Origin of the sequence: Haloarcula sp. K1 (genome assembly GCF_001647155.1) — an archaeon.
Classification (GTDB): domain Archaea; phylum Halobacteriota; class Halobacteria; order Halobacteriales; family Haloarculaceae; genus Haloarcula; species Haloarcula hispanica.
Window position 1 is genome coordinate 661,983 of record NZ_LRHL01000043.1, and the last position, 57,311, is coordinate 719,293.

The window sequence follows — 57,311 nt, forward strand, 5'->3', positions numbered from 1 at the left end:
CTTCACATGGTTCCGGTATAAATTTACCGCTGGTTCACAGTTTCAGACAGCGCTGGCCACGAACTGTGGGTGGCACGTCAAGGGTTACCACAGCGAGCAGGGCTAGTTTTAACATATCGGTGTGTGTTGACACGGAGTATGCCAGGTGGTGCACCACTCAACCTCCGGTCATTCCTGTGGCGTGGCGAAAACGTGTTCCCCGACAGCGAGATCGTCTCGCGGACACACCAGGGGATTCACCGATACACAATAGCGGAGTACGCCGAGCGCGTGCGGAAACTGGCCTCAGCGCTCGAACAGGCGGGCATCGAACGCGGCGACAGAGTCGGGACCTTCGCCTGGAACAACCACTGGCATCAGGAGGCCTACTACGGCGTCGCCTGCATGGGTGCGCAGGTACACATGATTAACCTCCTCCTCCCCGACGAGCACATCCAGCACATCGTGGCCGACGCCGAGGACGAGATCCTCATCGTCGACCCCGTCATGCTGGAGAAGCTCGAAGCGGCGTACGACGAGGAGGCGTTCGCCTCCGTCGAGCAGTACATCGTGATGGGAGAGCAGGTACCGGAGACGTCGCTGGGGCCAGTCGTCGACTACGAATCGTTCATCGCCGACGGCGACCCGGACTACTCCTTCCCGCAACTGCCCGAGGACCAGCCCGCGGGGATGTGCTACACGTCCGGGACAACAGGCAAGCCCAAAGGCGTCGAGTACACCCAGAAGATGTACTGGACACAGGTCATGTCGCTGATGACCAGCGAGGTCGGCATCAAGACCGACGACGTGGAACTGACGTACGTTCCGATGTTCCACGTCAGCGGCTGGTGTCGCCCGTTCACGACTATCGCCGCCGGAGCCAAGACGGTCCTCCCCGGGCCAAACCCGTCGGCCGAGGACCTGGCGAGGCTCATCGAGGAAGAGGACGTGACCGTCTCGGCAGCGGTCCCGACCGTCTTCATGGACCTGCTGGAGTACGCCCGCGAGAGCGACGTGGACTTCTCGTCGGTTCGGTACTTCACCAGCGGCGGGTCCGCGACGCCGCGGTCACTGATGGAGGATTACAAGCAGGAGTTCGACGTGGACCTCATCTCCGGCTACGGTATGACCGAAACGTCGCCGGTCACCCACGCCTACGAGCCAAAGCCCGGGCTGGCGGACCTTCCGGAGGAGGAGCTGTTCGACCTGCGGAGCCACTCCGCGGGGCTTCCGATTGCCGGCCTGGAGTTCAAAGTCGTCAACACCGACGGCGAGGAAGTGCCCTGGGACGGCGAGTCGCTGGGCGAACTCTGGATGCGCGGCCCGTGGGTCACACAGGAGTACTACAACGCCCCCGACGCGACCGAACAGGCTGTCACCGACGACGGCTGGTTCAAGACCGGTGACATTGTCCGGGTGAGTCCGGAGGGGTACGTTGACGTAGTCGACCGGATGGACGACCTCGTCAAGAGCGGCGGCGAGTGGATAGCAAGCGTCGAGGTCGAAAACGCCGTCATGGGTCACGACGAGGTCGTCGAAGCCGCAGTTGTCCCGGTCCCCCACGAGCGGTGGGACGAGCGCCCCGCCGCGTTCGTCGTCACACGCGACGCTGTGTCCGACGAAGCCGCGCTGCGCCAGGAGATCAAAGACCTCGTCGCCGAGTCGTACCCGTCGTGGTGGGTCCCCGACGCCATCCGTCTGGTCGACGGGATTCCCAAGGGCGCGACCGGCAAGTTCTCCAAGCAGACGCTCCGTGACGAGTACGTCGACGAGTCGGTCATCGAAACTGTCGCCGAGAACGCCCCGGCGACGTAACCCGACTGAAGCGCGGCGGGGCATTCCGGCTGTCAAAATAGTATCGGCGGCGGCCTCGGTCGCGAGCAGCTATCGCTGCCGAATCAGCCACCTCATGTCCAATGGCGGATAAGTATTTATGCTAGCCCCGCTCACCTTGTGGTATGCGAGCAGCTGTCATTGAGGAGCACGGCGAACCGCTCACGATTCAGGACGTGCCCTATCCGGAGCCCCAGCCGGATCAGGTCGTCATCGAGACAGAAGCCTGCGGGGTCTGCCGGAGTGACTGGCACGCCTGGCAGGGGGACTGGGAGTGGTTCGGCATCCAGACCGGGCCCGGGCAGATTCTGGGCCACGAGCCGGCCGGCGTCGTCGCCGACGTGGGTGCAGACGTCGAACAGTTCTCCGAGGGGGACCGCGTTACGGTCCCGTTCCACCTCGGCGACGGGTCGTGCCAGTACTGCCAGCGCGGGCACGCTAATATCTGCGAGACATCGATGCCGCTCGGATTCCTCGACGCCGCACCGGGGGCGTTCGCCGAGGCGTTCCCCGTCCGCGAAGCCGATTTCAACTGCGTCACGCTGCCGGATGCCGTCGACTTCACCGAGATGGCCGGGCTCGGCTGCCGGTTCATGACGGCGTACCACGCGCTGACCGACCGGGCGGACCTCAGGCCGGGCGACGCCGTCGCGATTCACGGCTGTGGCGGCGTCGGGCTTTCGGCGGTCCACATCGCCGACGCGCTGGGGGCCGAACCGATTGCGGTCGACGTACAGGAGGGCAAACTCGACCGAGCGCGGGACCTCGGCGCGGCGGCGACAATCAACGCCGCCGAGGCGGACAACGTCCCCGGCGAGGTCCATGCAGTCACGGACGGCGGGGCCGACGTGGCAATCGACGCGCTGGGCATCGCCGAGACGTGTCGCAACGCTGTCGAGTCACTGGACAAGCAGGGCACCCACGTTCAGGTCGGCCTCACGACTGACGAGGAGGCCGGCGAAATCTCTCTCCCAGTGGATACGATGACCCTGCAGGAAATCGACTTCCACGGCTCCTACGGGATGCCGCCGGTTCGCTACGACGAGCTGTTCAGACTGATTGACGCCGGGACGCTCGACCCGTCGAAGATTGTCGGGGAGACGCTCGCGCTCGAAGACGTGCCGGCCACCCTCTCGTCGATGGGCGAGTACGAGACGGTCGGTATCCCCGTCATCGACGAGTTCTAAGCCGGTTCGGGGCCAGCGTTGATTTCTGCGACGCCGCTGACAGAGCTACCGACAGCTCAGAGCAGCTGGTAGTCGCGCTCTTCGTGCTGGACGGAGATCCACTTGGTCTCGGTCAGTTCGTCCATGATCCACTCGCCGTTGTACCGGCCGAGGCCGGAGTTTTTCATCCCGCCGAACGGGGCGTTGGGTTCGTCCTGAATCGGGTGGTCGTTGACGTGGACCATCCCGGCGTCGATCTGGTCGGCGATGGAACGACCGTGTTCGACATCACCGCTGTAGACGCCCGCGGCGAGGCCGTACTCGGTGTCGTTGGCGAGTTCGACAGCTTCCTCGTCGGACTCGAACGGGATGACCGGAGCGACGGGGCCGAAGTGCTCGTTACAGGCCGCGGACATATCGTTGGTACACCCCGAGAGGACGGTCGGTTCGAGGAACAGGTCCTCGACCTCGCCGCCCGTTTCCAGCGTCGCGCCGGCATCGACAGTCTGTTCGATGAACGAGGTAAGCTGGTCGACCTGACTCTCGTTGATGATCGGGCCGAACTCCACGTCCTCGTCCAGCGGGTTCCCGATAGTCAGTGACTCCGCGTGTTCGACGAGCTTCTCGACGTACTCATCGTAGACATCCTCGTGGACGAGGTGGCGGTTAATCGAGATACACACCTGTCCCTGATGGCCGAACGCGCCGACAGAGCCGGCCTTGGCGGCTGCCTCGATGTCGGCGTCCTCGGTGACGACGAACGGTCCGTTCCCACCGAGTTCAAGCGCCGGGAGCGCGAGCGCGTCCCCGGCCTGACTGGCCACAGACCTGCCGACTGCCGTCGACCCGGTGAACGACATCACGCGGGCGGTCGGATGGCCGGCCATCCGGTCGCCGATGTCGGAGCCGTGGCCCGTGACGACGTTGACGACGCCGTCCGGGAGACCGGCTTCCTCGGCAATGTCGGCCAGCAGGAGCCCGCCGGTAATCGGCGTGTCCGTCGCGGGCTTGATGACGACGGTGTTCCCCAGTGCGAGCGCGGGACCGAGCGCCCGCGTCGTGAGGTGTAGCGGGAAGTTCCACGGCGAAATAATCCCGACGACGCCAGCGGGCTCGCGGACGATGTGATGGTCCTTATCTTCGTGATACATCGAATCGCGGACCTCTTCCTCCGGCGGGACCATTTCCAGTGCGCTCTGGAAGTCCGCCATGGCGAAGTTGGCCTCGGCAGTCGCTTTGGCCTGAACACTGCCCGACTCCGTCGCGAGCAGTTCGACGATCTCGTCGAGTCGTTCCTGCATTACCCCGATCATCGCCTGAACGTACTCGTTGCGTTCCTCGCGCGACAGCGCCGCCCAGTCGGACTGGGCCGCTTCGGCGGCCTGATAGGCGTCGTTGACGTCCCCCTCTGTCCCGGCGGGCACCGCCGCGATTTCCTCGCCCGTCGCGGGGTTAGTCACCGGAATCGTATCAGACGCTCCGGCGTCGCGCCACTCGCCGTCGATGTACAGTTGGCTCCACGCCGTCTGGCTATCTGGTTGTGACATTCCATGCTGTCGACAGCGCTACGGACTTTTAGCACTTTGGCAGCAGGCAAACGCTTAATTGAACCCCGGCCACAGATCCTATATGATCGATTACCTCGGTCTCGAAGGCGACCTCGGCGAGGAAGAGCGGATGGTCCGTGACACGGCCCGGGACTTCGTCGAGAACGAAGTCAAACCGGACGTCGGCCAGCACTGGATCGACGGGACGTTCCCGACGGACCTCATCACCGAGATGGGTGAACTCGGGTTCTACGCACCGAACCTCGACGGGTACGGGTTGCCTGGACTCAGCGAGACAGCCTACGGCCTCTTGTTACAGGAACTGGAGGCCGGCGACAGCGGCCTGCGCTCGATGGCCAGCGTTCAGGGTGCGCTCGTCATGTACCCGATTCACGCCTACGGCAGCGATGCCCAGAAGGAGGAGTGGTTGCCGGCGCTCGGCAGCGGCGAGCGGGTGGGCTGTTTCGGTCTGACCGAGCCCGAACACGGGTCGAACCCGTCGGCGATGGAGACGACGGCCGAGCGCGACGCCGACGGCTACGTCCTGAACGGCTCGAAGACATGGATTACGAACGCGCCCATCAGCGACCTCGCAGTGGTCTGGGCAAAAGTCACGTCCGCCGACGGCGACCCCGTGCGGGGCTTCCTCGTCGAGACTGACCGCGACGGCGTGACGACGAACAAGATCGACGAGAAGCTCTCGCTGCGCGCGTCAATTACGGGCGAGATCAGCCTCCAGAACGCCCGCGTCCCCGAGGAGAACGTTTTGCCGGGCGTCGAGGGCATGAAGGGGCCGCTGTCCTGTCTCACGCAGGCCCGCTACGGCATCGCCTGGGGGACGGTCGGGGCCGCGATGGACTGTTTCGAGACCGCCCACGAGTACGCCACTGACCGCGAGCAGTTCGGGAAGCCCATCGCCGGCTACCAGCTCCAGCAGGAGAAGCTCGCGGAGATGGCGACCCAGATATCGCTGGGCCAGTTGCTCGCCCACCGGCTCGCCGACCTGAAGGAACGCGGTGACCTCCGCCCGGAACAGGTGTCGATGGCCAAGCGCAACAACGCGCGGATGGCCCGCGAGCAGTCACGGGTGGCCCGCGAGATGCTCGGCGGCAACGGCATCACGGCTGATTACTCCCCGATGCGGCACCTGACGAACCTCGAAACCGTCTACACCTACGAGGGGACGCACGACATCCACTCGCTCATCCTCGGACACGATCTGACCGGCATTCCGGCGTTCGAGTAGGGCGGCCGTCGAATCTCTTCCGGTATACGGAACAGCCCCGCTGACACGAAACAGTACTTCTCAATCGTACGTGAGGTCGATCTTCAGCTCGCTGGCTTTCCGTTCCAGCAGATCGGGGTACGTCGATTCGATGTCGTCCTGGCTCACCCGGCCATTCGGCCCGAAGACGCTCAACGCGCCGATGAGGTCGTCCTCGTGGTTGTACACCGGCACGCCAGCCGCCCGCAGGCCGTCCATGTGTTCTGACATGTTGGTCGCATAACCCCGCTCGCGGACCTGTTCGAGTTCCTCGAACAGCGCGTCCCGGTCGGTAATCGTGTTCGCCGTCAACTCTTCGAGGGCAGTGGTTTCGACGAACTCCTCGATGCGTTCGTCGGGCCACTCCGCGAGGATGGCTTTTCCCGAGGCGAGCGCGTGCAGCGGCCGACGTTTGCCGATCATCGTGTCGCTCTGCAGGGGATTCCGGCCGCCGGCTCGATGGAGATACACGCCCTCGAAGCCCTCTTCGACCAGAAACAGCGCCCGCTCGTCGGTCTCTATCGCCAGTTCGATGACTTTCTGTTTGGCGACGATATAGCCCGGCCGCCGTATCCGCGGCGGTTCGCTGAGCTGCAGAAACCGCAGCGAGAGCCGGTACTCCCCGTCCTCCTCGACGAGATAGTCCATGTCGTGCAGCGTCTTGAGGTGCCGATACACCGTGCTCTTGGCCAGGTCCGTCTCCGCCCGAATCTCCGCAATTGTCGCGCCTCCTGCGTCCCGAATCAGCGCCAGAATCTCGAACGACGTCCGGGTCGTCGATACCTCGGACGTTCCGTTCTTGTTTTCGAGCATACGGAGTTGTGACCGCTTAGTGACATCAACGTTTCGCATAATCGACCATGATGGTCTGATAGCTCGAACGCAATCAGTAGCCGTCCGCTGCTCGATTCCGCGACCGAACAGAACCTAACTTCTATTATCTCGCCGGAGCCAAGACAAGGTATGCCACAACTCAGCGCAGACGCCATCGAACAGCTCCGGGCTCAGTTCGACCGACAACTCGAGGTCGGACTGCACCACGGCGCACAGCTGGCGGTGTACGTCGACGGGGACCTCGTCGTCGACTTCGCCGGCGGTTCCACGGGTCCCGACGGTGACGAAACGACGCCCGAGACGCGCCACGTGCTGTTCTCCTGTACGAAGCCGTTCGTCGGTGTCGGCCTGCACCAGCTCGTCGAACAGGGCAAGCTCGACTACGACGACCGGGTCGTCGAGCACTGGCCGGAGTTTGCCGACGACGGCACACAAAAGGCATCGATCACAGTCCGGCAGGTGCTCAGCCACACCGCCGGTATCCCCTTCGGCGAGTTCGACGAACAGTACGAAAGCTGGGGCGACTGGGATGCTGTCGTCGCGGCGATGGAGGACATCGAACCTGTGTTCGAGCCCGGAACGACGCCAGCGTATCACGCCATCAACTACGGCTGGCTGGTCGGCGAACTCATCCGTCGCTGTAGCGGCCAGCCGGTCGAAGACTACGTCGCCGAAAACGTGTTTGAGCCGCTGGGGATGGACGATACCGGAATCGGTCTGCGGGATGACGAGCCCGACGACGTGGCGACCCTGGCTGGCTACGAGGCGTTCGAACGGTGTCACGATATCGACGAGGGGCTCGAAGACCCTGCCGCGTACGCCGGGGCATACAATCAGGAAGCGATGCGCCGGACGGTGATGCCCGCGGCCAACGGCATCGGTACCGCCCGGGACATGGCCCGGTTCTACGCCTGTCTCGCCAACGGCGGGTCGCTGGACGGGACGCAACTGCTTACCGAAGCGACCGTCGACGAGGCGACCACGACCCACGCCGAAACCGAGTCCGACGGCACGCTGTCACGCCCAGCCCGCTACGGCCTTGGCGTCTGGACCGGCGGGCTGGCCGCCGATATGTTCGGGGCCGCCAGCAAAGAGCGCATGTTCGGCCACGCCGGCCTCGGGAGTTCGTTCGGCTGGGCCGACCCCGAACTGAACGTCGGGTTCGCGCTCGTCACGAACGGTATCCGCGACGAGTCCTTCGAACACGCCGCCCGCGTCGGCCAGCTTTCCGACGCCGTCCGACTGCTGTTACAGGACTGACTGCGCCGGTCTGGGGGTTGCCGTCGTAGGCATTCCTGATCGTTCGGGTCGATGTCCGTATCCCCGGTCACCATAGAGCTGGGCGACCCCGGTCTTTGTATGGCTCGGCACTGATCCTCCGATATGAACTTCCCCGACCGAGGCGACGTGGACCACCTTATCGACCCACAGCCGCTGCCGGGCTTCGCTCGCGTCCGGTACGAGCCGGAGACGGCCGCCGTCGACGACCCGTCGGCCGCGGCGCGGACCGAACTCGACCGCCTCGACTTTGACGGGCTGGAAGCGGGTGCGACTGTTGCCGTTGCCGTCGGCAGCCGTGGCATCCACCGTATCGACGACATCGTCGAGACTGTCGTTGCGGATATCCGTGATCGGGGCTTCGAGCCGGTCGTCGTCCCGGCGATGGGGAGCCACGGCGGGGCAACGCCCGAGGGCCAGCGCGAAGTGCTGGAGAGCCTGGGTATCACGGAGTCGCGCCTTGATGCCCCCATCGACGCCCGGATGGACACTGCACAGGTCGACACCGTTACTGTCGGTGACACCGAGTTTCCGGTCCACGTCTCGACGGCGGCACAGGAAGCGGATGCCGTGGTCGTCGTGAACCGGGTGAAGCCCCATACCAACTACAGCGGCCGCATCGAGAGTGGTCTGATGAAGATGACCGTCGTCGGGCTGGGCAAGCAACACGGCGCAAAGGCGTTCCACTCGACAGCCATCAAGGAGGGGTACGTGGAGACGCTGGAAGCTGCACTCCCGGTTGTTGAGTCGGCACTGCCGCTGGTCGGCGGCGTGGCGCTGGTCGAGAACTTCCACGAGGAGACGGCCCACGTCGAGGCGATTCCAGCGGGCTCGTTCACCGACCGTGAGCCAGCGCTGCTGCAACAGGCCTACGACGAGATGGCGACGCTCCCGGTCGACGACATCGACCTGCTCGTCGTCGACGAACTCGGCAAGGACGTCTCCGGCGCGGGGTTGGACACGAACGTCATCGGCCGCTACCGCGTCCTCAACGCGCCGGACCCCGACGAGCCGGCGATCAAACTGCTGTACGCTCGCGGGCTCACCGGGGCGACGAAGGGCAACGGCAACGGCATCGGCTTGGCCGATATCACCCGCCAGGCTGCGGTCGACCAGCTGGACCTGCAGAAGACGTACGCGAACGCGCTCACCAGCGGGTCAACGGCGAAGGTGAAGCTCCCCCTCGTTGCGCCGGACGATGAGTTCGCCATCCGGACGGCGCTGTCCGCGCTCGGTGGCTACGACCCCGACACCGTCCGGATCGTCTGGATACAGACCACGCAGGACCTGTCCGAACTGCACGTCTCCGAGCCGCTCGTCGAGGACCTGCCGACCGCCGCCGAGGTTACCGGCCGCGAGTCGCTCACGTTCACCGACGGCACCGCGTCGTTTACCCGGGACTGACAGTCGGGTGACGACGGTCCCCGTCATGCATCTGGAACAATTTCTAACAACTGTACATCCGTTTCTCCGACTACAACATATTATACCAGTATTACTTTGGGCATGTGATTCGATCCGAACAAGCGGTGGACCTGAATACAGGCAGAGCTGCTGATAAAACTCTATATACTGTGATATTCGAGCGCTATCATCGTACTATCTGGAGATATATCCCGATTGTAGTTGTCGAACGGTTATATCTATGTGTTTTGCCAAATATACCTCCAAATGTCCGAAAACAACATCCCATTCGGGTATGAGTCCAGACAAACAGCCCATGTTCCTATCACGCCGACCGTGAGGTCGTCGCTGTGTCTGGTAGTCGCTCGGCGACAACCTCGATAGGATGCGGTGGAATCTCGTCGATGCCGTCCCGGTCGCCCAGTTGGGAGCGACAGGACCCGCCGGGCGCGACGACGCGGTCGCCGTCGCTCTCCTCGACCTTATCGAACAGCAGCCGGCCGATAGTCTTCGAGAGATCGTAGTGCTCGTCGTGGTAGCCGAAGCTCCCGGCCATGCCACAGCACGTCGAGTCCAGCGGGTCGACCTCGTAGCCGACGCGACGCATGACGCCGACGGCGTGGTGGTCCTTGTTGGTCCCCTTCTGGTTGCAGTGGCCGTGATAGCTGACCGCGCCGGCGGCCCCGAGCGACCGGTCCTCGACCGGCAGCGCGTCGTCGAGCCGGAAGGTATCGAGATACTCCAGCACGCCGTAGGCGCTCTCGGCCATCCGCGAGACTTCGGGGCCGTCGAGCAGGTCGCGGTACTCGTCCTGGAACATCACGGCATCGGAGGGCTCGACGAAGACGATGTCCCACCCCTCTGTGACGCGGTCCGCCAGCCGGTCCGTGTTCGTCTCGGCTCGGTCGCGGGCCACGTCCAGCATTCCGGTGGAGTACGCCGCTCGTCCGGACGGCGCGGTGTTGTCCGGAATGGTGACGTGAACGCCTGCGGCTTCCAGCGTTTCGACGGCGGCCTTGCCGGCCGTCGGGTACGAGTAGTTCGTGTACGTATCGGGGAACAGCAGGACTTTGCGGTCGGCTTCGGCCCGCGAGACAGTCGAGCCACCGCGTGCATCGAACCAGTCTTGGAGTGTCTCTCGGCTGAAGGTGGGGAGTTCGCGCTCCGGCGCGATGCCGAACAGTTTCTGCATAACGGCCCGCGCGCCCGGAATGTCTGTCGCCCAGTTCGAAATCGGTGCCAGCGCCGACCCGAGCTTCGAGGCAGTGTCGATGTTAGCAAACAGGCGTTCCCGGAGGCTGGCCCCCTCCGCTTCGTGGTGCTGGTGTTTCAGCTCGGTCTTGAGTTTCGCCATATCGACGCCGGTCGGGCAGTCGCTCTTGCAGCCCTTGCAGCCGACACAGAGGTCGAGCACTTCCTCCTGGAAGCGGTCGGAGTGAATCTCGTCTTCATCTAGGTCGCCACTAATAGCCGACCGGAGGAGGTTCGCGCGGCCCCGCGTCGTCTGGACCTCCTCCTCCGAGGCGCGGTATGTCGGACACATCACGTCTCCGTCGGTCTGGCGGCAGGTCCCACAGCCGTTACACAGTTCGACGAGCTCCGAGAAGCCGCCTTCGTCCTCGAAGTCCAGCGTCGTCTGTGGCTCCAGAGACTGGTAGTCGGGCCCGTACCGGAGGTTCTCGCGCATGTCCGCACCGACCCCTCGGTCGGCATCAGGGCCGATATCCGCCGGCCCGTCGCGGTAGACGACGTTGCCCGGGTGCATCCACCACTGCGGATCGAAGGCCGTCTTGACCTGTTTGAACGCATCCCAGAGCGTCTCGCCGTACATCTTGGGCGTGAACTCCGTTCGGGCCATCCCGTCGCCGTGCTCACCGGAGAACGACCCATTGTGTTCGAGCACGAGGTCGGTCACGTCGTCGGTGATGGAGTGCATGTCTTCGATACCGGATTCCTCCTTCAGGTTGAGAATCGGGCGGATGTGGAGTGTTCCGGAGCCGGCGTGGGCGAAGTACGCGGCCGAGGTGTCGTGGTCGGCCAGCACCTCCTCGAACTTCTCGACGTACTCGGCCAGTTCGGCGGGCGGGACCGTCGCGTCCTCGATGAACGGGTACGGTTTGGGGTCGCCGTCCATGGACATCAGGAGCGGAATCGCGGCTTTGCGGAGCTTCCAGAGGTCAGCCTGGTCGGCGTCGGTGTAGGCTTCCACCACGTCAAAGGCCGCTCCGTTATCGAGGAACCGTTCGTTGGTCCGCGCGATGGCCGCCTCGAAGTCATCGTGCAATTCCGAGTCGTATTCGAGCATCAACGCCGCGGCCGCTCGGTCCGGAATCGGGTCGACGTACTCGGCGTAGCCGTCGGAGCCGGCTGCGAGCCTGAACATCTCGTCGTCCATCAACTCGACCGCGCTGACATCGTAGTCAAGCGCGACCGGGACAGCCCGCATCGCATCGGGAAGCGTGTCAAAGCAGTACAGCGCCAGCGCGGTCTCCTCGGGGACGGTCACCAGCGAAAGTTCGGCTTCGACAATGACCCCGAGGGTCCCCTCGCTCCCGACAAACAGCTTCGCGAGGTTCAGCACGCGCTCGCCGTCGTCGTTTTCGTAGATAACGCGGTCGAGGTTGTAGCCAGACACCCGGCGCTTGAGGTCAGGGTAGCGGTCCTCGATTTCGCTTGCGTTCTCCTCGACGACTTCGCGGACCGTCTGATAGATGTCGGCCTCGCGGTCGTCCTTGCTCACGATGTCGTCCCACTCCGGCGAGTCGATGACGACCTCGCGGGCGTGGATGAGTGAGCCGTCAGAGAGGACAGCTTTCACCGCATCTGTGTAGGCGTCGGTGATGCCGTACCTGACGGAGTGTGCGCCGGTGGAGTTGTTTCCGATGCCGCCGCCGACAGAGGCGCGGTTCGACGATGCCGGATCCGGCGCGAACTTCAGGCCGTACTCGGCCAGCGTGTCGTCCAGGTCGTCCTGCACCACGCCGGGCTGGATGTGCGCCGTCTGCTCGCCCGGCCGAATATCGAGGATACCGTCCATGTGCCGGGACAGGTCTAGCACGACACAGCCCGGACCGACGGTCTGTCCGGCGAGCGACGACCCGGTCCCGCGGGGCATGATCGGGACGCCGTGGCTCGTCGCCACCTCGACGGCCGCCCGCACGTCGTCGGTATCAGTCGGGTACACGACCCCGGCTGGTTCGGCGCGATAGATGCTCCCGTCCGTTGCGTACAGAATCCGGGCGTATTCGTCGAACTCGACCCCACCCGAGACCCGCGAGCGAAGCGCTTCCGCCAGGTCCCGGTACGCATCCACGTCCGGTCGGTCGAGGTCCAGTTCCTGTGCTGACCAGGTGTCCTCGACATTTTCGATCGCCATACGAGCATTCAGGAGTAATAATCATTAAAGTCTGTGGCATGCGGTCACAATTCGCTTTACGTAGCCCGCCAGCTATTTGACGCAGGGCACTGGAAGCGATGTATGGGCAATGCAAGCATCCTTCATATGTGCCTGAACGTGGCCGACGCCACAGCATCGATCGCGTTCTACGAGCAGTTCGGCTTCGAGGAGTCCTGGCAGTTCACCACGCCCGACGGCGAGACGACGAACTACTACGTGGCCGACGACAGCGGCGTCGAACTGCAACTGGCAGAAACGGACGGGGAGACGAGCTTCGAGATGGGGTCCGGCTGGGACCATCTCGCTCTCGGCGTGGACGATGTCGACGCGACGGTCGACCGCATCGATCATCACGGCGTCGTCAAAGAGCCCGGCCCACAGCCGGAGGCCGGCGCGTACACGGCCTTCGTCGCGGACCCCGACGGCCACCACGTCGAACTCATCGAACCGCTGGAAGACTGAACCACGCCCGCGGCGTTTCGAGTGACGAAATACTGAGGACGGCCGTTAGTTGCCGACAGCCGTGGCGCGTTCGACGATGTCAGTGCCGTACATCTCCGCCAGTTCCTCGTGCTGGTCCGGGCGGTGCTCGTACACGTCCTGGAACAGCGTGATGGGTGTCTGGGCGGCCTGGTAGGTCGCTTCGTCCCACATCCGGTCTTTACTGACCTCGACTTCGACGCCGTCGATGACCAGCGTCGCGGCCTGAGTCATCGCGATGGCTCCCTTGCCGGCCTCCTTCGCGGCCTCGAACTCCTCCATCGAGTCGACGATGTCGGTCATGCTGGGGATGTACGCGGTGCGGTCGAGCAGTTCCTCGGTGAGTTCGTCCTCGTCCAGTTCCAGCCGGTCACCGCCCGCCTGCAGGACGTAGCCGCCCTCGCCGTCCGTTTCCAGCGAGAGGTCGTCGCCGTCGTACACCTGCTTGCCGTCCTGTGCGTCGAGTTCGACCTCCTGACCGCCGACGTCGAGCAGCCAGCTCCCGGTCTTTGGCGGGAGCGGGGCCGTGTTCGCCTCCACGACTTGCCCCGGTGTCAGCGACCAGATGCCAGTCATCCCCTTCGCGCGGTTGTCCTTCATCCGCTCGCGGTACCCCTCGACGTCGCGGATATCGTCGTAGGGGCCGTCGACGGCGATAAGGCCGGCGGCGCTGGCACCGCGGGAGGTGTTGTGGCGCAGTTCCGGCCACGGCGGGAGTTCGCCGGTAGGCGTCATCGCGCGCATATCCTTCGTGTAGTCGACCTCGCCGTCGACGAGCAGGAACATACGTTCGAGGTTGTTCGAGGGCTTGCCCATCTCCTCGCGCAGGTCGCCCATCGCCAGTTCGGCCTCGCCGCTCTCGACGATGACCGACATGGAAAGGCTCCCTTCTTCCAGCCCGTGCTCGTGCTCGATGATGGTGAAGAACTCGTCGGCCTTCTTCCAGTCGTCGATGTCGCCGACTTCCGGGATGACGAAGCCGTCGATGTGTTCGACTGCGCCGTTCTCAGGGTCCGTGATCTCCAGCATCTGCTGGAAGCCTTGGTAGCGGGTCGCCGGGGACTCGCGGTGCCAGACGACGCGCGGGTGGATCTCGCCGGGGAACGCCGCGCCCTGTTCGGCGACGACCTCGATGATGTTCTCGACGCCCTCCTCGCGCATGTTCGGTGCCGTCGCGTCTTCGTTGTCCGGGACCCAGACATCCGGTGCCTGCAGGCCGCGGAGCTGGCCCGCGCTTCGCAGCATCTTCGCTGAATCGTCCTCCCCGTCGACTGCTGTTGGAGAGGTAAAGAACGTTCTGACGAACTCGCGGTCGTAGTGTCGTTTCACACTCATAACTCGTCTCAAAGAACCCGACGGAACCGCTTAAATCTACCGTCCACTATCGACCGAAACATCGACGAGAGCGGTCGTTCCACCGTCTTTCAGCGGATTCGGAAATACGAAATATGTATGCTATATTTTCTTTCACTACTCGTGCGCCCGGACGACACAACGGTCGGCGGCGCACACCGCTCTGTCGATATCTCGCGACCGTTCAGTCGCCACATCACGGAGCCCCCGGCGACTTCGGTCGCTGGCTTCGCGCTATTGAACCCACCTTTCCGTTTCGTATTTCCGAATGCCTGTGACGGTCGTAGAGACTGGTGACGCCCACTTCGCCGTGCGTCAAGCCTCGGAAGCTACCGTAGAGCGATTGTCACAACCGATACGGCAATTTTATTCGAGCGGCACCAGAACTGGTGCCTAATGACACGGGCAAAAACGGACTCGGTCCGGGCGACGCAGACCTCGCTGTCGGTCCTCTCGGGAATCAAAGACCTCGGCGGGAGCGCCACGCTGGTCGAACTCGCCGACTCGCTGGACCCGGCCAAGAGCACGATATACAAACACCTGGTGACGCTGGAAGACGAGGGACTGGTCGTGGAACGGGACGGCGAGTACCGCATCGGGCTCCGGTGGCTGGAGTTCGGCGGCATGGCACAGCGCTACGACGGCATCTACGAGGTGGCAAAGCCCGAGGTCAGACGGATGGCCGTCGAGACCGGCGAACTGGCGAACCTGATGATTGAGGAGCAGGGCTACGGCATCTACATCCACACCACCAGCGGCGACCAGGCGGTCGCGCTCGATACGCGCCTCGGGAAGCGCATCCACCTCCACAAGACCGCTATCGGCAAAGCGCTCCTGTCGAGTTTCGACGACGACCGGGTCGCGGAAATCATCGAGACCCGCGGGCTGCCGGCCGAGACGGACAACACCATCACAGACCGCGAGACGCTGTTTGCGGAACTGGAGACGATCCGGGAGCGCGGGGTCGCCGATGACACCGAGGAACGGGTCGACGGAACCGGTTGTGTCGGGGTCCCCATCGACACCGGCGACCGGCGCGAGGCCGCCATCAGCATCACCGCGCCCATCAACCGGTTGCAGTCGCCGGGCCGCAAAGCACAACTCATCGACACGGTGCAACAGGCCGCTAACGTCATCGAAGTGAATCTGGCTCACGAATAACCGCTCTGTCTGTTGTCTCGACAGATACACCGAGTTCCGTCGCCGACGGTTGGCCGGTACTGGAAGAATCTAATACCAGTACAGTTGTTATTCGACGGCCGAATACCCGCTGTCCGTGGTGGACAAGTCTGGCTACTGTAGAGAAATACTCCGCCCTCGGTATCCTCATTTAGTTCCATAATCGGGCTACTTCAACTCTTTTCAAATATAGTATCTTCTATTTAGGTCCAAAATCTCAAAAACAACTCCGAGTAGCGCAAGCAGTAGTTATATAATTCTATTACAGTACTAGCTTGGAGCGTATAGTTGTAGGTGGTTACTACGGTCATCGACCGGTGTCGTCCCCGCGAGGGTGAACGCTCACCGGTAACACAGGCACACAGCGAGGATGCCGAAGTACGTCACGAGTCCCCAGCACGCCGCGGCGACGACGACCGGGCCCAGAAAGACGGCGAGTCCGCCGGCAACACCCAGGAGTGCGACAGCCGACACCGTCCGGACGCCGCGGCGCTGCCACAGCGCCGCGACGGGCGTGTCGAGAACGAACAGCGCCTCGACACACAGTGCGACGGCCACGCCGACGGCGATGGCGGACTCGGACCAGAACGTCTCAACTGCGCCCGTCTGTCGGAGATACGCGACGAGTGCCAGTCCACAGAGCAGCGCAAACCCGGCGTCGCGTCGGTAGTCGGGCACAGCGGAGGTACACGCCGTAGCCGGAAAGCGATGCTGCCGGCGGCGGCACGCTCGCGGCTACCCCAAGTACAAAGACACTGTCAATCGCAGTGAACCTATGCACCATCCTGGACCGCCGCGGTTCGTGGCGACGGGTGACGAGGTCGAACTCGCGCCCCGTGACCCGGACCCGTCGGCGACCTACACATGGCGACTAGCGCAGACGCCGACGGAATCAACAGTATCGCTCGGCGACGACCCGGTTGAGCACCTCGTCCCCGACGCGCCGGGCAGATACGTCGTCCGACTCACCGCACCGGACGGCGAACACGACCTCACTGTCCGCGCGTTCCCGGGGACCCTCGAATCGAGCGGGACACACACGTCCGGCCGCTCTGGCGGTCACAGCGGTGGCGTCTCCGGCGGGCAAAGCGGTTCCGGCCGCAGCGGGAGCGGCGAGTACACCGAGGCAGGGGACGGCGGTGACGGCGGCAGTGGCGGCGGCCAGCCACGCCTGACTCTGCGGCCGGACATCGAGGGCGACGAAGCCGTCGTTCGCGCCGATTGCAGTCCCCATCCCGAGGGGACCGAGACGGCCGCCGACCTCGCCGTCGAGTTCCTGCTGGACGACCGTGATGATATCGACGCCGACGCGGTGACCCGGGACGGGACGGCTCTCCGGATTCCGCTGGACGCGCTCCCGGACCGTGCTCGCATCCACGCCGTTGCCATCGGAGACCACGGCTACAGCGTGCCCGACGCCGTCGAGTTCACCCGCGACGGGGACGGCGTCGAGACGGTGACGAGCGGTGCGGAGGTCGCCGCCCGACGACCCTACGACGCGCCGGCCTGGGCCGAGGACTCGGTCATCTACGAGATTTACGTTCGCACGTTCGCCGGCGATAGCGACGAATCGCCCTTCGACGCGATCATCGACCGTCTGGATTACCTCGACTCGCTCGGCGTCGACGCCATCTGGCTCACGCCGGTGTTACAGAACGACCACGCGCCCCACGGCTACAACATCACCGACTTCTTCGAAATCGCGTCGGACCTCGGCACCCGCGCGGACTACGAGCGGTTCGTCGAGGCGGCCCACGACCGCGGGTTCAAGGTGCTGTTCGACCTGGTGTGTAACCACTCGGCGCGGACCCACCCCTACTTCGAGTCCGCCGTCAACAACCCGGCCAGCGAGTACCGCGACTGGTACGAGTGGCGCACCGAGACCGAGCCAGAGACGTACTTCGAATGGGAGCACATCGCGAACTTCGACTTCGACCACCTGCCGGTCCGCCGGCACCTGCTCGATGCGGTCGCCCAGTGGGCCGAACTGGTCGACGGGTTCCGGTGTGACATGGCCTGGGCCGTCCCGAACAGCTTCTGGCGCGAGATCCACGACTACTGCAAGGACCGCGACAGCGAGTTCCTGCTGCTGGACGAGACCATCCCGTACATCCCCGACTTCCAGGCCGGGCTGTTCGACATGCACTTCGATTCGACGACCTACGCTGCGCTCCGGCAGGTCGGCGACGGCGGCGATGCCGAGGCCGTCCTCGGTGCCATCGAGGGGCGGGCGGAGATCGGCTTCCCGGAGCACGCGTCGTTCATGCTGTACGCGGAGAACCACGACGAGACGCGCTACGTCGTCGACTACGGGCGGGACGCCGCCGAGGCCGCCGCGGGTGCGCTGTTCACGCTCCCGGGCGCGCCGCTGCTGTACGCCGGCCAGGAGTTCGGACAGCGCGGCCGGCGCGACGACCTCGCGTGGGACCACGCCGACGAGGCGCTCCAGTCGTTCGTCAGTGACCTCTCCGCGGTCAGACACGACCAGCCGGCGCTGTCGGCCGACGCGGACCTCCTCCGAATCCCGTACGAGGTCCGTGACGGCCCGTCCGACCGCGTCGTCGCGTACGCGCGGACAACTGCGGGGGACGCGGCTGTCGTCGTGCTCAACTTCAGTAGTGAACCGTCGACGGTCGGGCTACCAGCCGGGACCGATGATACCGACCTCGTTTCTGGGGAGCATCGTGGAGCTGCTGATGACGGGGACACAGCAGTCACCGTCGACAGCGCCGCCGTGTTCCCGGCTGACGAGAGCGCTCTAAACCAGTAGACCGAGCGCGCGGATCTGTTCGGCATCAGCGGCCCCGTTCTCCCGGGATATGCAGCCACTCCCTCGAAGTATCACTAATTTGTCCGAACCACAGGAGTTTATAGAGATTGGTCTGCTTTGATGTGTATGCGGCTTTCGACAGCGCTCAACGAATACAAGCGGACTCGTCACGAGCGCTTTCCAGAAGAACGCAGGACTGTTTCAGGCTCTTTCTCCGGGCACGGTGATCGGCTCGTACACGTCGGCGAAGACGGCACGCTGAAGGACTATTCCGATTCGCTCTCCGGGCTCTCCGGTATTGACCGCTCCAGGCTCGGGGTTATGCTTGGGGACGAAACACGGTGGTTCAGTGACCTGGAAACGATCAGACAGCACTACTACCGCGAGACGCGGCTCGTCGAGACCGAATACGACGCGGGGTCGTTCACGGTCCACCAGTACGATCTGACGCTGGGCCGGGCCCACGTCACGCACGTCGCGATGCGCGGGGCGGTTCCACAGGACGCCAAGCTCGTGGCGTTCGTCACGCTGGCCCCCGACAGCAGCGACAGCGGCGTCGGCTCGCTGATTCACGAAGACGCCGGGCCAGACGACTCGCGCGTACTGGAGGTGTACCATCGGCGAGAGCACGATTACCTCGCCTCGTCGACCGGGCTGGACGCCGTCGCCGGACAGCGGCCGGAACGCCTCGCGGAGATACTCGACGGCAGCCCGATTGCGTTCCCGCGGTCGGAGCCAGTCGAGCGACGCGACCAGACCCGCCTCACCGGTGACTTCCTCGTGACCGCGCCGCTTGACCGGTCCGGACGCAGCAAGGACACGACGCTGGTCAGTCAGCTCTCGAACCACGACGAGGTCGACCGGGAGACGGCACTCCTCGACCTCGCCGACTGTGTGACGGAGCACACGACGTCTGACGATCTCCGGCAGGCCGGGCGGGAGCGAACGCGCATCGACGTGGCCGAATCGACGCCGCGGTCAGATTCGATACGGATGGACCTGCGGGTGCTTGACCTGCTGTCCTCGCCGACCGGCGGTCGCATCGCCGCCCCGGAGTTCGACCCGTTCTACTCGAATTCCGGCGGCTACGGCTACGTCTGGTTCCGCGACGACGCCTCGGTCTCCCGGCATCTGCTCGAAGCCGGGTCCCGACTCGATATCGACACCGTCGAAATGTTGACCGAGAGCGCGGAGTTCCTCTGTGACAGCCAGCTTTCCGACGGGCGGTGGCCCCACCGCGTCTGGGCCGATACCGGGGCTATCGCGCCGGGCTGGGCCAACGCCAGAGTCGAGCACAACGCCGAATCACCGGAGTATCAGGCCGACCAGACTGCGACCGTCACCGCCTTCCTCGCGACGCTGCTGCGAACACACCGCGGCAAGATGGACGCCGAACTGACGGCGATGGTTCGGGAGACGATCGATGCGGCCGTCGACACGCTCATCGAAGACATCGCGGCCAACGACCTGCCCGAGCCGTGTCAGAACGTCTGGGAGGACTCGGTCGGCCAGTTCACGCACACCACTGCGACGTTCATCGAGGCCTTCGCCGCGGTGACCCGCGCCCCGATGCCCGAATCGGTCTGTGAGCAGAGTCTGGCGGCAGCCGACCGGTTGCTAGACGGGCTGGATACGCTCTGGGACAGTGATCTGGGCGTGTACGTGATGGGGCTGACAAACGGGACGCCGGACCACCGCATCGACGCCGCGGGGCTCCACCTCGCGGACGCGCTGCAGGAGTACGACAGCGTCGAGTCGACCACGCTTGCTGACCAGCACATCATCCGCCTGGCCGATCATGTGAGCACGACGCTCGATACACTCTTTCGGAACCCCACCGAGAGCCAGGTTGCGGGACTGGCCCGCTACGAGGGCGACCGCTGGCGGACCGGTCATCAGGACAGCGAGAAGGTCTGGACGGTGACGACGGCGATGGGAGCACTCGCCGCCGCTCGCGTCGGCGATATGCTGAACGACCGCGACGAGCGCGGCGACGCCTACCTCGACCGTGCGAGCGACCTGTACGAGCTGCTCGAGGAGGACGGACCGCTCACGACCGACGCCGGCTACCTCGCCGAACAGGCCTTCGACGACGGCGCTCTCGACAGCGCGACGCCGCTTGGCTGGTCCCACGCGCTGCGGCTCCACGCGACGGCCCGGCTGGGTGAGCTAAACGCGCTCCCGACGACATCGGCGGGAACCGAGGGGCCGAGCGAGCGCCCGACCTGGACGACCGGGGAGAAGTACGGCGTCGGCACCGTCGCCGACCACGACGAACCGGACCCCTCGCGCGTCTGGTTCACGCTCACAGAGGGCGCGCTGACGGAGGCTCGCTACCCGCAGGTCGACCTGATGAACCTGCGGACGCTGGATTTTCTGGTCCGGTGTACGGACGAGACGGACTACGCCGTCCGGACCCACCGCGAGAACCGCCGGACCGACGACAGCGTCAGGCGACGCGTCGAACCGGTCGACGATGAGGCGCTCCTCTATCGCCACGTCTTCACCGAGACCGGCGACGGCCGGGGCCACGAGTGGACGCTGACCGTCGACTACGCGACCGACCCCGAGCACGACGCCATCGTCGCCGACGTGTCCTTCAGCGCCGAGGACGGCAAATCATACGACGTGTTCTCGGTCGCGGACATCGCGCTCACCAGCACGGTCACCGAGGACCGCGCCATCAGATACGGCCAGCCCGGGAGCTACCACCTCGTCGGCCGGAACCCCCGCGCATACACCGACCAGACGGACAACGACCTGCTCGTCGACGAGAACGGCGACGCCTACTCTATCGCCGTGGCGATGGCTGCGGCCGGACGCTTCGACTGGGCCACCGTCGGTGCGGCCGGCAGCGACCGTCTCGACGGGCTGTACTCGGACGGCGATCTCCCGGACCCGGTCGAGTCGATCGACGGGACGAACCTCGTCCTCATCGGTCGGCTGGATTCGGGAACGAGAGTCAGCGACACGGTCGCGCTCGGCTTCGCGCGACAGGCTGACACCGCTGCCGCGCTGGGCGAAGCCGACGGCGCGCTCGACCGCGGCTACGAGACGGTCCGTGCCGAGTATGCCGACAGCTGGGCCGATTTCCTCTCGGACAAGCAACTCCCGGACTCGGTTGCTGACGACGAAGCGCTGGCGAACCAGTACAGAACCGCGCTGATGACGCTGCTGGCCGTCGAGGACAAGACCTACCACGGGGCCTCTATCGCCTCGCCGTCCGTGCCGTGGGGCGAGGCCGTCCACGCCGAGGAGCCCAAGGGCTACGGCTACAACTTCGTCTGGTCGCGGGACCTCTATCAGGTGTTCAGCGTCTTCGACGCTATCGGGTCGCTAGATATCGCCACGGAGCAACTGGAGTACATCTACGAGCACCAGCAGGACGAGGCCGGCTTCATCCCGCAGAACACCTACGTCAACGGGACGACCCGCTGGGGCGGCGAGCAGATGGACAACATCTCGTTCCCGCAGGTGATGGCCTATCGCCTCGCCGAGAGCGGCGTCGACTTCGAGGATGTCGAGTACAGCTACGAGAACGTCCGGCGGTCGGCCGAGTACGTCGTCCGCCACGGCCCCGAAACGGCACAGGAGCGCTGGGAGGAGGAGGCCGGCTTCTCGCCGTCCTCGATTGCGGCCGAGATTGCCGGGCTCGCGTGTGCGGCGAAGCTCGCGCTCGACACTGGCCACGAGGCCGACGCGCTCGTCTGGCTGTCGCTGGCCGACCAGTGGGCGAACAACGTCGAGGCCTGGACCGCGACCGAGACCGGGACCGAGCGCCACACCAACACGCCCTACTACACGCGGGTCACGCTCGATGGGAACCCCGAGATGGGGCACCTCCGCACGCTCGCTAACGACGGCCCGACGCTGGACGAACGGAACATCATCGATGGCGGCTTCCTCGAACTCGTCCGGCTGGGTATCAAGCCCGACGACGACGAGACCATCCGGAACTCGCTCGTCGAAGTCGACGACACGATCAGCGTCGACACGGAGTACGCACCCGGGTTCTACCGGTACAACGGCGACGGCTACGGCGAACGCGGCCGGGACGACCAGGGCGCGCCGTGGACGGTCGAACACAAAGGGAAGGGCCGCCTCTGGCCGCTGCTCACCGGCGAGCGCGCCGAGTACGAACTCCACCGTGACGACCCGGACATCCCGCCGGAGAACGCCCTCCAGATGATGCAGGACGTGGCGAACTCGGGACGGATGATCGCCGAACAGATCTGGGACCGGGGCCACGCGACCGACTACGACTGGGAGTTCGCCGAAGGGACCGGCTCGGCGACGCCGCTGGCGTGGTCGATGGCCCAGTACGTGCGGCTGGCCCACGGCATCAGCGCCGGTGAACCGGTCGAAACGCCCGCGTTCGTCGACGACCGCTACCGCAAGCGGCGGGCCCACACGCCCGACCGCAGCCCCGCGCTCCGCGTCGACACGCAGTTCCGCGGGAACGAACTGGTCGTCTCCGGCGAGACGACCGGCGTCTGTGTCGTCGTCAAAACGCCCGCTGATATCACGTACATCCCCGTCGAGGAACGTGAGTTCGAGGTCGCAGTCGACGTCGACCCCGGTGAGAACCAGGTGATCGTCGCCGCCGCGGACGACGAGGATCTGGTCACCGCCGGGACAACCGTCTGGCAGCTCAACCTCTAGCCACTCCAACAAGTAGTTACCACTTTATAACTCGGGTCTGACTGTGGGATATGGACGCGATAGTTCTAGCTGGCGGCTACGCGACACGGCTGTGGCCGATCACCCGTCGTCGACCGAAGATGCTGCTCCCGGTCGGCGAGACGACGGTTATCGATGGAGTCCTGCAATCACTGGAAGCCGACGACCGAATCGAGACGACGTACCTGAGCACGAACGAGGCCTTCGCCGACGAGTTCGAGGCTCACATCGACGAGATGGGCTACGAGAAGGTCCAGCTCTCCGTCGAGAGTACGGCGGACGAAGACGAGAAGTTCGGCGTCGTCGGCGCGCTCGCGCAACTGATCGACCGCGAGGGCATCGACGACGACCTGTTTGTCATCGGCGGCGACAACCTCATCGGCTTCGACCCCTCGGAGTTTCTGGATTTCTTCGAGGAGCGCGACGGGCCGGCACTCGCCGCCTACGACGTGGGCTCACGGGAGAAAGCCAAGTCCTACGGGCTCGTCGAACTCGACGGCGAGCGCGTCGTCGACTTCCAGGAGAAGCCCGACAACCCCAAGAGCACGCTCGTCTCGATTGCCTGTTACGCCTTCCCGGCCGACTCGCTCCGCTTTGAGGAGTACCTCTCGGGCGACAACAACCCCGACGAACCGGGCTGGTACATCGACTGGCTGCAACAGCAGGAGCCGGTGTCCGCGTTCACGTTCGACGACGTCTGGTTCGACATCGGAACGCCCGACTCGTATTTCGAAACGGTCGAGTGGAAACTCGACGGCGGGTCGCTCATCCACCCCGACGCGACCGTCGAGAACTCCGAGATCGGTGACACCGTCCATGTGATGGCTGGGGCGGAAGTGACCGACAGCAGCCTCGACCGGGCCATCATCTTCCCGGACGCCGAGGTCCACGACTGTGATATCGACGAAACGATTCTCGGCGAGAACGTCCACGTCGAGGGGTACAACATGTCCGGGTCGCTCATCATCAACCGTTGATGGCTCGCGGCGATGGGGCCACCGTTCGAGTGCAGGACGCGACACGATTCGCCGCCAGCCACCACACCGCTGGCGAAGGACTAAGTGACACAGCGCCGTTTACTCGCCGTACGCAAGCTACTTGACAACATGGCACAACCAGAAACGGAGCCAGTCACGTTCGAGATGACAATCGACGACGGCCGGACCAGAATCGACGTCTCGGGCGACCGCGACACGGCCGTCGTGGTCCGCTCGAAATCGGGCGAGAAGATATACCTGCCGCCGGAGGACTTCGACCGCCCCCCAGAGGACAGGCAGACACCGTACGACAGCCCCTACCAGTCGGCTGACGGGACCGCAGACAGCCCGTACCGGACACAAACCGATACGACGTCCGTGACAGGGCTGGAGCCGACCGCCGACGGCTACCTCATCGTTCACCCGGAACCGGTCACTGACGTTCGCTTCCTCCGGTAAGCGTTCGGTCGTCGTCAGGCTTCGTCGAGAACCTCGTGGTAGAACTCGACGTGTTCGTCGGCTACTTCCTCCCAGGTCCGAACATCGTAGTCGATGGGCGTCGACAGCGATAGAGCGCGCTCGATCCCTTCGGCGATAGAGTCCGAATCGGGTTCGACCTCGATGACGCAGTCCTCGTTCAACAGCTCCGCGGCCCCGCTCTCGCAGGCGACGACGCGCGTCCCGACCGATAGCGCTTCGACGATGGTGATGCCGAACGGCTCCGCCAGCGAGGGCGAGACGAACAGGTCCGCGCTGTTGTAGTAGTCCCCGAGTTCCGACTGGGGGAGATACCCCGGGAAGTAGACTCGGTCCTCGACGCCCAGCAGCTCCGCGAACCGTTCGAGCTGTTCAGTGAGATGCCCCGAGCCACCGAGAACTAGGCTCACGTCGTCCCGACCGAGCTTCGAGAGCGCGTACAGCAGGTACGACAGCCCTTTCTGGTCGGTGTGTCGGCCGACGAAAAACAGCATCTTCCCGTCGATACCGAGTTCCGCTTTGATGTCCCGGCCCGTCGGCTCCACCGACGAGAACCCGTTGTAGATGACCGTCGAGTCGGCGTCGTACTGCTCGCGTATCCGTCGCTGCGTGAACTCACTCACCGCGACGAGGTGGTCCGAGCGGTTGGCGACCCGCTGTTCCGTCTCGACTTCCCGCTGTGGCGGCGTCACGTTCCGGTCCGCCGACAGCGAGTGGAAGGTCGAGATCCATTCGACGTCGTGGGCCGATTTGGCTCGCGAACCGGGGTTGTAGCCGAACCAGTCGTTCGTGTGGATAATGTCGGCATCGGCCGCCTCGTCGGCGAACTCTCCAGCCAGCCGGCCGATGCGAGTGACGATGTCGCCGCTTCCCGTCGAGACGCCGTGGATGCCGTCGCGGTCCGGCGGCGCGTACTCCGCGGGCAACACCAACTCGAACTCGACGTCGTCTCTCGGTTCAAGCTGTTCGAACAGCTCCCCGATAGCGGTATCAAGCCCGCCGGTGATGTTGGGTGGGAACCCCCAGCCAAGCATCAGAACGTTCGGTGGCATCTCTGTAACTGGCTCTCTCACCATAGCATCAAATGGATACAATATATATGTTTGCGTGCGCCCTTCTCCGGCCCCGCAAGCAGACACGATGGCAGTCACCGACCCCGCCCATTGAAATGCCTGTCAGGGCAACAGGTGCGTATGCAATTCGAACGGCAGAGTGGCGTGTTTCTCCACCAAACGTCGCTCCCGGGGCCACACGGTATCGGCGACCTCGGTGCCGGCGCGCGGGCGTTCGTCGACTTTCTCGACCGGGCCGACCAGTCGCTGTGGCAGTTCTGTCCGCTCGGTCCCACGGCGAGCATCCACGGGAACTCCCCGTACCAGTCGTCGTCCGCCTTCGCCGGAAACCCGTTGCTCATCGACCTCCGCGACCTCGTCGACCGCGGCTATCTCACAGCGGACGAGGTCGACCCGCCCGAGGATTTCTCACAACAGCACGTCAAGTACGACCGCGTGACCGAGTTCAAGGAGCGCCGGCTCCGGACCACGTACGAGCGCTTCGACGAGAGCGCAAGCGATGCGGACCAGCAGTCGTTTACCGAGTTCTGTGAGCGCGAGGCCGGCTGGCTTGACGACTACGCACTGTTCACAGCGCTGAAAGCCGAGTTCGACGATGCCGGCTGGATGGACTGGCCGGACGATATCAGAACGCGCGAGCCAGCGGCCATGGAGCGATATCAGGACGAACTGGCCGACGACATCCGCTACCACAGGTTCGTCCAGTGGTGTTTCGACAGCCAGTGGCAGGCACTGGCCGAGTACGCGGCCGAGCGGGACATCGGCCTCGTGGGCGACCTCCCCATCTACGTCGGTCTCGACTCGGCGGATGTCTGGGCGTACCCAGAGGTGTTCCGGCTCGACGATGACCACCATCCTGCTGAGGTGGCCGGCGTCCCGCCCAACCCCGGCGATGATGGCCAGCGGTGGGGGAATCCGGTGTACGACTGGGACGCCCTCCGTGCGAACGACTACGGCTGGTGGGTCGACCGGTTCGAGCGGCTGTTCGACCTCGTCGACATCGCCCGCATCGACCACTTCAAGGGCTTCGACGAGTTCTGGTCGATTCCGGCCGAGGCGGACGACCCGGCCGCCGGACAGTGGCGGGATGGCCCCGGCGCGCACTTCTTCGAGACGGTCAGAGACCGGCTCGGCGAACTGCCGTTCTTCGTCGAGGATCTGGGCTTTCTCGACGAGAGCATCGTCGCGCTCCGGGACCAGTTCGGCTTCCCCGGCATGCGCGTGCCACAGTACGCCGACTGGTGCGAGGAGGGGCATATGTACCAGCCGATGCACTACCCGGAGTCGGCCGTCGGCTACACCTCGACCCACGATACGGACACTATCGTCGGCTACTACCGCGACCTCGCGGACCGGCAACGGGACTGCCTCCACTACAACCTCGGCACCGACGGAGACGAGATCAACTGGGACCTCATCGAGGCGGTGTGGAACTCGAACGCCGTCGTCGCGATGACGACCATGCAAGACCTGCTCGGCCTCGACAGCGACGCCCGGTTCAACGTCCCCGGCACGGCGACCGGGAACTGGCAGTGGCGGGTGACCGAAGACGCCATCAACGACGAGGTCGCCGAACGGCTCAGACAGGTCACCGACAGAACGATCCGCTGAGTACCTTCAGAACTGCAGGATACCGTCTTCCGTGACGACCGTATCGAGCAGGCGGGTCGGCGTCGCGTCGTAGCCCGGGTTCCCGATATCGAACCCCTCTGGCGGTTCGAGCATCACGTCCGACCCTTGCCGGAACGTGTTCCTGAAGGTGAAGCCGCTTCCGATGAACTTCGACGAGGTCCCGACGACGGTCACGGGGACGTCCATCTCGTTGGCCGTCGCGGCCAGTGGCAACGTCCCGATACGGTTGTACACCGTGTCGTCGATGAGGCAGTTCATGCCGACGAACACGCGGTCGGCCTCCGAGAGGTAGTGGCCCGCCGCACCGTCGACGATGAGCGTCACGTCGGCCCCGTCCCGGTCGGCCAACTGGCGGGCGGTTCGCCGGCCCAGGAAATGCGGCCGCGACTCTCTGGCGTACAGGTGGAACTCCTTGCCGTCGTCAAGCGCCGCCATGAGCGTCGCCATCACCGTCGAGGAGTTCTCGTGAGTCACCAGCACGTCGCCGTCGTCGATGAGCGTCGCCGCCCGCTCCGCCGCGCGGTCCTTGCTGGTCTCGATTTCCGTGACGACCTCGTCGATTGTGTCGAGCAATCGCTCCTTGGCCTCTGAGACGGAGTCGAGGTCGGCGTCTTTCAGGTCCGTGACGATACGCTGCTGTGTGGTGTACAGCGGCGCGTGCGAGCGGTTCGCCCGCTGGAGCGCACTACTGTTGCGCTCGACCACGCGGAGGAAGTCCTCGACCGTGTGGCACTCGCGGTCTGTTAGCTCGCGGAGCGCCTTCGCAGCTTTCACGGCGGCAATCGAGGAACTCTGTGTCTCCATCTCCTCGATCTGCCGCACGGTCTCGTTTATCATGAGTGTACGTGCGGTTGCCTCCCTTATAACGCTACAGCCGGCTGACAGCCCGTTCCCGCGGCTTGCAACGGGCCACGACGGGCGTGGTCACACCGACCCGACCACGTCCTCGTCGGTCGGTCCCTGACCGTCGAACTCGGCCACGAGCGCGTCCAACTGCGCCGGGTCGTCGACGCTCGGGAGCCTTCGGTCCGCAGTCCGACAGTCCGCATCGACGCCGATGCCGTCACAGACGAGGTCGGCCGTCGCCTCGGCCATCTGCCGGTAGGTGGTCAGTTTACCGCCGACGATGCTCGCCATGTTGTCGACGCCGTCGTCAGCATGGTCGAGCAGGAAGAAGCCACGCGAGATGCCGCGGCCGCCGCGCTCGTCCTCGTCTGGGGCGTACAACGGCCGGACGCCCCACCAGGTTCGGACCTCGGGGGCGTCTGCAACTGGCGGCAGCATCGCCGCACACTCTTCGATGCTCTCTTCGATTTCCCACTGCTCCGTCTCGTACTCGTCCGGGTCGCGGACGGGGACGCTCGTCGTTCCGAGGACAGCCTCGCGCTCGTGTGGCACGACGATGTCGCCGTCGTCGGGGTCCCGGCAGCGGTTGAGTACCGGCCCGAGGTCGTCGTACTCGACGGAGACCATCACGCCCCGCGTCGGTTGCATCTCGACGTCGAGGTCGGCCATCGCGGCGAACTGGCCCGCCCAGGCACCGGTCGCGTTGACGACGTAGTCGGCCTCGATAGTGTCGTTGATTGCCCCACCGACCCGCACGCCGGTCACCTGTCCGTCCTCGACGAGCACGTCCTCGACAGGTGCGTGCGGGTGTATCGCTGCGCCGTGGTCGCGAGCATCGGCGGCGTTCGCGGCGACCAGGCGCGACGGGTAGATGACGGCGTCAGGGACCTCGAACGCGCGCTCGACCTCCGCGGCGAGGTCGGGAACCCGCTCTTGGGCTGCATCGCTGTCCAGCGTCTCGACGGGGATGCCGATGTCCTCACAGGCCGCCCGTTTGGCCTCGAAGTAGTCGGGGTCGTCCCCGGCGAGTTGGACGAACAGGCCCCCGGTGTCACGGATGCAGGCCCCGGCGATTTCTTTGAGTATCCGGTTTTCGGTGATGCACTCCTCGGCACCGACCCGGTCTGCCTCGGCGTAGCGGGCACCGCTGTGCAGCAACCCGTGCGAACGTCCGGAGGTACCGCTTGTCAGCCCGTCACGCTCGACAAGCGTCACGTCGATGCCACGGAGTGCGAGGTCACGAGCGACGCCAGCGCCGGTCGCGCCACCACCGACGACGAGGACATCCGTCTCAATTGCCATGTGTCTGGTTAGGGTAGACGACGTAAGATTCCTCCGATACCGGGGGTTTCGACAACTGTGCGTCCAGTTTCACCCCCGGAAACTGACCGCGGCCGGTGGACACGAATCCGGTAAAGTGCTACCGGATCGAACGAGTGAGACACGGTTCCAGTAGCCGTTGTCGTCGGCTGTGTGACCGCGTAAATGGTGGCTGCTCCGTTTCTCCGTTGTCTCCCACTCGCAAGACCTGCCTCGATCAGATATCCTGCCCGGTCGGCCTGATCAGGAGTTCGTTCACGTCCACGCGGGCGGGCTGGCTCGTCGCGTACACGATGCCGCGAGCGATATCGTCGGGGTGGAGCATCGGAAGGTCCATCTCCGCGAACCGCTCAAGCACCTGCTCGTCCGGAACGTGTGTCGCGAGTTCCGTATCGACAGCACCCGGTTCGATAACCGTCGTCCGGATGCCCTGTGTCGTCACTTCCTGCCGGACTGCCTCGGTGAACGCGTTCACCCCGAACTTTGTCGCGTTGTAGCCGCTCGAATCGGCCGAGGCCCGGCGTCCCGCGACGGAGGAGACGTTGACGATGTGGCCGCTCTCCTGCTCTTGCATGACCGGAAGCACTGCGTGGGTGAGGTTCATCAGTCCGAGCAGGTTCACCTCGACCATCTGCCGGAGGTTCGAGCGATCTGCCCGCTCCAGTGGTTCGAGGAGCATCACGCCGGCGTTGTTGACGAGGATGTCGATGCGACCGTACTCGTCGGTCGTCGCGTCGACCAGCGAGTCGATGTCGTCTTCGTCGGTCACGTCGGTCGGCACAACCAGCGCATCCCCGCCAGCCGACTCGATTCGGTCCGCCAGAGCCTCTAGCTCGTCAGCGCGGCGGGCCGCCAGCGCCACGCTCGCGCCCGCGTCGGCCAGCGCCTCCGCGGTTGCCTCACCGATTCCCGACGATGCGCCGGTTACAATCGCCACGTCGCCTGCAAGCCGCTGTGCGTCCTGATCGTCTGCTGCAGATTCGTCTGACATCGCTGTTTAGTCAGTGCGACAGCCACGAGCGTCCTTTGCTTACTGATAAGCCCATTTATATACTGGCTGCAACAGCGCAGTCGCACAGGCTGGCGGCTACTGTGCGAGCGCGTTCCGGAACTGGTCGGGGCCGACTGTCGAACTGATGAGTTGTTTTTCGGCTCGACGCAAGAGGTCAGAGGCCGCGGCGGCCGACACATCGAGCTTGTCGGCGAGTTCCGCCGTCGAACAGCGACGCGGTGAGTCGTAGTACCCCGAGGAGAGGGCGACGGACATCGCCCGATACTGCCTGTCCGTGAGTCCGAACTGGTCGCGTTCCCCGGGGTTCTCGGGGTCCGAAGCGATGTGCAGTAGTTCGAGCGGGATGTCGTTGACCGCACACCGGTCCCGTAGCGCACTGAACGCGTCGTAGTCGGAGAACACCTTCTGTTCCCGTATCCCGTCGCCGGTGACCGTCGCGTCCATCGCAACGCCCTCGAACTCCTCCGGGTCGTGTGACGCGATGAGATCCGGTGCGTTGTCGACGACCACCTTGTAGAACCAGCCATCGGCCGTCTGCCCGATATCCGCCGCGTCGGTGATCTGTGGCCGCGCGTCGAGTTCTCGCTCGAAGGCGTCGCGGGAGCCAGCGTCGACGCTAACTGTAAGCAGCAGTCGTCCGTCTTCGAGGCCGACGGCGTTCGAAATCGAGAGTTCGCCGCTCGGAATCGAGTCCGCCACGCCGACCAGCGGAAGCGTCTCGTCCGCGAGGAGGATTTCAGCAACGATGGCCATAGCGTGCCATCGGAGTCGACGTATATAGTCGCCAGCATTGCGATTACAGGCGCACTGACAGCCCCGCTCCGGTTCGCAGCCGCTCAGTCAGAACTGGACGCTGTCTCACCACTCAGCAATCGCTGTAGCTGTTCGATTAACGAGCGGCTTGCGGGCTGCCCACGATACACCCGCACGGAATCGAAGCCCGCGTACCCGTGGTTCCCGGATTCGTCCCGCTCCCAGTACAGCCATGCTGTCTCCTCCCCACCATCGAAGCCCATCTCATCGACTGGGAATGTGAGAACGAGCGACGCCTGGCCGTCCGCAGCATCGTCGTCCGGTTCCCTGATCTCGCCATCCTCGACGGGACGCGCCCCCTCGCCGTCTTCCAGCGCGAGACGCGAGCCGAACCGATAGCGGACGGCCCGCTCCGTGGGGTCGAAGGTCTCGCTGTCCCCGTCGCTGTTGACGAACTCTGACTGCTCGACTGCGACGGTGATGGTGTCGTGTTCCGACAGGTCGATGAAGTTCTCCGCGTTCTCGGGCTGGACGTCGACCGTGATCTCGACCGGGAAGTGGGCCGCCGCGACGCCGCTCAGGCTCGGAACCGCGGCCGCGGTCACTGCTGTGCCAAGTGTTCCTTTGAGGAGCCGTCGTCGTGTGGTAGTTGCCGATTTTGTGCTATCGTTGCTCGTCGCTGACTCCTTTCCTTTCATCCAAGTGAACTGATCCGCTGCCACAGTTATGATAATTCTGGTGCATATCTCGAAACACCGAGTTATGGGAGAGAGCGGACCCGAAAGCGGGATCATATCTCCTAATTAGTGGTTTTTTGATGTTATCAGACACCCCTATTGTGCTCGTATGCCTCTATGCTGACAGAGTGTTTTCATGGTCTGTACTCCAACTCACATTCTCCATATAGGGAGATTATATTTTAATTAAATTCCGCAAAACTAAGTCTACAACTTTAAGTACAATAGCTAGTTTAAAACTGCGTATGACCGCACAGGCTGGCACGGAGACCGCACCGGTGGTTCCCGCACCGACGCCACCGGACGCCGCCGACGCCTGGTACGCGCCGGACGTTCGTGAGCAAGACGAGGTGTATCCGGGCGTCGTCGTGACCGTCCGACGGGAACGCAGCGGGTTCCGGTACGATGTCCGTGATCCGGTACTTTCAGCGGCAGAGGCTGACGCACTGTCGACTGTCGAATCACACTTCGCAGGTGCGAACATCGAGCGACCGCGGACGCGTGAGGGGGCCGTCGAGCGGATGAACGGGGGGTTCGACGCGAAACACCGCCGGGTAATCGACCGACTGATCGACGCGTCGCCGGCGAGCCGTCGTCGAATCGAGTACCACGCGCTCTCGTCGCTGGCGTGTTTCGACGACCTGACCCCGTACGCGCTGGACTCCCGAATCGACGTTGCTGACGTGACCGACGACGGCGTCGTCGTCCATACAGACGATTACGCCCCGGCCGAGACCGACCTTGGCCCGGACCCGGCGTATCTGAACCGGTTCGCGAGCGAGCGTGTCGAGCGCCACACCGTCCGTTTTCAGGGCTTCGAGATTCCGGTCGTCGTCTACCGCGAGCATCTCCTCGGTGCCGACCCGTTCACGACGAAGTACGCGGTTCGAGAGCCGGACCTGCTCCCCGGCGACGAGCAACTCATCGAGGTGTGCAAGGAGCGCGTCTGGGAAACCGGCGTCGACGGCGTCGTTCAGGACCGTGTCGAGTTCGTGCGGGAGCGTGCCCGCTCGCTCCTGGCCCGGCAGCTAACCGTCCGCAACACGACCGAGTGGGTCGACGCCGCCCGCTACCGGCTGCGGTCGGCGCTGGCCGAACTCGACCTGGCCGTGCCGCCGGTCGACCATCGGTTCGCCGACGACCGCCTCGACGACCTGCTGTACTACGTGCTTCGAGACCTCGTCGGCTACGGAAAGCTCACCGTTCCCATCCGGGACCACACGCTGGAAGACATCGAGGCGAACCGCGTCGACGAGCGCGTGAAGGTCCTCCCACGCGCCGATCTCGGCCACGACGGCCGGGTGCCGACCAACCTCGCCTTCGACTCCGAGGCGGCCTTCGTCAACGTCGTCACGCAACTGGCCGCCGACGACGGCGTCGAACTCAACGCCTCGAACCCGAGCGCGAAGGTCAACATCGACCCGGACGGGGACAGCCTCCACGACGCCGACGACACCATCCGCTGTGCAGTTGCCTTGCCGACTATTAGCGAAGGCGGTCCACACATCTCCATCCGGAAACAGTCGGGCGACGCGATGACGCCGGTCGATCTGGTCCAGCGGGACTCACTGCCGACGGAACTCGTCGCGCTGCTGTGGCTCCTGTACGAGTCTCACGGGGTCGTCCTCTTTTCGGGACCCACGGGAGCCGGCAAAACGACCCTTATGAACGCCCATATGCCGTTTATCCCGTATCGGGACCGTCCCATCAGTATCGACGAAGGGTCGCGTGAGGTTCGGATTCCCCACGAGACCGGCGTCTCGCTCACCACGAGAGACCACGAGCGGGACCACCGCCGCGTGACGATGGCCGACCTGATGACACAGTGCAATTACCTGAACCCCGATGTCGAGGTCATCGCGGAGATCAACACGGCCGCGTCGTTCGAAACCTTCGCTGAGACGTTGAATACGGGTCACGGTGTCCTCGGGACGACCCACGCCGACGATATCGAGTCGCTGGTCAATCGCGTCATCGAGAAGGGCTTGCCGACCTATCTGCTCAACGAGATCGACCTCGTCGTGTTCCCCCGCCACGTCGGCGGAGAGCGCTACGTCGGCGAAGTGGTCGAGTTCGTCGACGACCCATCGATGGTCGAGACCGAGGGCGACCGGAGCGGCACGATACACAAGGACGGGACGACCATCCACTGGAACAGCGTCTGCTGGCGGCGACCGGACGGAAGCTTCGAACTCGCCTACGACCACCCGCAGTTCGGGGACGACCAACGGCAGGTCAACACCGGTATTCTCGACCGGCTTTCGGCCCTCCGGGACGAACCGGTGTCGGCCGTCGAGGACGCGTTCCACCGCCGCCATCGCTACGTGCAGTATCTCGTCCAGGAGGAGGTGACCGACTTCGACGACCTGTTCGGCGTGCTGGCCGACTTAGAGACGAACGAGGCAGCGACCGTCGAGCGACTGCGGCGACAGGCCGGGACGCCCGACGACCCGCAACTGGAGGTCAGTACGGGTGACGACTGAGGGCGGCGGGACACTTGGCTTGCTCGACCGGGGCCTGTACGCTCTGTTTGCCCACCACGCCGAGGACGACCGGCACGCGAGCACCCGCGACCGCTACCGGGCCGCCTATCCGAGCACCGGCTTCGGCGTCTACGTCGCCAGAGTGTACGGGCTGTCGTGGCTGGCACTCGTTGTGGGCGTCGTCGGAACCGCGACGACAGCGATGCTCGTGCCGCCGGGGACCTTCGACTCGTTCGTCGCGGTGCTCCAGCAGGGCCTCCCGGTCATCAATCGGCTGGCGCTGCCGGAAGTCCCTCGATTTCTCGTGGCCACCGGTATCGGAACTGTCGCTGGACTCACGCTCAAGCGGGGCGTGTTCGTCGCCGGAAACCGGTATCTCTCGTGGGTGGCCAGCGCGCGCCGCGCGGACATCGCGGCCACGCTCCCTGGCGCAGTCCGATACCTCAGAGTGCTCGCCTCCGGAACCCACGACCGCCGCGAGATGCTCCGCGCCGTTGCCGAACAGGACGCATACGGCGAGACGGCGGTCGCCTTCCGGCGCGCACTCAATCAGGGCATTCTCACCGGCAGTCTCGACACCGGTATCGAACGAGTCGCTAGCGAAACCCCTTCACGGGACCTGCTTGCACCGTTTCTGCTGAAGTTCCGTGAACACGCGAACCAGAGCGCCGAGGCGCTTGAGGGGTACCTGGAGATGGAGGGCCGCTTGCTCTCCCACGAGCAGAGCCGGCAGCACGAGCGGGCGACCGGCTATCTCGAACTGCTTGCGGAGCTATTCGTCGTGTTGCTGGTGTTGCCGGCGCTCGTGGTGCTCATCGTCACCGTGATGGGCATTCTCGCGCCCGGCCTCTCCGAACCAGTTCCCACGCCGCTCGGCGAGACGACTGTCCGTGCCATCGTCGTCTACGGGAGCGCGGCGTTCGTGATGGCTTCTGGGCTGCTGGCAGCCTTTGTCGTCGCTACGCTCCGACCACGGAACACGGCTGCCCCGAGTTACAGCCTCCCGGACGGTCCCGTGGCAATACTCACCTCGATCCCCTCGAACCCTGCGAGTGCACTCCTCGCCTGCGTCCCGCTGGGTGCCGGCGTCGCGGCCGGCCTCTGGTCGCTGGGCTACCGGCCGGTCAACGTCGCGCTTCTCTCGTATGCTACCGTTGGCGTCCCCGTCGGCGTGGTGACGGTTCGCCGGGCCAGAGCGGACGACGCGAAAGACAGGGAGATTCAGGACTTCGTTCACGCCGTCGCCGGCCACGTCGCGCTGGGCCGCCCGTTTCCAGAGGCGGTCCGACGCGTCGCCGACGACGTGGAACTCGGTGCGCTCGCCAGCGATGTCCAGTCGCTCGCGTTCACACTGTCGCTGGGCGATAGCCCCGGCGACGCCGCGGCTGACCGCCGGGCTGCGGCGCTAGACCAGTTCGTCGACCGCGTCGGCACGCCGATGGCCGAACAGACCATCGGGCTGGTCGTCGGCGCACTGGATACGGGGAGTGACGCGGAGGACGTGTTCGAAACGCTACAGACTGAAATCGGTCAGCTCTACCATCTACGGAAATCCATCCGCTCAGCGCTGCTCGTCTACGTTGCGGTCGGCTGGACGACGGCGCTGCTCGTCATCGGGATCACCGTCGCTGTCAACGTTTACGTCCTCGATAGCTTCGCGCAACTATCTGCCGTCTCGGGCGGTGCCAACATCGCCTTCGACCCGACCGCAATCAAACCCGCACGGGAGCAACATCGGTTCTACGTCGTCACGCAGGCGACGATGCTGGCCTGTGGCTGGTTCGCCGGCACGGCGAGTCGCGGCGTCTACGAAGCGCTGTTACACTCCTCGGGGCTGGTACTCGTCGCCTACGTCGTCTTCGCGGGGGCTGGTCTGATTTGATTCCCGACACCGACGCTCAGTCACACGTCGTCGGCGTGGTGTTGCTGCTGGGACTGACCGTCGTCGCGCTCGGTGGACTGACGGCTGTCGTCGGGACCGTCGTCGACGGCCACACTGCGACTGCCGATGAGACCCGCGTCGCCAACACGTTCGAGACGACGTTCCGGCCGGTCGAGCAGACGGGCCACCAGACTGCTCGCGTCCGGTTTACTGCGGGGCGGCTGACCACTGCGGAGCGGGAACTCCGAGTCCTCAACGATTCGGGAGTTCAGCGGACGGTTCCCATCGACGCGATAGTGTACGACTCCGGCGACAGCCGCGTTCGGTTTCTCGGGGGCAGTGTCGTCCGCGGGACAGCGGGCAACGCCTGGCTCGAATCGGACCCGCCGGTGACGGCGACGCGGGACGACACGGCGGTCATCGTCGGTGCACCGCTCGTCAACGCCAGCGGCGGCACGGTGTCCGGAACGGGCGGCGTCTCCGCACATATCCGCCAGAACGTCAGCCACGAACGCGAACGGCTCCCGGCCGACAACTATAGCGTGGCTATCGAGACGGAGACGCCCCGTCCGTTTACCGAGTCCTTCCAGCGTGTCGGCGCAACCACGCGAGTCAGGGATATCGACGGCGACGGCGTTCAGAGCGTCGTGGCGACGTTCCCGGGCCGCCGGACGCTGTATCTGGTCCGCCACGATATGCGGACGGAGGTGGGGCATGGATAACCGTGCGCTCAGCACCGTCGTCGAGAAACTGCTGAGCATGGGACTGGTGCTGCTGTACATCGGACTAGTGACGACTACGCTGTACGGCGGCACTGTCCCAGCGTACCAATCCGCCGTCGGGGCGGAACTCGGCGACCGGACGCTCGCCGAAGCGACGGCCCGCGTCGAGCAGGCTATCCCGCCGGATGCTCGGGCCGTCTCGGCCACTGTTCGGGTTTCGCTGCCGGAGACCATCGACGGCGCAGGATACAGCATCCGGACTGACGGGGATGCTCTCGTCCTCGACCATCCCGACCCCGAAATCGGCGGCCGAACACAGCCATTGTTGCCCGACAGAGTCGATACCTTCGAAGGCGAGTGGCAGAGCGGCAGTCCGACCGTCGTCGCTGTCTCCGGAACACGGGGGAGCGTGACGGTGACACTGGAGGCGGAGCGATGACCCTGTCGAACCGTCGCTGTGCCCATTCTACTCGCGCACAGACGTCGCTACCAGCGCTGGGCATCGCGCTTGTATTGCTGACCGTCGTCACCGGACTGGGGGTCGCGATGGCCGACACCGCGATTGCCAGCGCGGATAGAACCCCCGACGAGCGGCGGGTCGCCGCCGCTGTCGCTGACCGACTCGTCGCGGCGGACGGGCCGCTGGCCGCTCGGAGCAACGTCCTCAACCAATCTCGGGTGGACGACTTCGACCAGTCGGCGCTGGAGGGGAGCGCACCGCCGGCCGGTGAGTACGCGGTCAGCGTCGAGGTGGCTGACGAGGAGATCGCACGCAGCGGTACGGTTCACGGCGGCACGCGAATCAGCCGTCTCGTCGTAGTCGAGTCTCAGGAGCAACGCACCCTCACGCCTGATCTGGCAACGACCGACGCGGTGACGCTCCCTCGCCGGAGCGCGCAGGCCACAGTAACTATCGACCCGCCGGCCGGCACGACCGTCTGGACGGTCCGCGCTAACGACCGGGTCGTCCTGCATAACCGAAGCGGGCTGGACGGCAGCTACGAGGTCCCACTGGTCCCTTACGAGACGACGGAACTGCGCTTCCAGCGGGCCGGGCAACTCGAACCTGGGAACGTGACCGTCAGCTACGATGCCCCGCGGTCGACGAAGGAAACTCTGGTGGTGACCGTTGATGCGTAGAGCCCAGTTGCCGCTGTCGCTCGTGGAAGTTGCCCTCGGGACAGTACTGATTCTCGGCGTCGCGCTCGGGTTTGCCCTGGGGACGCCAGCGCCGGACCGACAGGGGCCACAGCTCGACGCCTACGCCTCCGATACGGCGGCGCTGCTGGCTAACGACCCGCCGCGACACAGCGGAGCGACGCGACTGCAGGAGGTCGTTTCGAGTCCAGCGGCATTCGACCGCGAACGGGACGCGCTTTCGAACCGGGTCGCCCGTATCCTGCCCGACAACGTCCTCTTCCGGGTCGAAACACCGCACGGAGCGGTCGGAACACCGACGCCACAGGGCGTCAGCACTGGGACCGCAACTGTGCCGACGGGACACGGGAGTGTCCAAATCATCGTGTGGTACACATGACCCGGCGCGGACAGCTAGTCCTCGTTGCGGCCACGGTCATCGCTGTAGCGCTGGTCCCAATCGTGCTCGCCTCACTCCAACTGGGCTATCACGACGACGTTCGGGCGACGGCAGACTACGACGACGACCCGTCTGCTGACGCGCTTCGGGTGCTTGAGCGAGCCGTCGCGACGGAGAGCACGTCCATCCCGAGCCAGTACGCCTGGGCCGCGAACGATTCGGCAGTGACGGCCGTTCGGACGGGGTTGCAGCCTCGGCTCGACCGACTCCAGACCTCCCGAATCGAAGACGGTGTTCACTACAATATAACCTACAACGGCACTGCAACGCGGCAGTGGAAAGACGCGAACTGTCCGTCCGGGCCGGACCGCCAGTTCGGGGACTGCGTCGCCGACCGCGGCGTCGTCGCTCAGGACCGGGTCGGCCGCACGCACGTCCTCGCCGTCGGCTTCGACGTGACGACGACGACCGAACGCGGCGAAACCACCGTCACCGTGGTTCTGGAGACCAGCGGTCGGTCCTCGTGGTGAGAGTCCGGAACAAAAGCTGCACCCCTCGCCGCAAATCAGGAGACGGTCCGTAGCGTTCGTTACTCCGTCGCACCCGGCGTCTCGGTTCGAACCTGCGACCGGATCTGTTCGAACGTCGCTTGCGAGAGGATCCCGGTGACACTTTCGATTGAAAGGGTACCAATGAGGCCGGCTGGTGGGCCAGTGACCAACAGCGCACTCGCTTCGGGAACAGAATCGTCGACAGTGAGACCGAAGTCTGCTGTCGCACGCTCCTCGAAAGAACTGATTGCGTCTTCGCCAAGGTTCTCCTGTGCGGTACGGTATTCCGCCTGTGCCTCGCTTTGTGTGAGATTCCCTGCCTGGAGTTCAGATTGGATCTCCTGCTGTCGTTCCCGCAACTGTGTCTGGTCCGGTTCAACCACGACCGTCACGGTCGCGGAGTCCGCGTCCGCGCTCTGGCTCTGTGGCCCTGTACCCGTGTTCGTTCCGTCGCTGTCGCCTCCCTGAAGGGCGTTACAGCCAGCGAGCGACACTGTCGCGCTCGCTCCGGCGAGTTCCATGAATCGTCGGCGTGTGGACTCGAATTCCATTATCGACTAGCGCGGGTCTCGCGGTGTAACCCTTCTGGTAGCCGACCGCGGCTCACTCCACTGGGCTGCCCTCTCGAACACTGTGGCTTCGAGAGACGAAAGACAGTGGTGCCTGTGGTCCAATGACGAATCAATAGCGCGTATGCCGGGACTGGAGTCAGACGAGACGCTGGACGCGCCACGACAGGACGCGATTCCGACGCTTGAGAGCGATGTATCCGGCACAGTCGTCTGGCATCGCGAACACCTTCGGATTCGCGATCAGGCCGCGGTAGCGAGGGCTGCAACGTCCGAGTATATGCTCCCGCTGTTCGTGTTCGACCCGGCGTTCTACGGCGCGGACGGCCTCGCCTGTGACAGCCGTATCCGCTTCCTGCACGACTGTCTGGCCGACCTCGCAGACCAGTACCACACTGTGACCGGCCGCGGGCTCACTTACGCCCACGGGGACCCGGTGGACGTGCTGGGGCGGTTCCGCGAGGCCGGCTGGGACATCGTGACGATGGCCGTTCCGACCGGACGCTACGGCCGGGAGCGGGACCGCCGCGTTCGGGAACAGTGTGGCGTCACATTCGTCGACGGCGACGGGCTGGTTCGGGACCGAGCGGAGACCCGCAACGGGTGGCAGGACGACGTCTCGGCGTGGTTCTCCGCCGACCAGTACGACTGGGACCCGAGCACGGTCACCTCTCGGAGCTTCGATAGCGGCATCGACATCAGCACGATTGAGGACCACTACGACCTCACGCCGTCGAAATCTGCGGTGCCGCGCGGCGGAACCGGGCCAGCACGCAAACGGCTGTCGGCGTTCGCCGAGCGGGTCGACGACTACCCGGGAAACATCTCCGCGCCGACGGACGCGCGCGACGGGACCAGCGGGCTCTCGCCGTATCTCGCCTTCGGCTGTCTCTCCGTGCGGCAGGTCATCCAGTACATCGAGGCCCACGCGCCCGATGGCCGCGGAAAAGAGATGTTCGTCTCGCGGCTGTTCTGGAACAAACACTACGAACAGAAGCTCGAAGACTGGCCCGGCTGGCTCGATACGGCGGTGAATCCGGTGTTCGAGGGGTTCAACGCGGGGCAGTACGACCCCGATCTGGTGGCCGCCTGGAAGCACGGACGGACCGGGTTCCCGATGGTCGACGCGTCGATGCGGTGTCTCAAAGAGACGGGCTGGCTCAACTTCCGGATGCGGGCGATGTGTGCCTCGGTCTACTATCACCTGCTCCAGCAGCCCTGGCGCATCGGCGCGGACTGGTTCTACCACCATCTCATCGACGCCTCGGCGGCGATCAACTACACACAGTGGCAATCACAATGTGGACTGATCGGCAAACCGACGCTCCGGCTGTACAATCCTCGAAAGCAGGTCCGTGACCAGGACCCGGACGGCGAGTTCATTCGTCGGTGGGTGCCCGAACTCGATTCGCTCCCCGACGAGTACCTCGACCGGCCCGAGGGGACGCCGGTCCACGTACAGGCGTCCTGTGGCGTCAGCATTGGCGAAGACTACCCGCACCCGGTCGTCGACTACGACGCGGCTAGACAGGCGTTCCGCAGGCGTTACGAGGAGGTCCGCGCTGACGCGGCCGACGCCCTGCAGGACTCGGCTATTGCGCGCCGTGCCTCCTTCTCCGGCGGCCGCGAAGCCGCTGCACGCATCGCCGCGGAACACGGGACGGATGCGTCGAACGGCGCGGAAGACGGCGGGACCCAAAGCACCCTCGGCTCGTTCGGCGACGAGTAGCTCCACAATTCGTTCAGTGTTGCCAAACGCCAAAGAGGCTAAGACGGTTGCCCACGCAGACGTATCCAATGGCGGAGGGTCCGGACGACACCGTTTTCGAGGACTGCCAGTTCCTTACTGGGTCACCACAGCGGTTCGCAGTACTGGCCCAGCTCCGGGAGCGTCCGGCACGGCCCACCGATCTGTGCGATGCGGTGGACGCGACTCGGACCACGATCCAGCGGATACTCGCGGGCTTCTCCGAGCGGCAGTGGGTCGTCAAACGGGACGGCGAGTACCGGCTCACGGTGACTGGACAGCGGGTGTTGGACCAGTACACGGCACTCATGAGCGAGATCGAACGGGCTCGGGCGGTCGGTCCGCTGGCAGCCCACCTCGGTTCCATCGCGGCGGATCTCCCGGCGGAGCTGTTAGACCCCGATTGTCTCACGACGAGTTCCGAACAGAACCCGCTGGCCGCGATTGATCGGTTCACGGACTGGCTGCACGAGGTCGACGGCGACGTTCGGGCCATCTCGCCGATCGTTACATCGGTGTTCAACGACGTCGCGGTGGACCTGCTCGAAACGGGGACGCGTATCGAGTTCATCATCGATCACAGCGTCCTCGAACGGTCAGCGTCGGACTTCGCAGACGCGCTGGAACGAGGCGTCGAACACGAGAACATCGACACGTACGTCCACGATACTCCGCTTGATATCGGCCTCGCACTGGACCGCTCGCGGGTCTGTCTGGCGGCCTACGACGATCGGAACAACGTCCGGGCGATAGCCGAATCCGACGCCACAGCGGTGTATAGCTGGGCTGAGACGGTGTTCGACCGATACAGAGCGCGGTCACAGCCGCTTGAATCGGTCCTGTCGGTGCAAGAAAACAAGCAATAATCCAGTCGCTCACGGATGGAATCCGGTGTGGAAGGGCCGAAGGGAGCACTGGTCGGCGCGCCAGCACTCACTGGAGGGCGGGATGGCGTATCCCCGGAGCATGGTATAGCCGGTGGGGGCCTATACTTATTCGCTGTAACTGTTTCGGGACACAACACATGTTACAGGGGCTGTAACAGCTTAGAACGTTCATGCTATTCTGATCCGACGTCCGGGTTCGTTTTGCGACAACAACGGGCTGTGTTTCTATACTTTCACCCAGAATGAAATAATAGCCGACAGTATAAGTATGTGGCAATCGTTGACAGAAGTATGTCTCCGCCTGGACGGGAGATTCAGTACACTGAATCGGACGTTATCGAGGTGTTCAGACACCGAAACGATTACGCGGAGCCACTCACGGCGTCGGAGGTAGCGGACAGACTCGGCTGTTCGCGACGGACTGCGCTGAACAAACTCCACGACCTCGAATCGGAGACGGATATCACGAGCAAGAAAGTCGGGGGCCGGTCGCGGGTGTGGTGGATCCCCGTGCGAGCGGATTGATGCGGATTGTTGTCGACTATTTCCCGATAGTACCGACTTCGGAGTCGACACAGATCGGTACATCGCTACAACTATGCGACGGTGCCGTCAGGCGGTTTACTCTTGGAGTGGGATTGGGGCCGTGTCACGACGGACACACTGAAGACCTGTAGCAAAGCAGACTGATCTCATGGCTGGCTGTATAGAACCCCACGCAAGCGGGACCATTCAGAACTCCCACTGCTGAGCACGTTCGCGGGCCTCCGAGCGCGCCTGCTGTTTGATGGCTTCGATTTTCTCGGCGTCGTCAAGGAACGCTTCGACGGCACTCTGTTCGGTGGTTCCGTCCTCGGCTGCTGCCGCGTCGCCGTCGCCCATCGCTGGCAGCCGCTCGTCGGGAGCCGCCCGTCGCGTACTGTCGGCCAGCGCCGGGTCGCCGCCCAGCCGTTCGGCGGGCATCCCGGGTGGGACTCGGAGGTCGGCTGCTTCGTGTGCCGATTCGAGGTCAGCGGCGTCAAGCGTGTACAACGAGACGTGGTACGGCCCGGGAATGGCGAGGTCCGCGAGCGCCGGCGGACCGCCGCGGTCCGTGCCGGTGTGGTAGGCCAGCACCGGCACGCCATCGGTGAACGTGATGACGCCCCGGCCCTCGCCGTCAAGCAGGAGCGTCTCCTGGGACTCGAAGACGGCATAGCCGGTCAGTTCGCGGTCGAGCACGTCGGCGAGCGTGTCCCGCGGGTCCGTGACGACGCGGGACTTGTCGAGTCGGCCGCGGGGCAACTTCATAGTGACTCGGGGATGACGGCGCTCTGGAACCGGTCGGCAGCGTCGGCGGCCGCCCCATCCCGCACGGTAAGCGATTCGGCGGCCTCTCGGTAGGCCGTCGACGCCTCGCATTCGGGGGCGTGGGCAAGGAGCGGCCGGCCAGCACGGCGTGCCTCACGGGCCCGCTCGCTTTCGGGGACCGCGGCCAGCGTCGGCCCGTCGAAGTACCGCTCGGTCTTCTCTGAGACTTGTTCGATGGATTCGGACTCGCGGACCTTGTTGAACAGGAGGCCCGCAACGTCCGTGTCGTAGGTCGTCGCGTACTCCTGGACCTTCAGCCCGTCCGAGATGGCGGGGATCGTCGGCTGGAGGACGACGACGATGCGGTCGGCTAGCACGATGGGAAGGACGGCGGTCCGGCTGTCGAGCGCTGGCGGCGAATCGAGGAGGATGATGTCAGTATCTTCTGCAAGCGTCGCAACCACGTCTCGAAGGCGGTCCGGGTCGGCGTCTCTGAAACCGTCCAGGCTCGTTCCACAGGGAACGACGGTCAGCCCGAACCGGTCGTACGTGGCCGCCTCAACGGGCGCGTCGTCGGCCAGGACGTCGTGCAGCGTCGTCTCGGCGTCGGAGAGGCCGGCGTGAAAGAGGAGGTTCGCCATCCCCGTGTCGGCGTCGACCACCGTCACGTCGTAGCGGTCGGCCAGCGCCATCCCGAGGGCGACGGTGCTCGTCGTCTTGCCAGTCCCGCCCTTCCCACTGGCGACCGCGAACACTTCGACCATTGGAGAATATTGCGAGCTAGATGTATATAAATTTCCGGAATTTGAAGAAGTATCAAACGGTCACCAATCGGCCAGTCCGAGCGGGCCGAGGTCGACATGGTCGGCGACGAGGCCGGCGGCTCGCTCGTACGGGTCGCCGCTCTCTCGCTCGTTTGCCGCTGGGGAGTTAACACCAGCACTCTCGAACGCATTTCGCACGAAGGCACCTCTGGCACTCTCGTTGACGAAGAGGTCGTGGAGGTATGTGCCGAGAACGCTGTCGGTCGCCGCCCCGTCGCCGTCGAACGGCCGGGCCGCCTCGTCGGTCAGCGTCGAGTCGCCCATGTGGATCTCGTAGCCCTCGACAGTCCCGCTCGCCCCGGAAAGCGGGCCGACGCCACGGAGGTCCCGCCGGACGTGTTCGACTGTCTTCGACTCGCTGAATTCCGTCGTCACCGGGAGCAAGCCCAGACCCTCGACGCGGTCCGCGTCGCCGGTCCCCTCGATTGCGGCGTTCGTGATTTCCTCCCCGAGCATCTGGTAGCCGCCACAGAGGCCGACGACGGGGCCGTCGAACGACTGGAGGCGGCCATCAAAGCCAGCGTCGGTGAGCGTCAGCAGGTCGTCGACCGTGTTCTTGCTCCCCGGCAGGACCACCGCGTCGGCGTCGTCGAGGGCGGCTTCGGGTGGGACGTACGCGACCCTGACGCCGGGTTCGCGGGCGAGTGGCTGGAGGTCAGTGAAGTTCGAGATGCGCGGGAGTCGCGGCACGGCGACAGTAACACTCCCGTCGTCGGGGACGCCATCGTCAGCGCCGACGACGGACCGCTCGCCGACCGGCGGCAGCGCAACGCTGTCCTCTTCGGGGAGTCCGGGGTCGTCGTAGGGAATCACGCCGACGACGGGCACGCCGGTCCGGTCCTCGAACTCGTCGATGCCGGGGTCAAGCAGCGAGCGGTCGCCGCGGAACTTCGTGATGACCGCGCCGGCCACCTGGTCCCGGATGTCGTCGGGAACCAGTTCCAACGTCCCGACGAGCGAGGCGAACACGCCGCCGCGCTCGATGTCGGCGACGAGGAGGATGTCGGCGTCGGCGAAACGCGCCGTCTCGACGTTCGCCAGGTCGCGGTCGTGCAGATTGATTTCGGCAATCGATCCCGCGCCCTCGGCGACAATCACGTCGTGGGACCGGGCGAGTCGGTCGTGGGCCGCGCGGGCGGTGTCCAGCGCGTCCTCCCAGTGCTCGTCGTAGTATCCACGGGCCTCGAAATGCCCGACCGCCTCGCCATCCAGAATGAGCTGGGATTCGCCGTCCCCTCGCGGTTTCAGGAGTACCGGATTGTGGTCGGTTGACGGCGCGACGCCGGCCGCGCGGGCCTGGACGTACTGCGAGACGCCGACTTCGCCGCCGGGTGTCGCCCGGGCGTTGTTGCTCATATTCTGGGCTTTGAACGGTGCGACCGAGACACCACGGTCGGCCAGATAGCGACAGAGCCCGGCCGCGACGGTCGACTTGCCGACGTGGCTCGCCGTTCCGGCGACCAGCAGCGTGTGGGCCATTAGGCTGTGTTGGGAGACGAACGCACTGGTGTCTTTCGCTCAGATCACTAAACCCATATCGATTTAACACTGCCCAATCAACTGAATCCGGATTAGCCGTTCACACGGTACTCAACGTGAAACGGTTTAACCGAAACAAGTAAACGATATCGGGTTGAGTCGATGACTATGGCGGAGCGATGGTGCGTCATCATCGGTGATGTCATCGAGTCACGGTCGGTCACAGATAGAGAGGCGTTGCGAGCGGCGCTCAATCAGGGCGTGTCACGAGCGACCGACGCACTCGCCGACCAGACGGTTGCGCCGTTCTCGGTGTTGAAGGGGGTTGACGAGGTCGGAGGAGTCATCAGAAACCCTGGACATGCTTACCGCGCTATCCGGGAAATCACCGAATCGATACACCCGACTGCGATTCGGTTTGCGGTTGTCCACGGAGAAGTTGACGTGGGGATGACAACGAGCGAGGTTTCAGAGATGGATGGCCCTGCGTTCCACAAAGCAGATACGTTGCTAGCTGACATCACGGAAAACGGTCGGGCCGTTGCGCTGCACGATCCTGTCGTGAAGTCTTGGCTACTTTCGCTGCTTGCCGACCAGATACACCTGCTGTTTGCGTGGAAACAGGAATGGACGCCACACCAGGCGTCGATCGTCCGTGAGTACCGCGAAAGAAAGAGTATGCAGGCGTTGGCTGACGACCGAGACGTCTCGATTCAGGCCGTCTCACAGACGCTTTCGCGGGCAAAGGCGGAGATGGTACTGTCAACCGAAGCAAATCTTGAAGCGGCCATGACAGAGGTCTGGGAATGAGTTCTGTGAGTTGGCGGACACCAGCGTCGGCCGTAGTCACAGTCGGTGCTATTCTTGGTCTTGTCTGGGCGACCGGTGATTTGATTTCGTCTATCTCATTTCGCTCAGCGGTCGTAGTTGGTGCCGGGTACGCTCTGTTGCTGTCGACAAGTGGGACCATGGTATCCGCTGCTCTCCAATACGCCGGTGCCGATGTGAGTGAAAAAGAAGCGGATACGGGACGTGCGGTCGGGAAAGTAGAGAATATTCTGATACTCACGTTGACGCTACTCGGCGCATACACGGCACTAGGGCTGGTGTTCACTGCAAAGTCAATTGTCCGCTGGCAAGACATCTCCAGTGGGAACACGACGTATTATCTCACGGGGAGTATCGCCAACGTGACGTACTCGCTAGTCTTCGGCGTCTGTCTTGACTATCTGCTTGGAACCCTCTAGAACTCCGTTCCCTTCCGCGCGCCCTGCCCGGCGTCGATGGGGTGTTTCTCCTTGTTGACTTCCGTTATGAGATCGGCATGGTCGGTCAGAAATTCTGGTCGCTCGTGCCCGCCCGTCAGGACCAGTTCGAGGTCGTCGGGCTTTGCTTCGATGAGCCCAATCACGTCCGCCGGATCGACGAGGCCGCGGTTCGCGGCGTAGAGAATCTCGTCGAAGACGAGCATATTGACGCCCTCCTCTGGCGGCCCGTCGGCGTCCCGCGGCGTCGAGAGGTCGGCGTCGGCGCTGGCCTGAACGAGTTCCTGTGCCCGGTCGAGTGCGCCTTTCGCACGGGCCTCGTGCTCGTCGTCCTCGCTGCCGTCGAGGAAGCCGTGCCAGCCGTAGTGGCCCGCGTTCTCGTATGAGAAGCCCGGCAGGGCGGCAATCGCGTTGTACTCGCCGCGCACGTCTTCGACGGTGCTGGTCCCGCCCTTCATGAACTGCAGGAGGTGGACGCGGTAGCCGTGGCCGACGGCGCGGGTCGCCATCCCAAGCGCCGCGGTCGTCTTGCCCTTGCCATCGCCCCACCAGACCTGGACCAGTCCGAACTCCTCGGGCGCGCTTGGACTGATGGGCTCGGCGGTCGGTCCGGCCGTGTTATCGCTCATACCCGTCTGTTCGACCGGATTCTGTTTAGCCGTTTGGTCTCCGGGAATGTCGTGTGATAAACGGCTTTTTCACGGCTCGAACACCTCCGTCTCACGGTCGGTGACGACGCCGTACGCCGCGTCGTCGACGGTCGGCAGGCTGTCGCCGTCGTAGCGGGCGGCGAGACTCGACCGGATAGCGTCGCGGACACAGACGCGAGCGGCGGCCCCGATTTCTGTTGCGCTGCCGGCGAACGGTGCGGACTCAGCGCTCGGGACACAGCCGATGATGGCTGCGTCCGAGGTGGTTCCGGGCACGCCCGCTGCGTCGAGTAGCGTCGCGGCCTTCGCTTCGACAGCCGTGGCGAGTAGCGTTGCCAGCGCACCGTCGTCCAGCGCGCGGTCGACGCCGGCGACGAGATTGACCGTGCCGGGACGCCAGTCGGGGCTGTCTGCCGGATTCGATGCTGTTCCGTCGGAGTCGACCGCTTCGTCTGCTCCCGACATCGGCAACGCCGCGGGGTTCGAGAGGCCCGCGGTCGCCAGCACCGACACCGGGCCGCTCCGGACACAGCGGGCGTGCTCCATATGCACGCCGGTGAGCAGCGCCGGGCCGAGGGGGAAACCGGTCGCGGACAGTCGCTCCGCGCGGTAGGCGTCGAGGTCGGTCCGCTCGAACCCCTCGGGTACGGTGACGTTGTAGACGGCGTCTGCGGTCCGGTAGCCCCCGTCCCACGCCGTCGAGAGCCAGTTGGCACCCTCGCGGCGGACCTGACAGACACCATCTTCGACGGTCGTCTCAAACATCCAGCGCGTCCAGCAGCCGGTCGTTTTCTTCGGGGGCTCTGACGGCGACGCGGATGTGCGAGTCCAGCCCGCGGAAGGTTCGGGCGTCCCGGAGTGCGATACCAGCCTCGCGAGCCGAGGCAAGGATGTCGTCGACAGACTCGTCGGCGTCGCTGACCGACAACAACAGGAACGGCGCATCGGAGGGGAACACGTCGAACCGTGCCGCGAGTCGGTCCCGCATACGGGCTCGCTCGTCGGCGACACGGGCCTTCGTCTCCGCAACGAACTCGCGTTGCCCGTAGCAGTGCGTGCCGACCGCGGCCGCCGGCGCGCTCATCGACCAGGCGCGGCGTGCGGTGGCGAGGCGGTCCCTGGCCGCGCCCGCTCCGACGGCGTAGCCCATCCGGACGCCGGGGAGGCCGAACAGTTTCGTCAGCGAGCGCGCGACGATGACGCCCTCACGGCCCGCCAGCGACTGCTCGTCGGTAAAGCCGAGAAAGGCTTCGTCGACCAGCAGTGTCGTCCCAGCAGAGAGACAGTCGTCGGCGAAGGCTCGGAGCGCCGACGGGTCGGCCGCTTCGCCGGTCGGATTGTTCGGGTTGCAGACGATGGCGAGCGCATGACCGTCCGGGTCGGCGGTCAGCAGGTCGTTGTGTGGGACGAACTCCGGCGTCCCGTCCTGGAGCCGGACCTCGCGGGCGTACTCACCGAAACTGGGATACGGGACGAGCACGCTGTCGCCGGCCCGGACCGTCGTCTGGATCGCCAGGCGAATCGCTTCGAGGCCGCCGGCCGTGGGTATCACCTGCTCCGGCTCGCAGTCGACGAAGGCCGCCGCGGCCGCCCGGAACTCGGGGTAGTCGTCCGCCGGATACGAGCGGGCGGCCTCGAACGCTTCCCGGTACGTCTTCGCGGCGTCCGGCGGGACGCGGGGGTTCGTGTTCGCGCTGAAATCCAGCAGGTCCGGGTCGTCGCTGCTGCCGTGTGGGACGCGCCCGTCCGGCCCGATGGCGTCCTCGGCCCCGTTGCCGCCACTCGCTCGCAAGCCCTCGACCGAATCAGGGTCCATTGACGGGGGCTACGGCGGGCGGTGTGGAGAAGGTTTCGCGGCGGTTGGCCTCCGCCCCACGTCGTTACAGCCATTGCTCAGCCACGCGCGCGTCAGCGAGCGTGTTGACGTTGACCGCGACGCGTCGGTCCCGCGCGAGCCAGGCGTCGTCGGGGCCATCGCCGACGACGTTGACGCCTGTCGGCGCGACCTCCCGACCTCCGTTGTCGAACGCCGTGTCGTCGCTCACGCCGAGGGCACGCTTCAGCGAAGCCGGGACCAGGACCGTCAGCGACCCCCCGTCGTGCTCGTCGAGAACACGGTCAACTATCTCGCCGTCAAGCAGCGGCAGGTCGGCGGCGACGGTCAGCACCGGCCGGGCGAGTCGGCCGTCGGCCAGCGCCGCGTCGAGGTCCGCGACGTATCCCTCGCCCGGCGTCTCGATACAGGGCACGTCCAGATGTGACTGCGTTTCCGGTGCGTTCGGCGACGTTACAGCGATAACTCTTTCAACGGAACTGTCTTCCAGTGCGCCGACGACCCGGTCGACCATCGGGACACCGCCGACCCGAAAGAGCGGTTTCTCGGCCTCGGTGTCCAGCCGCGTCCCGCGCCCGCCACACATCACCAGAGCGTCCATGCGAGCACCTCCCAGTCGACGAGCGGTACCGACCGGACGCCGCCGAAGAGCGACCACGCGGCGACGCCGACGTGGAGCGCGACAGCGCGCGTGAGTTCGTTGGCCGCGCCGAACGTGTCGCCGCTGACGCCGCCCAGTCGGCGGTTCGCCCAGCCAGAGAGGCCAAGAGCGAGCAGCGGGCCGGTGAGAACGACGACTGCGGTTGCTGGAACGGCGACGACAGCGGCCGGGAGTGCGATGGCGAGCGAGCCGACGAGGTGGCGTGGGCTGTTCCCGTTGATAACCGTCGACCCGAATCCCTCGTGGCTCGGGCGTCCGACGCAGGCCAGCGTCGCCATCGCGAGTTTCGCCCCCACCTCGGCGGCGAGGACCAGCGCGACAGCGACCAGCGGCGGGAGCCCGGCAGCGGCCAGCGCGGCCAGCGCCAGCGCGAGGAGGACGGTCCCCAGCGCGAGGACGGCCCCGACGCCGACAGTCGTGTCCCGCATCACCTCGCGGCGCTCCGCGGGGTCGCCGTGGACGACGGCGGCGTCCCCGAGGTCCGCGAGGCCGTCGGCGTGGTTGACGCCGGCGACGAGGACGACGGCTCCGAGGTAGGCCGCGGCGACGACCGGGGCCGGGAGCAGGCCGGCGGCGAGGAACGGGAGCGCGACGAGGCCGCCGACGACGTAGCCGGCCATCGGGAACGCCGCCGGCGTCCCGACGAAGGCGTCCCATGCCCGTTCGCTGTGGCCGACCGGGAGCCGTGAGAGGAAGCCGAGCGCCCCCCGGACCGCGGTCAGAACCACGCGAGCACCCCCAGACCGGCCAGCAGATACGCCAGCACCCCGGCGACGCCAACCCGCGTGACGCTACGCTGGGCTGTCGCCACATCGGGGAGGTGTCTCGTGGGGTTGAGGACGTACACGCCGGGCTTTTCGAGTCGAACGTCCAGCGCCGCGGCGGCCGTCCCCATCGGCCACCCGGAGTTCGGCGAGGGAACGCCGTCCAGCCAGTCCCGGGCCTGGGCCACCGACCGGGGCGACCCGCAGGCGACGGCGAGCAGGAGCGCACTCGCCCGCGCCGGGAGCCACATCACGGCGTCGTCGAGCCGCGCCGCAGGCGTCCCGACGCGTTTCGAGCGGTAGCCAAGCATCGAGTCCATCGTGTTGACGGCCTTGATCCACGCCGCTGTCCCGGCAGCGACGGGAAGCGGTAGAAGGCCGACGCCCGCAGCGGCGAGCCCGCCCAGGACGAACGCGGCCAGCGACGCGACGAGGCCGTCGGCGAGGTTCTCCGACGCGCTCTCGACGGCGGCGCTGCGAACCTCGCCCGCAGAGAGCGCGCTGGCGTCGCGGCCAGCGAGTGCGAGCAGCCCGTCCCGAGCAGCCGCGAGGTCGGCCTCGGTGTCGGCGATGACGCCCCGAGCGGTCGAGAGGAGACTGCGGAGGCTCGTGGTCAGGAACAGCGCGAGGCCGGCGAGCGCGACGGCGGCGAGGGGCGCGCGGCCGGCGGCGAGCGCGACAGTCGCGCCGACCACCGTGGCGGCTCCGAGCGGCAACAGCGCCGCGGCGAGCGCCCCGACCGCAAGCGGGTGGTCCCACTCGCGGTCGACCGCCCCGACGAGTCGTCCGAACCACGCAACGGGATGCAATCGGGTCGGTGGCTCACCGATTGCGAGTTCCAGCCCGCCGGCGACGGCCACCGCCAGCGCGCTCAACACAGCGTTCCCTCCCGGAGCTTCTCGGCTATCGCCGGTAGCGGGTGGTCTTCCAGTAACATCGACTGCGCGCCCACGCGGCCCGCGCCGCCGTCCGTTCGGGCGTCGTCGCCGACGTGGACGAGGTCGGCAAGCGCCACGTCGAGTGCGTCGGCGGTCGACTGGAAAATGGTCGGATGCGGCTTCCGCCAGCCGCAGTCGACGCTGGTGACGACGGCGTCGAACGCGTGGCCGCTCTGATTCTCGATGGCCGCTCGCTCCAGCGTTCGCTCGACCAATCCAGGGACACTGCAGTTCGAACAGACAGCGACCGGGCCACGCTGTGCTGCGGCGTCCAGCGCTTCGATGGCTCCCTCGCGGACCGTCACCGGGCTGTCGAAGGCATCGAGGACGACCTCGGTCGCCGTCTCCTCGGCAACCTCGACTCCGCGGCTGGCAAGCGCCAGTCGAACGTGTTCGTCCAGCGGCGCTTCCCGGCCGCGGTCGTACTCGCGGTGGGCCGAGCGATAGGCGTCCTCCCAGTCGTCCGGCACCCGAACCGACCGGGCCGAAAGCGTCTCCGCAACGGCGTCCCACGGCTCTGACGGCCGGTCTGCCGCTACGAGCGTCCCGAACAGGTCGAACGAGAGTGCCACACCCGTGTGGTTAGTGCAAGCTCACTTGAACTGTGGGGGTAGACGTGGGAACTGCTGTGGGAGTCGGGCTGCTGTCGAGGAGTTCCGGCCGCTGGAGGACTCGTTACCTCGGACGAGCCCAGCGACAGACCTGGCCTGCGGCATTCCAAACCGTTTATACCCAAACAGGGGTAATCCGGCGGTATGGCAAGAGAGCAGACCGAAGTTCGAGAGCTCGACGAGGGAAGCTACGTCATGATCGAAGACACGCCGTGTAAGATTAACTCCTACAGCACGGCCAAGCCGGGCAAGCACGGCAGCGCCAAGGCCCGAATCGACGCCAAGGGCGTTTTCGACGGCAAGAAGCGCTCGCTGTCCCAGCCCGTCGACGCGAAGGTCTGGGTCCCGATTGTCAACCGAAAGCAGGGGCAGGTCGTTTCCACGGACGGCAACGACGCACAGGTGATGGACCTCGACACCTACGACACGTTCACGATGCGGGTCCCCGAGGACATCGACCTCCAGCCTGACGACGAAATCGAGTACCTCCAGTACGAGGAACAGCGCAAGATCACACGCTCGTAACGATGTTGCCCGGTGCGGGGGCCGACCGCGGGGCGGCCGACTACGCGCTCGTGGGCGCGCCACTCGACGCGTCGACGTCGTTTCGCCCCGGTGCACGCTTTGGCCCACGCCGCGTCCGCCAGTTCGGCCAGCAGTTCGACGATTACGACCACCGCACCGACCAGCACTTCACTGACTGTTCCGTCTACGATCACGGCGACATCGGCCCCACGGCCGACGTTGCCGAGTACCTCACTTTCCTCCAGGGCACTCTCTCGGATTTCGAGAGCGAGGGGGCCGTCCCGCTCGTCGTCGGCGGCGAACACACCGTCTCTGTGGCCGGCGTGCGTGCGCTCGATCCAGACGTGTTCGTCTGTCTGGACGCGCATCTCGACCTGCGCGAGTCCTACGCCGGCGACGAGTACTCCCACGCGACGGTGACCCACCACGCGCTCTCGGTGGCTGACGAAGCGATTGTGCTGGGCGCACGCACTGGCTCGGAAGCCGAATGGGACCGCGCGAACGAACCCGATGTGACCGTCGTCCCGCCCGAGGACGTGGCCGACTGGTCGCCTGCGTTCGACGACGAGCGGGTGTACCTCTCAGTCGACATCGACGCCGCCGACCCCGGGTTCGCGCCGGGCACCGGGACGCCGGAACCGTTCGGCCTCGACCCGCGGGAGATGCACACCGTGGTCCGAGCCGTCGCACCGCAGACCGTCGGCTTCGACGTAGTGGAGGTCAACGACCGCGACGACGGTCAGACGGCGACGCTGGCCGCGAAACTCCTCCGGGCGTTCGTGTTCGCCCACGCGGACCAGCGCTAATCCGAGATGTATCGGGGAATATTCCCGCCGTCGGCCTCAGCAGACAACTCGGTGGATGTCCAGCGGCGACGCTCGCCGGACAACCGCGTCGACTGGGTCGGCGACAGCCGAGAGGTTGTCTGAGTCGCCGTCGAGGACCAGCAGTGCGGCCCGGCGGCCGGGTTCGATGACACCGCAGTCGAGGCCGACCGCTTCGGCCCCAGCGGTCGTGGCCATCCGAAGCACCGTCCGCGAGGGGAGGTCAAACGTCTTCGCGGTGTACTCCATCTCACGGAACATGGATGGTGCATTGAGCATCACATTATCAGTCCCGAGTGCCACGTCAGTGTACTCCAGAAGCGTCTCAATCGGCGGTCGGCCGACCTCAAGGACGCGGTTCGCACGGGGACAGACCGCGATAGGGACGTCCTGATCGGCCACCCGTTCGAGGTGTTCTGCTTCGGCATGGACCATGTGGACCAGCAACTCCGGCTCCAGATCCAGCGCCGGGTGTATGTCAGTGGCGTCCGGTTCGCCGGCGTGGATAGCGAACGGGGCCCCGCGCTCCTCGGTGGCGGTCCGCCGGGCGGTGAAATCGTCGTCGTTCGCGCCGCTGGCACCGAACCCGTCGGCCACGTCCAGCACCGCAGTGTCATCGCTCCCGAAGATGAAGTCCTCGATATTGAGTCCCTCGGCGGCCTCGCGTAGTGCCCGTGCCCCGTCGACGCCGAACTCCCGGAAGTCGAGAAACGCCGCGGTGCCGGTTCGCTGCATGAATCGAAGTGTGCGGTGCATCGCGGCAATCAGCGTCTCGTCATCGGCCGCTGCGATCTGCTGGTGTTTCAGGCTGTCCGGTGGCACCACTGCCTCCTCCAAGCCAAGACCGACAGCGGCCTCCTTGGCGACTGAGTCGCCGACGTGCGTGTGGGCGTTCACGAACGCCGGCAAGACAATGCGGTCGTGGTCGCTCTCGCGCTCGGACGTCTCCTCGATGGCCGTTATGTAGCCGTCCTCGACGACAACGCTGCCGTGGACCGGCTCGAACGACCGCCCGGCAAGGACGGTTCCTTCGATAGCCTCCATGTGGGTGCGAGGAAGCGGAGCTATATGTGTCTCATGGAGGCGCAATCTTGCCATGTAGCACTGGCCGCGGTAGACTGATGCGGACGGCGCCGGACAGTTCGGGTATGAGTGGTAGTACCACAGTTTCCGAGGACCGCGCGCTGTCGCCAGACGACTGGTCCCATCCGGCCGAGCGCCGATACGCGGACGCACAGGCCCGTCTTGTGGACCACTACGACCACTCCGTCGAGTCCAGAGTGACCGAGACGGACGCCGCGGGTCGCGTTCACTATCTGGTCGGTGGGAATCAGGACGGCGACCCCGTACTTCTGCTCCACGGTGTCGGAACGCCAGCAGCGACGTGGCTCCCGCTGTTCCCGGCGCTCACCGACGAGTACCGCGTGTACGCTCCCGACCGGCCCGGCCTCGGCCTCTCAGCCGCGCCGAGCTACCGGGACCGGGACCTCCGTTCGTTTCTGGTCGCATACTTGCTGGAACTGCTCGACGACCTCGCTATCGACCGTCCACACGTCGCCGGGAACTCTCACGGCGGCCTGCAGTCGCTTCTGCTCGCAATCGACCACGACTGTGTGGACCGACTGCAACTGATCGGCGCGCCGGGCGGCGTCTCGCGGGACCTCCCGCTCCTGTTTCGCCTGCTGACGGTTCGCGGCCTCAACCGCGTGCTGCTGTGGCTGCTCAGCCGTGGTGACCCAGTCGAGAACGCGAGGCAGTCGATGCAGCGGGTCAACGTCGTTGACGCCGCAGCGATACCGGACGTGTTCTACGAACTGCTCGCCGCCGGCCAGGATCTGCCCGGCCGGCCGGAAAGCCAGCGGTCGCTAGCGACCGCACAGGGCTCGTACGGCCGTGTCCACCCGTTGTTCGACATCAGGGACGAAATCGTTGGAATCGACTGCCCGACGCAGTTCGTCTGGGGGACGGAGGACGCCTTCTATCCGCCTGACGTCGGTCGCCCCGTCGCCGAGAAGATGCCCGACGCCGAGTTCCACGAACTCCCGGGACACGGTCATACGCCGTGGCTGGAACCGGGTGATGAAGTCGCTGGACTGGTCCGTGGGTTCTTCGATAACTGAGCGTTTTCGTTATAATACACCGCAAACAATCGCTCAGCGTCAGTGCTGTTCGGACCGCCGTGTCCGTCACCACTTGCTCGGCATCCGACACAGCAAGTAGTCTTTTAGTAAACAGGCCATCTCGGTTGGGAGCATGGACCAGCTATCGTCGTGTTACTTCTGTGGCGGCGCGCTCGATGTCTCGCTCTCCGAATATCCGATTATCCCGAAATCGCTGGACCCGGAAGCCGAGAAGCAGGGGACGGTCGTTCTCTGCTCGACCTGCCGAGAGAAGCTCGCAACCATCGTCGAACCGGCCGTCGAGGCGGCGAAGGCGGACGCCCGCGAGACAGCGGAAACGACTGGCGACGCCGGGACCACGGAGCCGCCGGGGCTACTGGACGATTCTGGAACGACGGCAGGCGACGCACAGGCGACCACCGACAGCGTGGTCGAGCCGGCCGATGACGGCTCGCTGCTGGGCGACGACGGCGCGAGCGCGGCGGGACAGGAACAGTCGGCGCAGTCAGCGGCGACGACGGAGGCGACTGCGGAGCCAGATGCGACGAACCCGGCGGCATCGGACACCACGGACGGACAAGCGGCGGAGCCGACCGAGTCGAATGACTCGGCGGCGAACACTGGGAGCGAGGACACCGAACGCGGTACGGACAGCGACGACAGCGCTGACGGCCCCTCGCTGACGAAACTGGAGTACAACAAGGTGATGCGCCTCCTCCAGAACCGTGAGATGCCCGTTGACCGCGCGGAAATCCGCGAGGTCGCGGTCAACGCCTACGACATCGACGGGGAGCAGTTCGACGCCATCATCGACGCCGCGGTGGACCGGGACCTCATCGGTCAGGAAAACGGCCAGCTGGTCGAATCGGATGGGTAGCCCGTCGCCGGTAGAGAAAAACATACCACCGGTCATCTCGAAGTCCGCGCCATGAACGCAGGCGACATCGCGACGCGTCTCGACGACAGACTCGACATCGAGGCCTACGCCGACATCGACGCCAGTCCGAACGGTCTGCAGGTCGGGCCGGCGAGCCAGCCGGTCGAGCACGTCGCTTTCGCAGTAGATGCGGCCGTCGAGACCATCGACCGCGCCGCCGACGCGGGCGCTGACCTGCTCGTGACCCACCACGGCATCGTCTGGGGCGAGATGGAGCGCG

Annotated in this window: 52 protein-coding genes (1 of these 52 only partly in view); 29 read left to right on the forward strand and 23 right to left on the reverse strand. The window is 65.3% G+C overall.

The window, feature by feature from the left end; translation table 11 throughout:
• Positions 1-138: 138 nt before the first annotated feature.
• On the forward strand, positions 139-1,794 hold the full coding sequence (locus AV929_RS16930; RefSeq protein WP_050037006.1) for a long-chain-fatty-acid--CoA ligase: 1,656 nt from the start codon (positions 139-141) through the stop codon (positions 1,792-1,794).
• 143 nt (positions 1,795-1,937) lie between these two features.
• Entirely contained in the window at positions 1,938-2,999 is a 1,062-nt protein-coding gene (locus tag AV929_RS16935) for a zinc-dependent alcohol dehydrogenase family protein (RefSeq protein ID WP_064288805.1), read from the forward strand.
• Between the two features lie 56 nt (positions 3,000-3,055).
• Here the strand turns inward: AV929_RS16935 and AV929_RS16940 are convergent, their stop codons facing one another.
• Positions 3,056-4,525 (reverse strand): aldehyde dehydrogenase family protein, encoded by a 1,470-nt coding sequence (locus AV929_RS16940; RefSeq protein ID WP_050007060.1) that lies wholly within the window; start codon positions 4,523-4,525, stop codon positions 3,056-3,058.
• Positions 4,526-4,607: 82 nt separating this feature from the next.
• On the opposite strand from AV929_RS16940, the gene AV929_RS16945 reads away from it, so the two are divergent.
• Positions 4,608-5,771 (forward strand): acyl-CoA dehydrogenase family protein, encoded by a 1,164-nt coding sequence (locus AV929_RS16945; protein ID WP_064288806.1) that lies wholly within the window; start codon positions 4,608-4,610, stop codon positions 5,769-5,771.
• A 60-nt stretch (positions 5,772-5,831) separates the two neighbouring features.
• Here AV929_RS16945 and AV929_RS16950 read toward each other — a convergent pair whose 3' ends face one another.
• Positions 5,832-6,602, reverse strand: coding sequence for an IclR family transcriptional regulator (locus AV929_RS16950; protein ID WP_014041168.1), 771 nt, complete (start codon positions 6,600-6,602; stop codon positions 5,832-5,834).
• A gap of 150 nt (positions 6,603-6,752) precedes the next feature.
• Between AV929_RS16950 and AV929_RS16955 the strand changes: the two genes are divergently transcribed.
• Positions 6,753-7,883, forward strand: a complete 1,131-nt coding sequence (locus AV929_RS16955; RefSeq protein ID WP_064288807.1) for a serine hydrolase — start codon at positions 6,753-6,755, stop codon at positions 7,881-7,883.
• Between the two features lie 123 nt (positions 7,884-8,006).
• Positions 8,007-9,305 carry a DUF362 domain-containing protein gene (locus AV929_RS16960; RefSeq protein ID WP_064288808.1) on the forward strand — a complete coding sequence of 433 codons (1,299 nt, stop codon included), beginning with the start codon at positions 8,007-8,009 and terminating at the stop codon, positions 9,303-9,305.
• A gap of 325 nt (positions 9,306-9,630) precedes the next feature.
• Here AV929_RS16960 and AV929_RS16965 read toward each other — a convergent pair whose 3' ends face one another.
• On the reverse strand, positions 9,631-12,681 hold the full coding sequence (locus tag AV929_RS16965; protein WP_064288809.1) for an FAD-binding and (Fe-S)-binding domain-containing protein: 3,051 nt from the start codon (positions 12,679-12,681) through the stop codon (positions 9,631-9,633).
• A 102-nt stretch (positions 12,682-12,783) separates the two neighbouring features.
• Between AV929_RS16965 and AV929_RS16970 the strand changes: the two genes are divergently transcribed.
• Positions 12,784-13,164: a VOC family protein gene (locus tag AV929_RS16970; RefSeq protein WP_011223955.1), complete on the forward strand. Its 381-nt coding sequence runs from the start codon at positions 12,784-12,786 to the stop codon at positions 13,162-13,164.
• Between the two features lie 45 nt (positions 13,165-13,209).
• On the opposite strand, the gene aceB is transcribed toward AV929_RS16970, so the two are convergent.
• Positions 13,210-14,517 (reverse strand): malate synthase AceB, encoded by a 1,308-nt coding sequence (gene aceB / locus AV929_RS16975; protein ID WP_064288810.1) that lies wholly within the window; start codon positions 14,515-14,517, stop codon positions 13,210-13,212.
• 414 nt (positions 14,518-14,931) lie between these two features.
• On the opposite strand from aceB, the gene AV929_RS16980 reads away from it, so the two are divergent.
• On the forward strand, positions 14,932-15,696 hold the full coding sequence (locus AV929_RS16980; RefSeq protein ID WP_050007058.1) for an IclR family transcriptional regulator: 765 nt from the start codon (positions 14,932-14,934) through the stop codon (positions 15,694-15,696).
• 360 nt (positions 15,697-16,056) lie between these two features.
• Here the strand turns inward: AV929_RS16980 and AV929_RS16985 are convergent, their stop codons facing one another.
• Entirely contained in the window at positions 16,057-16,392 is a 336-nt protein-coding gene (locus AV929_RS16985) for a hypothetical protein (protein ID WP_064288811.1), read from the reverse strand.
• 97 nt (positions 16,393-16,489) lie between these two features.
• Between AV929_RS16985 and malA the strand changes: the two genes are divergently transcribed.
• From malA to AV929_RS17005, 4 genes are all read left to right on the forward strand, one after another.
• Positions 16,490-18,484, forward strand: a complete 1,995-nt coding sequence (malA, locus tag AV929_RS16990; protein ID WP_064288812.1) for an alpha-amylase MalA — start codon at positions 16,490-16,492, stop codon at positions 18,482-18,484.
• Between the two features lie 126 nt (positions 18,485-18,610).
• A complete protein-coding gene (locus tag AV929_RS16995) occupies positions 18,611-23,146 on the forward strand; it encodes a glycoside hydrolase family 15 protein (protein WP_064288813.1) in 4,536 nt (1,511 codons plus the stop codon).
• 50 nt (positions 23,147-23,196) lie between these two features.
• Positions 23,197-24,141, forward strand: coding sequence for a sugar phosphate nucleotidyltransferase (locus tag AV929_RS17000; RefSeq protein ID WP_050036994.1), 945 nt, complete (start codon positions 23,197-23,199; stop codon positions 24,139-24,141).
• A 129-nt stretch (positions 24,142-24,270) separates the two neighbouring features.
• Positions 24,271-24,600, forward strand: a complete 330-nt coding sequence (locus AV929_RS17005; RefSeq protein WP_011223949.1) for a hypothetical protein — start codon at positions 24,271-24,273, stop codon at positions 24,598-24,600.
• A gap of 14 nt (positions 24,601-24,614) precedes the next feature.
• On the opposite strand, the gene AV929_RS17010 is transcribed toward AV929_RS17005, so the two are convergent.
• Positions 24,615-25,670 (reverse strand): glycosyltransferase family 4 protein, encoded by a 1,056-nt coding sequence (locus AV929_RS17010; RefSeq protein ID WP_044952006.1) that lies wholly within the window; start codon positions 25,668-25,670, stop codon positions 24,615-24,617.
• Positions 25,671-25,811: 141 nt separating this feature from the next.
• Here AV929_RS17010 and malQ point away from each other — a divergent pair, with 141 nt between their 5' ends.
• Positions 25,812-27,302, forward strand: coding sequence for a 4-alpha-glucanotransferase (gene malQ, locus AV929_RS17015; protein WP_064288814.1), 1,491 nt, complete (start codon positions 25,812-25,814; stop codon positions 27,300-27,302).
• A gap of 6 nt (positions 27,303-27,308) precedes the next feature.
• On the opposite strand, the gene AV929_RS17020 is transcribed toward malQ, so the two are convergent.
• The 5 genes from AV929_RS17020 to AV929_RS17040 all read right to left on the reverse strand — a co-directional run bounded on the left by AV929_RS17020 (position 27,309) and on the right by AV929_RS17040 (position 31,859).
• On the reverse strand, positions 27,309-28,160 hold the full coding sequence (locus AV929_RS17020) for a translation initiation factor eIF-2B (protein WP_014041155.1): 852 nt from the start codon (positions 28,158-28,160) through the stop codon (positions 27,309-27,311).
• A gap of 87 nt (positions 28,161-28,247) precedes the next feature.
• Positions 28,248-29,471, reverse strand: coding sequence for an FAD-dependent oxidoreductase (locus tag AV929_RS17025; RefSeq protein WP_064288815.1), 1,224 nt, complete (start codon positions 29,469-29,471; stop codon positions 28,248-28,250).
• A 235-nt stretch (positions 29,472-29,706) separates the two neighbouring features.
• The gene (locus tag AV929_RS17030; RefSeq protein ID WP_014041153.1) at positions 29,707-30,480 is read right to left on the reverse strand and encodes an SDR family oxidoreductase; all 774 of its coding nucleotides are present in this window, start codon (positions 30,478-30,480) and stop codon (positions 29,707-29,709) included.
• A gap of 96 nt (positions 30,481-30,576) precedes the next feature.
• Positions 30,577-31,254: a helix-turn-helix domain-containing protein gene (locus AV929_RS17035; RefSeq protein ID WP_014041152.1), complete on the reverse strand. Its 678-nt coding sequence runs from the start codon at positions 31,252-31,254 to the stop codon at positions 30,577-30,579.
• A gap of 83 nt (positions 31,255-31,337) precedes the next feature.
• Entirely contained in the window at positions 31,338-31,859 is a 522-nt protein-coding gene (locus AV929_RS17040; RefSeq protein ID WP_050007056.1) for a hypothetical protein, read from the reverse strand.
• Between the two features lie 377 nt (positions 31,860-32,236).
• On the opposite strand from AV929_RS17040, the gene AV929_RS17045 reads away from it, so the two are divergent.
• From AV929_RS17045 to AV929_RS17075, 7 genes are read left to right on the forward strand one after another with little or no spacing between them, the layout of a single operon-like run.
• A complete protein-coding gene (locus AV929_RS17045; RefSeq protein WP_064288816.1) occupies positions 32,237-34,474 on the forward strand; it encodes a type II/IV secretion system ATPase subunit in 2,238 nt (745 codons plus the stop codon).
• A complete protein-coding gene (locus tag AV929_RS17050) occupies positions 34,464-36,356 on the forward strand; it encodes a type II secretion system F family protein (RefSeq protein WP_064288817.1) in 1,893 nt (630 codons plus the stop codon). Before AV929_RS17045 ends, AV929_RS17050 begins: the two co-directional genes overlap by 11 nt.
• On the forward strand, positions 36,353-37,078 hold the full coding sequence (locus AV929_RS17055; RefSeq protein WP_014041147.1) for a hypothetical protein: 726 nt from the start codon (positions 36,353-36,355) through the stop codon (positions 37,076-37,078). The genes AV929_RS17050 and AV929_RS17055 overlap by 4 nt, the downstream gene beginning before the upstream one ends.
• On the forward strand, positions 37,071-37,517 hold the full coding sequence (locus tag AV929_RS17060) for a hypothetical protein (RefSeq protein WP_014041146.1): 447 nt from the start codon (positions 37,071-37,073) through the stop codon (positions 37,515-37,517). Before AV929_RS17055 ends, AV929_RS17060 begins: the two co-directional genes overlap by 8 nt.
• A complete protein-coding gene (locus tag AV929_RS17065; RefSeq protein WP_064288818.1) occupies positions 37,514-38,218 on the forward strand; it encodes a hypothetical protein in 705 nt (234 codons plus the stop codon). Before AV929_RS17060 ends, AV929_RS17065 begins: the two co-directional genes overlap by 4 nt.
• Complete coding sequence (locus tag AV929_RS17070; protein ID WP_064288819.1) at positions 38,211-38,615, forward strand: hypothetical protein; 405 nt, start codon at positions 38,211-38,213, stop codon at positions 38,613-38,615. The genes AV929_RS17065 and AV929_RS17070 overlap by 8 nt, the downstream gene beginning before the upstream one ends.
• Positions 38,612-39,145: a hypothetical protein gene (locus AV929_RS17075; RefSeq protein WP_044952001.1), complete on the forward strand. Its 534-nt coding sequence runs from the start codon at positions 38,612-38,614 to the stop codon at positions 39,143-39,145. Before AV929_RS17070 ends, AV929_RS17075 begins: the two co-directional genes overlap by 4 nt.
• A 59-nt stretch (positions 39,146-39,204) precedes the next feature.
• On the opposite strand, the gene AV929_RS17080 is transcribed toward AV929_RS17075, so the two are convergent.
• Positions 39,205-39,717, reverse strand: coding sequence for a hypothetical protein (locus AV929_RS17080; protein ID WP_050036985.1), 513 nt, complete (start codon positions 39,715-39,717; stop codon positions 39,205-39,207).
• A gap of 142 nt (positions 39,718-39,859) precedes the next feature.
• Between AV929_RS17080 and AV929_RS17085 the strand changes: the two genes are divergently transcribed.
• The 3 genes from AV929_RS17085 (at position 39,860) to AV929_RS17095 (ending at position 42,894) form a co-directional block, all read left to right on the forward strand.
• Positions 39,860-41,464, forward strand: a complete 1,605-nt coding sequence (locus AV929_RS17085) for an FAD-binding domain-containing protein (RefSeq protein WP_064288820.1) — start codon at positions 39,860-39,862, stop codon at positions 41,462-41,464.
• A 68-nt stretch (positions 41,465-41,532) separates the two neighbouring features.
• The gene (locus AV929_RS17090; protein ID WP_050036983.1) at positions 41,533-42,348 is read left to right on the forward strand and encodes a winged helix-turn-helix domain-containing protein; all 816 of its coding nucleotides are present in this window, start codon (positions 41,533-41,535) and stop codon (positions 42,346-42,348) included.
• Positions 42,349-42,660: 312 nt separating this feature from the next.
• On the forward strand, positions 42,661-42,894 hold the full coding sequence (locus tag AV929_RS17095; RefSeq protein WP_008308192.1) for an HTH domain-containing protein: 234 nt from the start codon (positions 42,661-42,663) through the stop codon (positions 42,892-42,894).
• Positions 42,895-43,101: 207 nt separating this feature from the next.
• On the opposite strand, the gene AV929_RS17100 is transcribed toward AV929_RS17095, so the two are convergent.
• The 3 genes from AV929_RS17100 to AV929_RS17110 are packed head-to-tail and all read right to left on the reverse strand — an operon-like array spanning position 43,102 to position 45,962.
• Positions 43,102-43,659 carry a hypothetical protein gene (locus AV929_RS17100; RefSeq protein ID WP_014041139.1) on the reverse strand — a complete coding sequence of 186 codons (558 nt, stop codon included), beginning with the start codon at positions 43,657-43,659 and terminating at the stop codon, positions 43,102-43,104.
• Positions 43,656-44,423: an AAA family ATPase gene (locus AV929_RS17105; RefSeq protein WP_014041138.1), complete on the reverse strand. Its 768-nt coding sequence runs from the start codon at positions 44,421-44,423 to the stop codon at positions 43,656-43,658. Before AV929_RS17105 ends, AV929_RS17100 begins: the two co-directional genes overlap by 4 nt.
• 60 nt (positions 44,424-44,483) lie before the next feature.
• Positions 44,484-45,962, reverse strand: coding sequence for a cobyric acid synthase (locus AV929_RS17110; protein ID WP_014041137.1), 1,479 nt, complete (start codon positions 45,960-45,962; stop codon positions 44,484-44,486).
• Positions 45,963-46,130: 168 nt separating this feature from the next.
• On the opposite strand from AV929_RS17110, the gene AV929_RS17115 reads away from it, so the two are divergent.
• Both AV929_RS17115 and AV929_RS22680 read left to right on the forward strand, forming a co-directional pair.
• Positions 46,131-46,772: a SatD family protein gene (locus AV929_RS17115; RefSeq protein WP_014041136.1), complete on the forward strand. Its 642-nt coding sequence runs from the start codon at positions 46,131-46,133 to the stop codon at positions 46,770-46,772.
• A gap of 158 nt (positions 46,773-46,930) precedes the next feature.
• Positions 46,931-47,209, forward strand: coding sequence for a hypothetical protein (locus tag AV929_RS22680; RefSeq protein ID WP_014041135.1), 279 nt, complete (start codon positions 46,931-46,933; stop codon positions 47,207-47,209).
• Here AV929_RS22680 and AV929_RS17125 read toward each other — a convergent pair.
• The 7 genes from AV929_RS17125 to AV929_RS17155 form a co-directional block, all read right to left on the reverse strand.
• Positions 47,206-47,856: a cob(I)yrinic acid a,c-diamide adenosyltransferase gene (locus AV929_RS17125; protein WP_008308206.1), complete on the reverse strand. Its 651-nt coding sequence runs from the start codon at positions 47,854-47,856 to the stop codon at positions 47,206-47,208. The two genes, AV929_RS22680 and AV929_RS17125, sit on opposite strands and share 4 nt — an antisense overlap.
• Positions 47,857-47,925: 69 nt before the next feature.
• A complete protein-coding gene (locus AV929_RS17130) occupies positions 47,926-48,642 on the reverse strand; it encodes an adenosylcobinamide amidohydrolase (protein ID WP_064288821.1) in 717 nt (238 codons plus the stop codon).
• Complete coding sequence (gene cobD, locus AV929_RS17135; protein WP_064288822.1) at positions 48,635-49,693, reverse strand: threonine-phosphate decarboxylase CobD; 1,059 nt, start codon at positions 49,691-49,693, stop codon at positions 48,635-48,637. The genes AV929_RS17130 and cobD overlap by 8 nt, the downstream gene beginning before the upstream one ends.
• A 64-nt stretch (positions 49,694-49,757) precedes the next feature.
• The gene (locus AV929_RS17140; RefSeq protein WP_175055163.1) at positions 49,758-50,297 is read right to left on the reverse strand and encodes an NTP transferase domain-containing protein; all 540 of its coding nucleotides are present in this window, start codon (positions 50,295-50,297) and stop codon (positions 49,758-49,760) included.
• The gene (gene cobS, locus AV929_RS17145) at positions 50,297-51,100 is read right to left on the reverse strand and encodes an adenosylcobinamide-GDP ribazoletransferase (protein WP_050036976.1); all 804 of its coding nucleotides are present in this window, start codon (positions 51,098-51,100) and stop codon (positions 50,297-50,299) included. The genes AV929_RS17140 and cobS overlap by 1 nt, the downstream gene beginning before the upstream one ends.
• Positions 51,091-52,014 (reverse strand): CobD/CbiB family cobalamin biosynthesis protein, encoded by a 924-nt coding sequence (locus tag AV929_RS17150; RefSeq protein WP_023843390.1) that lies wholly within the window; start codon positions 52,012-52,014, stop codon positions 51,091-51,093. The genes cobS and AV929_RS17150 overlap by 10 nt, the downstream gene beginning before the upstream one ends.
• Positions 52,008-52,646 carry an HAD family hydrolase gene (locus AV929_RS17155; RefSeq protein ID WP_050007758.1) on the reverse strand — a complete coding sequence of 213 codons (639 nt, stop codon included), beginning with the start codon at positions 52,644-52,646 and terminating at the stop codon, positions 52,008-52,010. Before AV929_RS17155 ends, AV929_RS17150 begins: the two co-directional genes overlap by 7 nt.
• 183 nt (positions 52,647-52,829) lie before the next feature.
• On the opposite strand from AV929_RS17155, the gene AV929_RS17160 reads away from it, so the two are divergent.
• Positions 52,830-53,210, forward strand: coding sequence for a translation initiation factor IF-5A (locus AV929_RS17160; protein ID WP_004515075.1), 381 nt, complete (start codon positions 52,830-52,832; stop codon positions 53,208-53,210).
• A 2-nt stretch (positions 53,211-53,212) separates the two neighbouring features.
• Positions 53,213-54,016: an agmatinase gene (gene speB, locus AV929_RS17165; RefSeq protein ID WP_014041128.1), complete on the forward strand. Its 804-nt coding sequence runs from the start codon at positions 53,213-53,215 to the stop codon at positions 54,014-54,016.
• A gap of 36 nt (positions 54,017-54,052) precedes the next feature.
• Here the strand turns inward: speB and AV929_RS17170 are convergent, their stop codons facing one another.
• Positions 54,053-55,078 carry an amidohydrolase family protein gene (locus AV929_RS17170; protein WP_064288823.1) on the reverse strand — a complete coding sequence of 342 codons (1,026 nt, stop codon included), beginning with the start codon at positions 55,076-55,078 and terminating at the stop codon, positions 54,053-54,055.
• Between the two features lie 104 nt (positions 55,079-55,182).
• Between AV929_RS17170 and AV929_RS17175 the strand changes: the two genes are divergently transcribed.
• From AV929_RS17175 to AV929_RS17185, 3 genes are all read left to right on the forward strand, one after another.
• Positions 55,183-56,154: an alpha/beta fold hydrolase gene (locus AV929_RS17175; protein WP_064288824.1), complete on the forward strand. Its 972-nt coding sequence runs from the start codon at positions 55,183-55,185 to the stop codon at positions 56,152-56,154.
• Between the two features lie 133 nt (positions 56,155-56,287).
• Positions 56,288-57,031: a hypothetical protein gene (locus tag AV929_RS17180; RefSeq protein ID WP_050036970.1), complete on the forward strand. Its 744-nt coding sequence runs from the start codon at positions 56,288-56,290 to the stop codon at positions 57,029-57,031.
• Positions 57,032-57,082: 51 nt separating this feature from the next.
• A protein-coding gene (locus AV929_RS17185; protein ID WP_064288825.1) for a Nif3-like dinuclear metal center hexameric protein crosses the window boundary here: on the forward strand, positions 57,083-57,311 show its beginning. Its footprint extends 539 nt past the window's final position; 229 of the gene's 768 nt are visible here — the first part of the coding sequence; its start codon is at positions 57,083-57,085; its stop codon lies off the right edge, out of view.

What these genes read in the sequence shown, in the direction of transcription:
- AV929_RS16955 (WP_064288807.1), top strand. Translation starts at nt 6,753, where the DNA reads ATGCCACAACTCAGCGCAGACGCCATCGAACAGCTCCGGGCTCAGTTC.
- AV929_RS17090 (WP_050036983.1), top strand. Translation starts at nt 41,533, where the DNA reads ATGGCGGAGGGTCCGGACGACACCGTTTTCGAGGACTGCCAGTTCCTT.
- AV929_RS17075 (WP_044952001.1), top strand. Translation starts at nt 38,612, where the DNA reads ATGACCCGGCGCGGACAGCTAGTCCTCGTTGCGGCCACGGTCATCGCT.
- AV929_RS17140 (WP_175055163.1), bottom strand. Translation starts at nt 50,297, where the DNA reads ATGTGTGGCGGGCGCGGGACGCGGCTGGACACCGAGGCCGAGAAACCG.
- AV929_RS17105 (WP_014041138.1), bottom strand. Translation starts at nt 44,423, where the DNA reads ATGGTCGAAGTGTTCGCGGTCGCCAGTGGGAAGGGCGGGACTGGCAAG.
- AV929_RS17065 (WP_064288818.1), top strand. Translation starts at nt 37,514, where the DNA reads ATGACCCTGTCGAACCGTCGCTGTGCCCATTCTACTCGCGCACAGACG.
- AV929_RS17100 (WP_014041139.1), bottom strand. Translation starts at nt 43,659, where the DNA reads ATGAAGTTGCCCCGCGGCCGACTCGACAAGTCCCGCGTCGTCACGGAC.
- AV929_RS17110 (WP_014041137.1), bottom strand. Translation starts at nt 45,962, where the DNA reads ATGGCCCACACGCTGCTGGTCGCCGGAACGGCGAGCCACGTCGGCAAG.
- speB (WP_014041128.1), top strand. Translation starts at nt 53,213, where the DNA reads ATGTTGCCCGGTGCGGGGGCCGACCGCGGGGCGGCCGACTACGCGCTC.
- AV929_RS16940 (WP_050007060.1), bottom strand. Translation starts at nt 4,525, where the DNA reads ATGTCACAACCAGATAGCCAGACGGCGTGGAGCCAACTGTACATCGAC.
- AV929_RS17170 (WP_064288823.1), bottom strand. Translation starts at nt 55,078, where the DNA reads ATGGAGGCTATCGAAGGAACCGTCCTTGCCGGGCGGTCGTTCGAGCCG.
- AV929_RS17045 (WP_064288816.1), top strand. Translation starts at nt 32,237, where the DNA reads ATGACCGCACAGGCTGGCACGGAGACCGCACCGGTGGTTCCCGCACCG.
- AV929_RS16945 (WP_064288806.1), top strand. Translation starts at nt 4,608, where the DNA reads ATGATCGATTACCTCGGTCTCGAAGGCGACCTCGGCGAGGAAGAGCGG.
- AV929_RS16960 (WP_064288808.1), top strand. Translation starts at nt 8,007, where the DNA reads ATGAACTTCCCCGACCGAGGCGACGTGGACCACCTTATCGACCCACAG.
- AV929_RS17180 (WP_050036970.1), top strand. Translation starts at nt 56,288, where the DNA reads ATGGACCAGCTATCGTCGTGTTACTTCTGTGGCGGCGCGCTCGATGTC.
- cobD (WP_064288822.1), bottom strand. Translation starts at nt 49,693, where the DNA reads ATGGACCCTGATTCGGTCGAGGGCTTGCGAGCGAGTGGCGGCAACGGG.
- AV929_RS16950 (WP_014041168.1), bottom strand. Translation starts at nt 6,602, where the DNA reads ATGCTCGAAAACAAGAACGGAACGTCCGAGGTATCGACGACCCGGACG.
- AV929_RS17020 (WP_014041155.1), bottom strand. Translation starts at nt 28,160, where the DNA reads ATGATAAACGAGACCGTGCGGCAGATCGAGGAGATGGAGACACAGAGT.
- AV929_RS16935 (WP_064288805.1), top strand. Translation starts at nt 1,938, where the DNA reads ATGCGAGCAGCTGTCATTGAGGAGCACGGCGAACCGCTCACGATTCAG.
- AV929_RS17160 (WP_004515075.1), top strand. Translation starts at nt 52,830, where the DNA reads ATGGCAAGAGAGCAGACCGAAGTTCGAGAGCTCGACGAGGGAAGCTAC.
- AV929_RS16965 (WP_064288809.1), bottom strand. Translation starts at nt 12,681, where the DNA reads ATGGCGATCGAAAATGTCGAGGACACCTGGTCAGCACAGGAACTGGAC.
- AV929_RS17085 (WP_064288820.1), top strand. Translation starts at nt 39,860, where the DNA reads ATGCCGGGACTGGAGTCAGACGAGACGCTGGACGCGCCACGACAGGAC.
- malQ (WP_064288814.1), top strand. Translation starts at nt 25,812, where the DNA reads ATGCAATTCGAACGGCAGAGTGGCGTGTTTCTCCACCAAACGTCGCTC.
- AV929_RS17125 (WP_008308206.1), bottom strand. Translation starts at nt 47,856, where the DNA reads ATGAGCGATAACACGGCCGGACCGACCGCCGAGCCCATCAGTCCAAGC.
- AV929_RS17115 (WP_014041136.1), top strand. Translation starts at nt 46,131, where the DNA reads ATGGCGGAGCGATGGTGCGTCATCATCGGTGATGTCATCGAGTCACGG.
- AV929_RS16995 (WP_064288813.1), top strand. Translation starts at nt 18,611, where the DNA reads ATGCGGCTTTCGACAGCGCTCAACGAATACAAGCGGACTCGTCACGAG.
- AV929_RS17025 (WP_064288815.1), bottom strand. Translation starts at nt 29,471, where the DNA reads ATGGCAATTGAGACGGATGTCCTCGTCGTCGGTGGTGGCGCGACCGGC.
- AV929_RS17010 (WP_044952006.1), bottom strand. Translation starts at nt 25,670, where the DNA reads ATGCCACCGAACGTTCTGATGCTTGGCTGGGGGTTCCCACCCAACATC.
- AV929_RS17005 (WP_011223949.1), top strand. Translation starts at nt 24,271, where the DNA reads ATGGCACAACCAGAAACGGAGCCAGTCACGTTCGAGATGACAATCGAC.
- AV929_RS17035 (WP_014041152.1), bottom strand. Translation starts at nt 31,254, where the DNA reads ATGGCCATCGTTGCTGAAATCCTCCTCGCGGACGAGACGCTTCCGCTG.
- AV929_RS16930 (WP_050037006.1), top strand. Translation starts at nt 139, where the DNA reads ATGCCAGGTGGTGCACCACTCAACCTCCGGTCATTCCTGTGGCGTGGC.
- AV929_RS17070 (WP_064288819.1), top strand. Translation starts at nt 38,211, where the DNA reads ATGCGTAGAGCCCAGTTGCCGCTGTCGCTCGTGGAAGTTGCCCTCGGG.
- AV929_RS17080 (WP_050036985.1), bottom strand. Translation starts at nt 39,717, where the DNA reads ATGGAATTCGAGTCCACACGCCGACGATTCATGGAACTCGCCGGAGCG.
- AV929_RS17030 (WP_014041153.1), bottom strand. Translation starts at nt 30,480, where the DNA reads ATGTCAGACGAATCTGCAGCAGACGATCAGGACGCACAGCGGCTTGCA.
- malA (WP_064288812.1), top strand. Translation starts at nt 16,490, where the DNA reads ATGCACCATCCTGGACCGCCGCGGTTCGTGGCGACGGGTGACGAGGTC.
- AV929_RS17175 (WP_064288824.1), top strand. Translation starts at nt 55,183, where the DNA reads ATGAGTGGTAGTACCACAGTTTCCGAGGACCGCGCGCTGTCGCCAGAC.
- AV929_RS17130 (WP_064288821.1), bottom strand. Translation starts at nt 48,642, where the DNA reads ATGTTTGAGACGACCGTCGAAGATGGTGTCTGTCAGGTCCGCCGCGAG.
- AV929_RS17060 (WP_014041146.1), top strand. Translation starts at nt 37,071, where the DNA reads ATGGATAACCGTGCGCTCAGCACCGTCGTCGAGAAACTGCTGAGCATG.
- aceB (WP_064288810.1), bottom strand. Translation starts at nt 14,517, where the DNA reads ATGAGTGTGAAACGACACTACGACCGCGAGTTCGTCAGAACGTTCTTT.
- AV929_RS17000 (WP_050036994.1), top strand. Translation starts at nt 23,197, where the DNA reads ATGGACGCGATAGTTCTAGCTGGCGGCTACGCGACACGGCTGTGGCCG.
- AV929_RS16970 (WP_011223955.1), top strand. Translation starts at nt 12,784, where the DNA reads ATGGGCAATGCAAGCATCCTTCATATGTGCCTGAACGTGGCCGACGCC.
- AV929_RS22680 (WP_014041135.1), top strand. Translation starts at nt 46,931, where the DNA reads ATGGTATCCGCTGCTCTCCAATACGCCGGTGCCGATGTGAGTGAAAAA.
- AV929_RS17095 (WP_008308192.1), top strand. Translation starts at nt 42,661, where the DNA reads ATGTCTCCGCCTGGACGGGAGATTCAGTACACTGAATCGGACGTTATC.
- AV929_RS16980 (WP_050007058.1), top strand. Translation starts at nt 14,932, where the DNA reads ATGACACGGGCAAAAACGGACTCGGTCCGGGCGACGCAGACCTCGCTG.